The sequence below is a fragment of the Burkholderia sp. IMCC1007 genome (assembly GCF_027257875.1).
Lineage (GTDB): Bacteria > Pseudomonadota > Gammaproteobacteria > Burkholderiales > Burkholderiaceae > Burkholderia.
Genome location: NZ_JAPVQY010000063.1, coordinates 1 through 45924 on the forward strand (window position 1 = coordinate 1; position 45924 = coordinate 45924).

Annotated in this window: 35 protein-coding genes; 10 read left to right on the forward strand and 25 right to left on the reverse strand. The window is 68.1% G+C overall.

Going from position 1 to position 45924, the window contains the following annotated elements; genetic code table 11:
- The 11 genes from malQ to O1Q03_RS33740 form a co-directional block, all read right to left on the reverse strand.
- Positions 1 to 2079 (reverse strand): 4-alpha-glucanotransferase (gene malQ, locus O1Q03_RS33690; protein WP_269509151.1); only part of this gene is annotated, 2079 nt, incomplete at its 3' end.
- Positions 2076 to 3941 (reverse strand): malto-oligosyltrehalose trehalohydrolase, encoded by a 1866-nt coding sequence (treZ, locus tag O1Q03_RS33695; RefSeq protein ID WP_269509153.1) that lies wholly within the window; start codon positions 3939 to 3941, stop codon positions 2076 to 2078. The genes malQ and treZ, both read right to left, overlap by 4 nt.
- 9 nt (positions 3942 to 3950) lie before the next feature.
- Entirely contained in the window at positions 3951 to 6065 is a 2115-nt protein-coding gene (glgX, locus tag O1Q03_RS33700; protein WP_269509155.1) for a glycogen debranching protein GlgX, read from the reverse strand.
- A gap of 33 nt (positions 6066 to 6098) precedes the next feature.
- Complete coding sequence (glgB, locus tag O1Q03_RS33705) at positions 6099 to 8300, reverse strand: 1,4-alpha-glucan branching protein GlgB (protein ID WP_269509157.1); 2202 nt, start codon at positions 8298 to 8300, stop codon at positions 6099 to 6101.
- On the reverse strand, positions 8297 to 11707 hold the full coding sequence (gene treS / locus O1Q03_RS33710) for a maltose alpha-D-glucosyltransferase (protein WP_269509215.1): 3411 nt from the start codon (positions 11705 to 11707) through the stop codon (positions 8297 to 8299). The genes glgB and treS overlap by 4 nt, the downstream gene beginning before the upstream one ends.
- Positions 11707 to 15099, reverse strand: a complete 3393-nt coding sequence (locus tag O1Q03_RS33715) for a maltotransferase domain-containing protein (protein ID WP_269509159.1) — start codon at positions 15097 to 15099, stop codon at positions 11707 to 11709. Before O1Q03_RS33715 ends, treS begins: the two co-directional genes overlap by 1 nt.
- A gap of 173 nt (positions 15100 to 15272) precedes the next feature.
- Entirely contained in the window at positions 15273 to 15761 is a 489-nt protein-coding gene (locus O1Q03_RS33720) for a phage protein NinX family protein (protein ID WP_269509161.1), read from the reverse strand.
- Between the two features lie 26 nt (positions 15762 to 15787).
- Positions 15788 to 16582, reverse strand: coding sequence for an endonuclease/exonuclease/phosphatase family protein (locus O1Q03_RS33725; protein ID WP_269509163.1), 795 nt, complete (start codon positions 16580 to 16582; stop codon positions 15788 to 15790).
- Positions 16573 to 18792, reverse strand: coding sequence for a VTT domain-containing protein (locus O1Q03_RS33730; protein WP_269509165.1), 2220 nt, complete (start codon positions 18790 to 18792; stop codon positions 16573 to 16575). Before O1Q03_RS33730 ends, O1Q03_RS33725 begins: the two co-directional genes overlap by 10 nt.
- Positions 18789 to 19127: a hypothetical protein gene (locus O1Q03_RS33735; protein WP_269509167.1), complete on the reverse strand. Its 339-nt coding sequence runs from the start codon at positions 19125 to 19127 to the stop codon at positions 18789 to 18791. The genes O1Q03_RS33730 and O1Q03_RS33735 overlap by 4 nt, the downstream gene beginning before the upstream one ends.
- Positions 19124 to 19819: an MgtC/SapB family protein gene (locus tag O1Q03_RS33740; protein WP_332112563.1), complete on the reverse strand. Its 696-nt coding sequence runs from the start codon at positions 19817 to 19819 to the stop codon at positions 19124 to 19126. Before O1Q03_RS33740 ends, O1Q03_RS33735 begins: the two co-directional genes overlap by 4 nt.
- A gap of 178 nt (positions 19820 to 19997) precedes the next feature.
- Here O1Q03_RS33740 and O1Q03_RS33745 point away from each other — a divergent pair, with 178 nt between their 5' ends.
- The gene (locus O1Q03_RS33745) at positions 19998 to 20240 is read left to right on the forward strand and encodes a DUF6566 family protein (protein ID WP_269509171.1); all 243 of its coding nucleotides are present in this window, start codon (positions 19998 to 20000) and stop codon (positions 20238 to 20240) included.
- A gap of 60 nt (positions 20241 to 20300) precedes the next feature.
- Here the strand turns inward: O1Q03_RS33745 and O1Q03_RS33750 are convergent, their stop codons facing one another.
- On the reverse strand, positions 20301 to 20975 hold the full coding sequence (locus tag O1Q03_RS33750) for an HAD family hydrolase (RefSeq protein ID WP_098553699.1): 675 nt from the start codon (positions 20973 to 20975) through the stop codon (positions 20301 to 20303).
- 218 nt (positions 20976 to 21193) lie between these two features.
- Here O1Q03_RS33750 and O1Q03_RS33755 point away from each other — a divergent pair, with 218 nt between their 5' ends.
- Positions 21194 to 22378, forward strand: a complete 1185-nt coding sequence (locus O1Q03_RS33755; protein ID WP_269509173.1) for a sugar transporter — start codon at positions 21194 to 21196, stop codon at positions 22376 to 22378.
- Between the two features lie 34 nt (positions 22379 to 22412).
- Here O1Q03_RS33755 and O1Q03_RS33760 read toward each other — a convergent pair whose 3' ends face one another.
- From O1Q03_RS33760 to O1Q03_RS33800, 9 genes are all read right to left on the reverse strand, one after another.
- Entirely contained in the window at positions 22413 to 23582 is a 1170-nt protein-coding gene (locus O1Q03_RS33760; protein ID WP_269509175.1) for a helix-turn-helix domain-containing protein, read from the reverse strand.
- A gap of 169 nt (positions 23583 to 23751) precedes the next feature.
- A complete protein-coding gene (locus tag O1Q03_RS33765; RefSeq protein WP_269509177.1) occupies positions 23752 to 24879 on the reverse strand; it encodes an NAD(P)-dependent alcohol dehydrogenase in 1128 nt (375 codons plus the stop codon).
- A gap of 14 nt (positions 24880 to 24893) precedes the next feature.
- Positions 24894 to 26366, reverse strand: coding sequence for a benzaldehyde dehydrogenase (locus O1Q03_RS33770; protein WP_269509179.1), 1473 nt, complete (start codon positions 26364 to 26366; stop codon positions 24894 to 24896).
- A gap of 331 nt (positions 26367 to 26697) precedes the next feature.
- A complete protein-coding gene (locus tag O1Q03_RS33775) occupies positions 26698 to 27072 on the reverse strand; it encodes a TrfB-related DNA-binding protein (RefSeq protein ID WP_269509181.1) in 375 nt (124 codons plus the stop codon).
- Between the two features lie 40 nt (positions 27073 to 27112).
- Entirely contained in the window at positions 27113 to 27376 is a 264-nt protein-coding gene (locus O1Q03_RS33780; RefSeq protein ID WP_269509183.1) for a PAAR domain-containing protein, read from the reverse strand.
- Positions 27377 to 27392: 16 nt separating this feature from the next.
- Entirely contained in the window at positions 27393 to 28232 is an 840-nt protein-coding gene (locus O1Q03_RS33785) for a T6SS immunity protein Tli4 family protein (RefSeq protein ID WP_332112564.1), read from the reverse strand.
- Between the two features lie 26 nt (positions 28233 to 28258).
- Positions 28259 to 28615, reverse strand: a complete 357-nt coding sequence (locus O1Q03_RS33790) for a hypothetical protein (protein WP_269509185.1) — start codon at positions 28613 to 28615, stop codon at positions 28259 to 28261.
- Between the two features lie 96 nt (positions 28616 to 28711).
- Complete coding sequence (locus O1Q03_RS33795; protein WP_269509187.1) at positions 28712 to 30493, reverse strand: esterase/lipase family protein; 1782 nt, start codon at positions 30491 to 30493, stop codon at positions 28712 to 28714.
- A 23-nt stretch (positions 30494 to 30516) separates the two neighbouring features.
- On the reverse strand, positions 30517 to 33177 hold the full coding sequence (locus tag O1Q03_RS33800) for a type VI secretion system Vgr family protein (protein ID WP_269509189.1): 2661 nt from the start codon (positions 33175 to 33177) through the stop codon (positions 30517 to 30519).
- A gap of 733 nt (positions 33178 to 33910) precedes the next feature.
- Between O1Q03_RS33800 and O1Q03_RS33805 the strand changes: the two genes are divergently transcribed.
- The 8 genes from O1Q03_RS33805 (at position 33911) to O1Q03_RS33840 (ending at position 40698) form a co-directional block, all read left to right on the forward strand.
- Positions 33911 to 35047 carry a muconate/chloromuconate family cycloisomerase gene (locus tag O1Q03_RS33805; protein WP_269509191.1) on the forward strand — a complete coding sequence of 379 codons (1137 nt, stop codon included), beginning with the start codon at positions 33911 to 33913 and terminating at the stop codon, positions 35045 to 35047.
- Positions 35048 to 35071: 24 nt separating this feature from the next.
- Positions 35072 to 35362: a muconolactone Delta-isomerase gene (gene catC / locus O1Q03_RS33810; protein WP_269509193.1), complete on the forward strand. Its 291-nt coding sequence runs from the start codon at positions 35072 to 35074 to the stop codon at positions 35360 to 35362.
- Positions 35363 to 35435: 73 nt separating this feature from the next.
- Positions 35436 to 36380, forward strand: a complete 945-nt coding sequence (gene catA / locus O1Q03_RS33815; protein WP_269509195.1) for a catechol 1,2-dioxygenase — start codon at positions 35436 to 35438, stop codon at positions 36378 to 36380.
- A gap of 117 nt (positions 36381 to 36497) precedes the next feature.
- Positions 36498 to 37856 (forward strand): Rieske 2Fe-2S domain-containing protein, encoded by a 1359-nt coding sequence (locus O1Q03_RS33820; RefSeq protein ID WP_269509198.1) that lies wholly within the window; start codon positions 36498 to 36500, stop codon positions 37854 to 37856.
- A complete protein-coding gene (gene benB / locus O1Q03_RS33825; protein ID WP_269509200.1) occupies positions 37853 to 38341 on the forward strand; it encodes a benzoate 1,2-dioxygenase small subunit in 489 nt (162 codons plus the stop codon). The genes O1Q03_RS33820 and benB overlap by 4 nt, the downstream gene beginning before the upstream one ends.
- 38 nt (positions 38342 to 38379) lie before the next feature.
- Positions 38380 to 39411 carry a benzoate 1,2-dioxygenase electron transfer component BenC gene (gene benC / locus O1Q03_RS33830; protein ID WP_269509202.1) on the forward strand — a complete coding sequence of 344 codons (1032 nt, stop codon included), beginning with the start codon at positions 38380 to 38382 and terminating at the stop codon, positions 39409 to 39411.
- Positions 39408 to 40184, forward strand: a complete 777-nt coding sequence (gene benD / locus O1Q03_RS33835; protein ID WP_269509204.1) for a benzoate diol dehydrogenase BenD — start codon at positions 39408 to 39410, stop codon at positions 40182 to 40184. The genes benC and benD overlap by 4 nt, the downstream gene beginning before the upstream one ends.
- Before the next feature lie 115 nt (positions 40185 to 40299).
- Positions 40300 to 40698 (forward strand): RidA family protein, encoded by a 399-nt coding sequence (locus O1Q03_RS33840; RefSeq protein ID WP_269509206.1) that lies wholly within the window; start codon positions 40300 to 40302, stop codon positions 40696 to 40698.
- A 307-nt stretch (positions 40699 to 41005) separates the two neighbouring features.
- Here the strand turns inward: O1Q03_RS33840 and O1Q03_RS33845 are convergent, their stop codons facing one another.
- From O1Q03_RS33845 to O1Q03_RS33860, 4 genes are all read right to left on the reverse strand, one after another.
- Positions 41006 to 42613: a c-type cytochrome gene (locus O1Q03_RS33845; protein ID WP_269509208.1), complete on the reverse strand. Its 1608-nt coding sequence runs from the start codon at positions 42611 to 42613 to the stop codon at positions 41006 to 41008.
- Positions 42604 to 43005: a cytochrome C oxidase subunit I gene (locus O1Q03_RS33850; RefSeq protein WP_269509210.1), complete on the reverse strand. Its 402-nt coding sequence runs from the start codon at positions 43003 to 43005 to the stop codon at positions 42604 to 42606. The genes O1Q03_RS33845 and O1Q03_RS33850 overlap by 10 nt, the downstream gene beginning before the upstream one ends.
- The gene (ctaD, locus tag O1Q03_RS33855; RefSeq protein ID WP_269509212.1) at positions 43005 to 45635 is read right to left on the reverse strand and encodes a cytochrome c oxidase subunit I; all 2631 of its coding nucleotides are present in this window, start codon (positions 45633 to 45635) and stop codon (positions 43005 to 43007) included. Before ctaD ends, O1Q03_RS33850 begins: the two co-directional genes overlap by 1 nt.
- Before the next feature lie 13 nt (positions 45636 to 45648).
- On the reverse strand, positions 45649 to 45924 hold a 276-nt coding region (locus tag O1Q03_RS33860; protein WP_269509213.1), incomplete at its 5' end, for a c-type cytochrome.

A 45924-nucleotide genomic window follows, 5' to 3' on the forward strand; every position in this document is an offset into this window, starting at 1 on the left:
GCTCGCGCGTTCCGCGTGCGCGGCGGCGAGGTCGCGGGCGGCCGGCGGCATGTCGTGCGACGACGGCGCGCCGTGATCGACGTCCGGGCTGCGGCGGGCGGCGTCGCGCTGGTTGGCGGCATCGTTCGGTTGATCGCCGGCGGGCGCGCCGGCGGCCGCGGCCAAACCGATGTCGTCGCCGGTATTGCCCGCATCCGCCGCGCGCGGTGCGTCGCCGTGGCCGCTGCCTTCATCATCCCGCCGCGCCGCGGCGGCCTGAACCGCGATCCGCTGCCACTCCAGATCGACGCCGCGCCACCAGCCTGCGACCGTCGGCAGGTCATGCGTGGACGTCAGCGCGATCGCGTCGCGATCCCATGCGGACGGCGGCCGGAATGCGCGATCGGCTTCGCGCTCGAACCACAGCACACGCATCCCCGCGATGCCTTGCGCCGCGAGCCGTTCGCGAAATCCAGCCGGCACCGTGCCGAGATCCTCGCCGATCGCGACCGCGCGATGCCGCGCGGCCTCGAGCGACGCGAGCCGCACGAGATCGTCGAGCGGATAGCGCAAATATGCGCCGTCGCGCGCCGACGCGCCGTCCGGCACGATCCACAGCCGCGCGAACCCGAGCACGTGATCGATGCGAATCCCGCCCGCATGCGCGAAGGACGCGCGCAACAACTCGACGAACGGCGCGAAGCCGGTCGCGCTCAGCGCGGCGGGCGTCCACGTGGTCACGCCCCATGCTTGCCCGTTCACGTTGAACAGGTCGGGCGGCGCGCCGACCGATACGCCGCGCAGCAGCGTCGTGCCGTGCGCCCACGCGTCGCTGCCCGCGCGGTCGGAGCCGATCGCAAGGTCGGCGATCAGCCCGATCGCCATCCCCGCGTCGCGCGCCGCATGGTGTGCGCGGCCGAGCGCATCCGCCGCGCACCATTGCAGAAACGTGTGGAACGCGATCGTGTCGGCATGTGCGTGCGCGAACGCGTCGACTTCGGGCGATGCGGGCATGCGCCATTGCGCGGGCCATTGCCGCCAGTCCGCGCCGATTCCGTGTTCGATGCAGAACGCCTGCAGCGCGTCGAAGCGCGCATGCGCGTCGAGCGCCGCACCGCCTGCCGCCCGGAATTGCTCGAACGCGTCGCGTGACGGCTCGCCGTTCGCGCGCCATGCATCGAAGCACGCACGCAGGCGGCGCAGCTTCAGCGGCAACACGTGCGGCCAGTCGATCAACGGCGTCTCCGGTACCGGTTCGATGCCTGCCGCCGCACCGCTCGTCTGCCGCACGATCTCGGCACCGGGCACCGCGTCGCAGTCGAGATACGCGACGTTGTGCCAGCGCCGCGACGACGGCGAATACGGGCTGTCGTGCTCGGGCAGCGCCGGATAGCCGGCATGCGTCGGGCTGATCGCGACCGCGTGCGCGCCATGCCGGGCCGCGTGCGTGGCGAGGCCGGCGAGCGCCGTGTAGTCGCCCGCGCCGTCGTCGCCCGCGCGGCGCAGGCTGTACAACTGCGCCGCGATGCCCCAGCGGCGCTGCGCATCCTTCGCGCCGCCACCCGCATCGAACGCATCGGACGCATCGGACGTATCGGACGTATCGAACGCATCGGACGTATCGAACGCATCGGACGTATCGAGCGTATCGAGCGTATCGAACACATCGAACGGCCGCGCGCGAGGCGGCGCGATCGCGAGCCCGATGCGCTGCTCGCCGATGTCGAGCGTGTGATAGCCGGGCTGCGCGAGCGGCGGCAGCGCGCCGTGCTCGCCGGCACCGTTCACCCGTCCGTCGACGTGCTCGCCCGATTCGAGCGCGATCCGAAAGCGTGCGCCGGGCGGCGCGATGCTGCGCGGCAGTGTCAGCGGCACGCCGGCGTCGACGGTGACGAGGTGCGGTGTCGCGGCCTGCGCGTCGGCGAGCGCGGCCGCGCTGTCGACGCGTTCGATCGGCGTGCCGCACGGCCAGCCGAGCGCATCGACGAGCGCGACGAGCGCGTCGTCGTCCACGCGCCGCGCGACGCCGCGCGCGTCGATCCAGTCGGTCTCCAGCCCGGCCGCGCGGGCGAGTTCGGCGATCGGTACGTCGGTCGTCATGGTCGGGTGTGCCCGTTCGAGCGGTGACTGAGCGCATCGTGATTGACCGCGCCGTCGCGCCACGCGATGCAGGTGCGCGCGGGCAGCCGCTGGTCCGCGAGCCGGTCGCGCGCGCGCGGCGGCGTCTCGAACACGATCTTGCCGACCGGCAGCTCGCGCAGCACCGCGTCGCGCGAGCCGGGATTGAACGCGATCGACAGCGTGCTGCCGTCGCCGAGGCGCCAGCGCGCGACGAGCGCATCCGGTTCGCCGTTGCCGGACAGCAGCTCGACGCCGAGCGCGCGGGCGCCCTGCAGGTGTGGCGTGACGAGGGCCGCGCGCACGGTCAGCGCGCTGCGGTAGAAGCGCCGCCAGGTGTCGGCGTCCGGCCACGAGACGTTGTCCGCGTGGCCCGGCGACGAGCGCACGAACGTGCCGAGGTCGTTCGGATCGGGAATCGCATCGCGATGGGCGGGATCGGCAAACGCAGGGAATGCCGCGAACTCGCGGCGCCGGCCTTCGCGCACGGCATCGGCGAGCTCGCCGCGATAGTCGGTGAAGAACTGGAACGGCTGCGTGCTGCCGTCTTCCTCGCCCATGAACAGCAGCGGAATCTGCGGCGACAGCAGCATCACCGCGGTGGCGGCGCGCACGGCGTCGTCGTTCGCGAGCGCGCGCAGCCGTTCGCCGAACGCGCGGTTGCCGATCTGGTCGTGGTTCTGCAGGAACGTGACGAAGGCCGTGGGCGGCAGGTGCGCGCTCGATTCGCCGCGCGGTGCGCCGTCGTGCAGCGGCGACGGCTCGCCCTGGTACGCGAACCCCTCGCCGAGCGTGCGCGCGAAATGGCGCAGCGGCGCATCGGCGTACGCGCGGTAATAGCCTTCGCGCTCGCCGGTCAGCAGCACGTGCGCGCTGTTGTGGAAATCGTCGTTCCACTGCGCGTCGAAGCCGCCGGGCCCGAGCAGGCTCGCCGCGTTGCGTTCGTTCTCGAGCACCAGGTGCACGTGGCGCGTGTCGCCCGCATACGCGCGCACGCGGCGCGCGAGCTCGCGCAGCCAGGCATCGTCGTCGATCGCGTGCGCGGCGTCGATGCGCAGGCCGTCGAAGCGGAATTCGTCGAGCCAGTACAGCGCGTTGTCGATGAAGAAGGCGCTCGTCTGCGCACACGAGAAGTCGATCGCGGGCCCCCACGCGGTTTGCCGGTCCGTGCGGAAGAACGTGGGCGCATAGCGCGGCAGCAGGTTGCCTTCGGGGCCGAAGTGGTTGTACACGACGTCGAGAAACACCTGCAGCCCGAGCCCGTGCGCGGTGTCGACGAGCGACTTCAGTTCCTCGGGCCGCCCGTACGATGCATCGGGCGCGAACGGCAGCACGCCGTCGTAGCCCCAGTTGCGCGCGCCGGGGAACGCGTTGACCGGCATCAGCTCGACCGCGGTCACGCCGAGCGCGGCGATCGCCGCAAGACGTCGCTCGACGCTCGCATAGCCGCCGCACGCGCCCACGTGCAACTCGTACAGCACCGTCTCGTGCCAGGGCCGGCCGCGCCACGCATCGTTGCGCCAGCGATACGCGGCCGGATCGACGACCTGGCTCGGGCCGTGCACGTCATACGGCTGGAAGCGCGACGCCGGGTCCGGCACGCCGAGGCCGTCGTCGAGCAGGTAGCGGTACAGCGTGCCGGGGCCGCAGGGCGCGACGATCTCGAACCAGCCGTCGCCGGCAGGCTGCATCGCGATGCTCTGTTTGCCATGCAACTCGACGGCGGCCGTGCGGCTCGCCGGCGCCCACAGCCTGAAGCGGGTGTGCTCGGCATCGATGCACATGGCGCCGAACGACGCCGCGTATGCGTGCGTGTCGGGTGGAGAGGCGGAACGTGACGTCATGGCGGCTCCTCACGAATGGAGGTCGGGTGGCACGGCCGCGACCGCGATCACGGCCGCATGCGCGGCGACGTCGACGCCGGCCTGCGGCCACGAACGCGGGCCGGTGTCGGGTGTCGCGGTGTCGAGCAATACGCGGTAGTCGAGCGCGGGTGCCGGTCGCATGAACGTGATCGTTTCGGCCGATGCGTTCAGCATCACGAGCAGCGCCTCGGTGCGACCGGTGCGGCCGGTGCCGACACGCCGCATCGTCAGCGCGCGGCGTTCGCCGTCTTCCCACGCGGGCACGGTGAGCGCGTCGCCGCGTTCGTCGAACCAGTCGATCTCGCGCATGCCCGGCGCGCCGTCGCGGTCGCCCGACGGGTAGCGCGGCACCGACATCACCGGATACATGCGCCGCAGCGCGGCGAGCCGCGACACGAAGCGCATCATCAGCGCGCCATCGTCGCTGCGCGCGAGATTCCAGTCGAGCCACGACAGTTCGTTATCCTGGCAATACGCGTTGTTGTTGCCCTGCTGCGTGCGGCCGAACTCGTCGCCGGCGACGATCATCGGCGTGCCGAGCGCGGTAAACAGCGTCGCGAGCATCGAGCGCGCGACGCGCGCGCGCATGTCGCGGATCGCCGGATCGTCGGTCGGCCCTTCGTGGCCCCAGTTCGCGCTGCAGTTGTCGTCGCGGCCGTCGCGGTTGCCCTCGCCGTTCGCGTCGTTGTGCTTGCCGGCATACGACACGAGATCGGCGAGCGTGAAGCCGTCGTGCGCGGTGACGAAGTTGACCGACGCCCACGTGCGGCGCCGCTGATGGTTGAACAGGTCGGCGGAGCCGGCGAGGCGCGCGGCGAGTTCGGGGCGCTGGCCTGCGTCGCCGCGCCAGAAGCGCCGCACGGTGTCGCGAAAGCGGTCGTTCCACTCGGCGAAGCCGGGCGGATGCTTGCCGAGCTGATAGCCGCCCGGGCCGAGATCCCACGGCTCGGTGATCAGCTTGCGCTGCGTGAGCACCGGGTCTTGCCGCAATGCATCGAAGAATCCCGCGCCCGGTTCGAAGCCGTGATCCTCGCGGCCGAGCGTCACGCCGAGATCGAAGCGGAAGCCGTCGATGTTGAACGCGGTGGCCCAGTAGCGCAGCGAATCCATCACCATCTGCACGACGCGCGGATGCGACATGTTCAACGTGTTGCCGCAACCCGTTTCGTCGACGTGGTAACGCCGGTCGTCGGGCCGCAGCCGGTAATAGCTCGCGTTGTCGAGGCCGCGCCACGACAGCGTCGGCCCGAGCTCGTTGCCTTCGCACGTGTGGTTGTAGACGACGTCGAGCACGACCTCGATCCCGGCCGCATGCAGCTGCCGGATCGCGATGCGCATCTCGTCGAGCCGGCGCGTGGTGAGATACGACGGCTCCGGCGCGAAGAACGCGGCGGTGTCGTAGCCCCAGTAGTTGCGCAGCCCGCGGTTCACGAGCGCGCGCTGCTGCAGGAACGCATGCACGGGCAGCAGCTCGACGGTCGTCACGCCGATCGACAGCAGGTGATCGATGAACGCCGGATGCGCGAGCGACGCGAAGGTGCCGCGCTCCGGCGCGCGCAGCCCCGCGCGGCGCATCGACGCGCCGCGCACGTGGGTCTCGTAGATCACGGTGCTGCGCCACGGCACGTTCGGGCGGCGGTCCATGCTCCAGTCGAACGCCTCGTCGACGACCACGGCCTTCGGCATGGCGGGCGCGGAATCGCGGCGGTCCATCGACAGGTCGGCGCGGTTGGAATGCACGCGATAGCCGAACAGCGCGTCGGACCAGCGGAAGTGGCCGACCAGCTTGCGCGCGTACGGATCGAGCAGCAGCTTGGTCGGGTTGAAGCGGTGGCCGTGCTGCGGCTGGTACGGGCCGTCCGCGCGAAAGCCGTACACGGTGCCCGGATGCGCGTTCGGCAGGTAGCCGTGCCATACCTCATCGGTGCATTCGGGCAGGTCGAGCCGTGCGAGCTCCTTGCGGCCGGTCGGGTCGAATACGCACAGCTGGATGCGCTGCGCGTGTGCGGAAAATACCGCGAAGTTGGTGCCGAGCCCGTCCCACGCCGCGCCGAGCGGATAGCAGCGGCCGGGTTCGAGACGGGCAGGCAGGGCGGTCGGCATGGGGAGTCTTCTCCGTGTCGAGGGTGCCGGGGGTTACGCCGGGCTCAGCCATAGGGTCGAGAGCGGCGGCAGGCGCAAGGTGGCCGACCACGATTCGCCATGTGCGGGCAGGTTCTCCGCCCACACGGCGCCGTCGTTGCCGGCATTGGTGCCGCCGTATACGGCGGCGTCGGTGTTCATCACTTCGCGCCATTGCCCGGGCGCGGGCAGCCCGACGCGATAGCCGGAGCGCGGCACCGGCGTGAAATTGCTGATCGCGACGACGAGGCGCCCCGTATCGTCGCGGCGCGCGAACGCGAACACGCTGTTGTCGCGATCGTCGCCGATCAGCCACGCGAAGCCGGCCGCATGGCAGTCGAGCACGTGCAGCGCCGGCTCGGCCGCATACGCGCGGTTCAGGTCGCGCACGAGCCGCTGCACGCCGCGATGCGCGGGCGCGTCGAGCAGATCCCAGTGCGGCGTCGCGTCGTGCGCGAACTCGGCCCATTGCGCGAATTCGCTGCCCATGAACAGCAGCTTCTTGCCCGGGTGCGCCCACATGAAGCCGAAGTACGCGCGCAGCGTCGCGAGCCGCTGCCACGCGTCGCCCGGCATCTTCGACGCGAGCGAGCCCTTGCCGTGCACCACCTCGTCATGCGACAGCGGCAGCACGAAGCGCTCGGAGAACGCGTAGACGAGCCCGAACGTCATCCGGTCGTGGTGATAGCGGCGATGGATCGGGTCCTCGTGCAGATACGCGAGCGTGTCGTGCATCCAGCCCATGTTCCACTTGAAGTCGAAGCCGAGCCCGCCGTCGCCGGTCGGCGCGGTGACGCCCGGCCACGCGGTCGATTCCTCCGCGAAGCTGACGACGCCGGGCGGCGCGAGCGCACCGTGCAGCGTGTCGTTCAGTGCGCGCAGGAACGCGACCGATTCGAGGTTCTCGCGGCCGCCGTAGATGTTCGGCACCCATTCGCCTTCCTTGCGCGAATAGTCGCGGTACAGCATCGATGCGACCGCGTCGACGCGGATCCCGTCCACGTGATAGCGGCGCGTCCACGCGAGCGCCGACGCGACGAGGAACGCGCCGACCTCGTTGCGCCCGAGGTTGAACACGCACGTGTGCCAGTCCGGATGCATGCCTTCGCGCGGATCGGCGTGCTCGTACAGCGCGGTGCCGTCGAATTGCGCGAGACCGTGCGCATCGTCGGGGAAGTGCGCGGGCACCCAGTCGACGATCACGCCGATGCCGGCCGCGTGCGCGCGGTCGACGAAGCGCGCGAAGCCTTCGACGGGCCCGAAGCGCGCGGACGGCGCGAACTGCGCGAGCGGCTGGTAGCCCCACGAGCCGCCGAACGGGTATTCGGACACCGGCATGAATTCGACGTGCGTGAAGCCCATTCCCTTCACGTACGGGATCAGCCGCTCGGCGAGCTCGTCCCAGGTCGAGCAGCGGTCCATCTCTTCGGGCACGCGCTGCCACGATTCCGGATGCACCTCGTAGATCGACCACGGCATGCGGTAGCGGCGATCCGCGTGCGGCCGCGCATGAAGCCAGCCGTCGTCGTGCCACGCGAATGCATCGAGCGCGGCCGTATCGGCGACGACGGATGCGGTGCGCGGCGGCGCCTCGGTCGCGCGTGCGCACGGGTCGGCCTTGTGCGGCAGCACGTGCCCGTCGGCCGCGCACAGCTCGTACTTGTAGTGCTCGCCCGCGCCGATGCCCGGCACGAACAGCTCCCACACGCCCCACGGCCGTCGCAACCGCATCGGGTGACGGCGGCCGTCCCAGACGTTGAAGTCGCCGACCACCGACACGCGCTGCGCGTTCGGCGCCCATACCGCGAAGCGCACGCCGTCGACACCGTCGACACGCATCGGCGTCGCGCCCAGGCATTCGAGCACGGCAGCCGGGTCGCCGGACGCGAAGCGCGCGAGCGCCGCGTCGTCGAGCAGCGTGCCGAATGCATAGGCATCGTCGGTCACCTGCCGCGTATCCGGCCAGTCGATCGCGAGCTGGTAGTGACCGTCGTGCGCGATCGTCCCGGCGAAACAGCCGGCATCGTCGACGCATGCGAGCGTGCCGAGCTCGTCGCCGTCGGGCGACACCGCGCGCACGCGCCGCGCGCCGGGCAGCAGCGCGCGCACGACGGTCCCGCCCGCATGGCCGTGCGGGCCGAGGCACGCGAACGGATCGGGGTGGCGGCCGGCGAGCAGCGCATCGATATCGCTACGGTCGAACAGCGTATCGGTCATCGGGTTCCTCCGTGGTCGGGCGCGTCCCTGGCGGCGAGCAGGCGTTCGACGAGCGCGGCGAGCCCGCCCACCGGCACGCCGAGCCAGTCGGGGCGGTTCGACGCTTCGTAGCACAGCTCGTACGACGCCTTGTCGATCAGGAACAGCGCGAGCAGGCGATCGGCATAGTGCGGGTCGACGAAGCGCACGGGCGCGTGTGCGGCGGCCGCGCGATAGCACTCGACGAAGCGGTCGGCGGCGGCCTGCCCGAAGCGGTCGAACAGCGCGCGCTTGCGGCCGGCCGCCTGCGGCGGCGCCTTCTCGATCGCGAACTGCGCGGTCGCGCTCACGTACGACACCGAGCGCAGGAAGCCGGCCACGTCGCGCAGCGGATGCGATTTCGCGCGACGCCGGTCGAGTGCACGCGCGGGTTCGCCTTCGAAGTCGATCAGCAACGCATCGCCCTGCACGTCGAGCACCTGGCCGAGATGGAAATCGCCGTGAATCCGGATGCATTGCGCGTCGAGCGTGCGCGGCACCAGCTCGCCGAGCGCCTCGACGGCCGCGTCGCGCGACGCGAGCAGCGTCTCGGCGGCGGCGCGCGAGCTCGGGTCGAGCGCATCGAGCCGCGTGGACAGCACGTCGAGCGAATGCTTCAACGACGCGATCGCGTCGACGCACCAGCCGTCGACGTGTTGCGGCGTCGCCGCTTCAGGCGCGAACGCCGGATCGTCGGACGGCTGCGCGAGCGCGACGTGCAACTGGCCGAGCCGCGTGCCGACGATCCCCGCGAACGCCGCGTAGCCGAGCAGTGCGTCCGGTTCTTCGTGGGTCTCGGCCGCGTCGGTGTCGTCGGCGGCCGGCAGCGCGAGTTCGTCGACCGCGCGCTTCACGAAGTCGAGCGAACGGGTCCACGCATCGCCCTGGTTGTCGACGTAGCGCTGCAGGATCGCGACCGTATGCGGCCTGCCGTCCGGGTCGACGTGCACGACTTCGCCGGCGAGCGTCGCGGTGTTCGCGTAGCCGATGCGCGTCAGATGGCGGCTCATTTCCGCTTCCGGATGAATCCCGTGCGCGACCTTGCGGACCAGCTTCAGCACGATCGACTCGCCGATCACGAGCGAGCTGTTGCTCTGCTCGGCCGCGAGCCAGCGCACTTCGGCGTCGTCGCCGGGGTCGAGCGCGGCGAGCGCTTGCTCGGGCAGGAAGTCGAGCCGGCCGCCGTCGGACGTCGGCACCGTTGCGCCGTCGCGCAGCTTGCGCAGCATCCCGCGCGCGAACGACGGCAGTGCGAACGCGTCGGTCAGGTAGCCGACCGTGTGGCCGCGCCGCACGCGCGCGAGCGCGAGCTGCGTGAAGAGCGGATGCGACGTCTCGCCGCCCCACGCGGTTGCAAGCGGCACGACGTAGCGTTCGACGCCGCCGTCGCTCGCGGACACCCACGCTTCCGCGTACTGGAACGGCTCGTCGGGCATCGGCGTGACGACGTTCAGCCACGCGTCGCCGATCTTGCGGTCCTTCGACGCGAACCAGCGCCGCCGCGACAGCCACGACGCGAGCGCGTCGTGCGCGAGCGTGTGCAGTTGCCCGACGTCCGGCCGCGCGTCGCCGCGCCGCATCACGATCGTCACGTACTCGGGCAGCGGCTCCGCGTGCGGCTGCCGCCACGTCGGCTCGCGGCCGTGTTCGGACAGCACGAACCACAGGAACCCGTACGGCGGGAAGGTGAGCAGATAGGTGAGCTGGCCGATCGGCGGAAACGCCGAGTCCGACGTCATCTCGATCGGCACGCGGCCCGCGAATTCGGACAGGTCGAGCTCGACCGCCTGCGACGCGCGCGACAGGTTCGCGACGCACAGCACCGTCTCGTGGCCTTCGAGCTCGCGCAGGTACGCGAGCACCTTGCGGTTCTCCGGGCGCAGGAAGCGGATCGTGCCGCGCCCGAACGACTGCGTCGCGCGCCGCGTCGCGAGGATGCGGCGCGTCCAGTTCAGCAGCGAATGCGGGTCGCGCGTCTGCGCCTCGACGTTGACCGCGTCATAGCCGTACAGCGACCCCATCACCGGCGGCAGCACCAGCAGTTCGGGGTCGGCGCGCGAGAAGCCGCCGTTGCGGTCGGACGACCATTGCATCGGCGTGCGCACGCCGTCGCGATCGCCGAGGTGGATGTTGTCGCCCATCCCGAGCTCGTCGCCGTAGTAGATCACCGGCGTGCCGGGCATCGACAGCAGCAGCGAGTTGATCAGTTCGATGCGGCGCCGATCGCGTTCCATCAGCGGCGCGAGCCGGCGGCGGATCCCGAGATTGAGCCGCGCGCGCCGGTCGGACGCGTAGGTCTGCCACAGCAGGTCGCGTTCGGAGTCGGTCACCATCTCGAGCGTCAGCTCGTCGTGATTGCGCAGGAATACCGCCCACTGGTTGCTCGGCGCGAGCGCCGGCGTCTGCCGCATGATGTCGACGATCGGGAAGCGGTCCTCGCTTGCGATCGACATGTAGATGCGCGGCATCAGCGGGAAGTGGAACGCCATGTGGCATTCGTCCTCGTTGCCGAAGTATTCCTGCACGTCCTCCGGCCACTGGTTCGCTTCGGCGAGCAGCATCCGGTTCGGATACTCGGCGTCGATCGTCGCGCGGATCTGCTTCAGGATTGCGTGCGTTTCCGGCAGGTTCTCGTTGTTGGTGCCTTCGCGCTCGACGAGATACGGCACCGCGTCGAGCCGCAGCCCGTCGATGCCGAGATCGAGCCAGAAGCGCATCACCTGCAGCACCTCGCGCACGACGGCCGGGTTGTCGAAGTTCAGGTCCGGCTGGTGCGAGTAGAAGCGATGCCAGTAGTACTGGCCGGCGACGGGGTCGTGCGTCCAGTTCGACGTTTCGGTATCCAGAAAGATGATCCGCGTGCCCGCGTATTTCGTGTCGGTGTCGGACCACACGTAGTAGTCGCGATGCGCGGAACCGGGCTTCGCGCGCCGCGCGCGCTGGAACCACGGATGCTGGTCGGACGTGTGGTTGATCACGAGTTCGGTGATCACGCGAATGCCGCGCGAGTGCGCTTCGCGGATGAAGCGTCGCACGTCGGCGAGCGTGCCGTAGTCCGGATGCACGTCCCGATAGTCGGCGATGTCGTAGCCGTCGTCGCGCCGCGGCGACGGGTAGAACGGCAGCAGCCAGATCGTGTCGACGCCGAGCTCGGCGATGTAGTCGAGCTTCATGATCAGGCCGGGGAAATCGCCGATCCCGTCGTTGTTCGAGTCGTAGAACGACTTCACGTGCACCTGGTAGATGATCGCGTCCTTGTACCACAGCGGATCGTCCGCGCAGAGCGCGGGGGCACGGCGGCGCGAGCGGCGCCGGCGCGGCGTGCCGCCCGGTTCGAGCGTCGGGAACTGCGCGCGACGCACATCGTCGAGCGAGTCTTCGCGTTTCATCATGCGTGTGCTCCGGAAGGGCTCCGGGCATCGCCCGGAGCGGGCGCCGCGACTCGCGCGGCGCCGGGAGACGGCGCGAGCCGCCAGATCGCATACGGCCGTACGTGCGGGTCGAGCGACACGTATTGCCGATGCCCGCGCCAGGTTTCGGCATGCGCGGCATCCTGTTCGAGCGCGTCGAGCGGCTCGCCGTCGACGAGCCCGAAGCCGCGCCACAGCGACGCATCGAGCGTGAAATTCGCGGCCTGCGGATGCCACGGGTCGAGGCTGATCGCGACGACCACGACGCTGTCGTGCGCGGGCGTCGCCTTCACGAACACGAGCACCTGTTCGTTGTCGGCGTCGACGAACGTGAGGCCGAGATGCGTCTGCAGCGCCGGGTGATCGCGCCGCGCGCGGTTCAGCCGCGCGATTTCGGCGCCGATGTGCGCGGCCTTGCTCCAGTCGCGTGCGCGCAGCTCGTATTTCTCGGCGTCCGCGTATTCCTCGCTGTCGGGCAGCGGCGCCGATTCGCCGAGCTCGAAGCCCGAGTACATCCCCCACGAACCGGCGAGCGTTGCCGCGAGCGCCGCGCGGATCACGAACTGCGTGCGCGGCGCGTTCTGCAGGTGGCGCGGATTGATGTCGGGCGTGTTGACGAAGAAGTTCGGCCGGAAAAATTCGCGCGGCGGGCCGGCCGTCAGTTCGGTCAGGTAGTCGATGAACTCGCGCTTCGATTCGCGCCACGTGAAGTACGTGTACGACTGCGAGAAGCCGATCTTCGCGAGCCGGTACATCATGCCGGGGCGCGTGAACGCTTCCGACAGGAACACGACGTCCGGATGCTTGCCGCGCACGTCGGCGATCATCCACGCCCAGAACGGCAGCGGCTTCGTGTGCGGATTGTCGACGCGGAAGATCCGCACGCCCGCGTCGACCCAGAACAGCACCGCGTCGCGCAGCGCGAGCCACAGGTCGGGCAACGCATCCCGCGCGTAGAAGTCGGGATTCACGATGTCCTGGTAGCGCTTCGGCGGGTTCTCCGCGTAACGCAGCGAGCCGTCGGGGCGCCACGCGAACCAGCCCGGATGCGCGGCGAGCCACGGGTGATCGGGCGAGCACTGGATCGCGAAATCGAGCGCGATCTCGAGCCCCTGCGCGTGCGCCGCATCGACCAGCGTGCGGAACGACGCGAGCGTGCCGAGCTGCGGATGCACGGCCGTGTGGCCGCCGTCGGCCGAGCCGATCGCATACGGGCTGCCGACGTCGTCGGGGCCCGCCTTCAGGCTGTTGTTGCGGCCCTTGCGCGCGGTCGTGCCGATCGGGTGGATCGGCGGGAAATACAGCACGTCGAAGCCCATGTCGCGAATGCGCGGCAGTTGTGCGATCACGTCGTCGAACGTGCCGTGCCGGTGCGGATCGTTGCTCGCCGAGCGCGGGAACATTTCGTACCAGCTCGAGAAGCGCGCGGCACGGCGCTCGACCTCGACCGGGTAGACGGCGGCGTCGTGCGTGACGAACGGGCGGTAGCGCAGCGCCGCGTACGCGTCGGCGAACGCGGGCGAGCCGATCATCGCGAGGCGGTCGTCGGGCAAGGCGTCGTTGAGCTCCGCCGCAAGCTGCGCCATCCGCGGGATCGCGCGTGAATCGGCCGGGTCCGCGAGCTTCAGCGCGGCCGCGAGCAGGAACTGGGCTTCGCGCACCTCCAGCGTCACGTCCTGGTCGGCCGCGCGTTTCTTCGCGATGTCGGTGACGAGCGACGCCCACTCGTCGCGCCACGCGACCACGCGGAACACGTGGCGGCCGAGCCGGTCCAGCGCGATGCGCGCGTGCCAGCGATCGTTCGGCTCCGCGACGAACGGCACTTCGCGCCAGTCGTCGTCGTCGTCCGCGCGCCATTGCAGCGCGGCGGCGAGATGCGCGTGGCCGTCCGAGAAGATCGACGCGTGCACGACCAGCGTCTCGCCGATCACGCGCTTGAGCGCGAAGCGACCGCCGTCGACGGCCGGCTCGACGCGCTCGATCGCGATCCGGTCGGCCGTGAGCGCGGCGGACAGCGCGGTGCGCTCGTCGGTCGCGTCGGCGTGCGTGGTGGCCGGCGGCGCGCGGCGCGCGTCGAGCAGCGCATAGCCGCCCGGTTCGAGCGTGAACGCTTCGAGCGCGGCCGGCGCGTGGTTGCGCGTGCCGTCCGGTGGCGCGACCCGCGTGAAGCCGCCCGGCACGCCGGGCAGGATCGCCGCGGGATCGATGCGCGCCGGTGCGTCGAGATCGGGATTCAGCGCGATCAGCAGCGCTGCGTCGTCATGTTCGAGCGACGGGCCGATTCCGCGCAGCAGCACGGTCGCGTTCGCGCCCGCTGCGCTCAACTGCACGAGTTCGCCGCGCGCGGCGGCCACGGGCGCTGCGCGGCGCCACGCGTTCGCGTCGGCGAGGGCGCCGGACAGGTCGAAGCGCGCGCCGTCGAACGCGGCACGGTAGCGTGCCGCGTCCGCGTCGCGCGCCATCAGCGGCAGCGTGACGCCGCGCTCGAAGCCCATCGGCACGAGCCAGCCCGTGCCGACCGCCGCCGCGGTCCACAGCGCGCGGCGGTACGCGCGGGCGAGCGTGTCGTCCGATGCGTCGCCCCACGCGTCCGCGAGGCGCGGGCCGTCGAAGGCGTCGGGAAATGCGATCGGCGAGCCGATGCGGCGCAGCAGCCGGTGTTCGTCGACGAACCACGGCGCGCGCAGGTCCCACCAGCGCGCGGATGAGAACACCGCATCGAAGCCGGCCGTCTCGAGTTGCGCGAGCGCGGCGCGCGCATGGCCGGGCACGCCGGCGAGTACCGCGACGTCCGGACGCGCGCGCCGCAGCGCCGCGCGCCAGCCGGGCCACCAGGCTGCCGGCAGGTGATGCGGCGCGTCGATCAGGAAGCCGGCCGCGCCGGCGTCCGCGAACGCAGACAAATGCGCGCACCACCATGCGGCGCGCGCATCGTGCACCGCGTCTTCGCCGACCTGCGCGTGCGCGACGTCGGTTTCGTGCGCGGCGGAGCGCGGATCGATCAGCGCGTCGTCGTGCGCGCGCTCGACGTACCAGTCCGGGTGCTCGGCGCGCAGCGGGTTCTCGCGCGCGATGCGGTCCGGCACGACTTCGAGCAGCACGCGCAGCCCGTGGCCGCGCGCGAGCTGCGCGAGCCGGGAAAACGTCTCGAGCGCACCGGCGCGCGTCGCAAACGTCGCGGCCGGCCGGTGGAAGTCGGCGACGTGACGCGGAAACCCCGCGACGCTGGCGGCCCAGAAGCCGCCGATCAGCACGTGATCGAAGCCCATGCCCGCGACGTGCGCGAACAGGTCGGGCCAGGCATCGAGCGGGCCGACGAGGCGGGCGTCGCAGAAATAGATATGGGGGGCGAAGGGCGGTGTGGCGTTCATGAGAGGGCGGGTACGGGCGGCGTCGAACGATAACGGCGGTTCGCCGCAACCCACGTGCCTGCTGCGTCGCGTCCCGTACGGCAACGCGCGTGCGGGACACCGCGCGCCGTACGCTGTCGTTTTTACATCGGGGCGGCGCCGTCTCTGCATCGCGCGTTCCTGCGCGTCGCGCGTCACATCCGCGGAATCGAGCGGATATCCGAGCTGTCGCCGAGCGCCGGATCGCGGTCGCTTTCGGGAATCGGCACGCCGGGGTCGTAGCGCACGGCCACGCCATGCTCGAGCCGGTGCGCGAACGACGGCGGTGCGTCGACCTCGTCGCCGAAGCGCGCGCGCACGAACGCGCGCAACAGCGCGGTGCGCAGGTCGGGCGCGCGTGCGCCGCACGTCGACGGCCCGTCGATGAAGCACGCGTCGCATTCGACGCCGTCGCCGCGCCGCGCGATCCGCAGGTCGCCGACGCGTTCGAGCACGAAGCCCGCATCGGCCCACGACGTCGACGGCGAGAAATGCGCGTCGAGAAGCCGCAACGCATCGCACGCGGCGGTCACGATCACGTTCGGTTCGATGGCGGTGAAGCGCAACGTGTCCTCGTCGTCCGCGCACAACGCGCGCGCGCACCAGTAGTCGAGGGCCGTTCCGCCGAGTTCGTCGGTTCGCATGGGCAAGCTCCGTCAGGTCGGGGCGCTCAGCGCGCAAGCGGCGTGCCCGGCGTCGTGCGCATCTGCGCGACGAGCGGGTAGTGGTCGGACGCGTGCCGTGCGCGCATGCTGCGATGCACGGCCACGTCGACCAGCCATTCGCCGGGATGGATCCAGATCCGGTCCAGCGAGAACACCGGCCACAGCGTCGGAAATGTGCGCGGCGCCGGGGCGCGCCGGAACCGCGTGACGAGCGCCTGCAGCGCGCGGCCGCGCACGAACCATTCGTTGATGTCGCCCATCAGGATCACCGGCATTGCGCCGGTGTCGAACGCGGCGAGCAGCCGCTGGACCTGCGCGCTGCGTTCGCTCGCGGACAGCCCGAGATGGGTCGCGACGACGCGGATCATGCCCGCGCCGCAGTCGATGTCCGCATCGAGCGCGCCGCGCGGCTCGCGCTGGTGGAACGACAGGTCGAGCGTGCGTGCCGCGCGGATCGGGCAGCGCGACAGCACCGCGTTGCCGTAGCGGCGCTCCGGCGTGTCGATCGTCGGGCCGGCCACCGCGTGCATGCCGGTCGCGTCGCGCAGGTGCGCGAGCACGTCCGGCGCACGCGTGCCGCCGAGCGGCACTTCCTGCAGCGCGACCACGTCGGCGTCGAGTTCGTCGATCACCGCCGCGATCCGGTCGGCCGCCCGCGCGGGCCACGCGCCGTAGCCGCCGCGGATGTTGTACGTCGCGATCCGCAGGTCGTGCCCGTCGGACGCGGCGGGCGCCGCGGCGCGCGGATCGTCGGCGGTGACGATGTCCGGCGGCGGGGCCGGTTGCCGGCTCAGCGCCATCGTCGCAACGCCCTGACGAGCAGCACCGACACGCCGACCAGCGCGATGCCGATGGCCGCGAGCCACGCGAACGCGCCCGGCCCGGGATGACTGAACGCGGCGGTCAGCTGATGCGCGAACGTGACCGTCAGCACGATGCCGGGCAGCATCCCGATCGCGGTGCCGATCAGGAAGTCGCGCAGCCCGATATGCGACGCGCCGGCGACGAGGTTCACGATCGTGAACGGCGCGATCGGCAACAGCCGCAGCACCGTCATCGCGACCACGCCGCGCCGGCCGAGATGTTCGCTGAGCCGGTTCGCGCGCGCGCCGGCGAGCCGGCGCACCACGTCGCGCCCGAGCCAGCGGCCGATCCCGTAGGTCACCGCGGCGGCCGCCATCGTGCCGGCCGACGCATACGCGAAGCCCGGCCACGCGCCGAACACGAGCCCCGTCGCGGCGATCAGCAGCGTGATCGGCACCGACAGCGTCGCGGCGACGACGTAGCCGCCCAGCAGCAGCGCCGGAGCGCCCGGCAATTGCGCGGCGGTGGCCGCCGCGTGCGCGAGCGACGCGACGTTCAACGACTTGCCGAGCGGCGAGAAACGCCATGCGAGCGCGAGCGCGGCGACGACCAGCACGGCCGCGCCCAGCACGAAAAAGCGGGCGGTCAGCGATCGATGCTGCTCGCGCGGCACGAACTCGCGCACGAAGCGGTCCGGCTCGATCGGCTGCTCGGGATCGAGCCACGCGCTGACCGGCACCAGCGCGTCGAGCTGCGGCGTCACGGCCGGGTCGAGCGTGCGCAGCGTGCGGCCGGGTTTCGCGCGCAGCCGGTCGAGCGCGTCGTTGGGCCGTGCGGCGTGCGCGAGCGCAGCGGCGACCGCGGCCGGCGTCGTATCGAGATGTTCGGCGAGGAGCCGCTCGCGCATGCCGGCGATCGCCGCGCGGATACGCGTGTCGCCGGCGGCGACGAGCGCGACGCAGCACTCGGTGTCGAGCGCCATCGACCGGTTGTTCAGGTTCGCGCTGCCGATCACGATGCATTCGTCGTCGACGATCGCGAGCTTGCTGTGCACGTTCACGCAGGCGTCGCCGAGGCCGTCGACGTGCGGATACAGCAGCCGGTAGCGATCGAAACGGTCGGCCGCCACGAGCGTCGCGTGCAGCCGCGCGCGCAGCACGCCCATCGTCGCTTCCTGCAGCCAGCCGCTCTGCACGCGCGGCGCCACGACCGTCACGTCCGGCCCGTGCGTGTCGGCGAGCCGTGCCGACAACGCTTCGCGCACCACCGCCGCGGTGAAATACTGGTTCTCGATATACAGGTGCCGCTGCGCCGCGCGGATCGCATCCTCGACGAGCGCATGCACGTGACGCACGGGCTCGCGGCCGCGGTGACGCGGTGCGGTGTACGCGATGCCGAGCCGCACGTCGCGCACGTCGACGCGAACCTCGGGCGGCCACGGATCGGGGTCTTCGTCGCGGTCGAGATGACGCTGCGCGCGGATCGCGATCGGGCGCCCGCATGCGTTGAACCAGCGCGCCCGCGCCTGCTCGCCGATCGCGGCGGCCGCGTCGCCGTCGAACATCGCCTGCACGTCGTGAAACGGCCCGTGCGGGGTGCCCTGCGCATCGCGGCGGCGCGGATCGTCGGCGGCATGCGCGGACGTATCCCAGCGGGCGCGCGTCAGGTCCAGCCCGCCGACGAACGCGAGCCGGTCGTCGATCACGACGAGCTTCTGATGATGCGACGCGCCGCGCGGGTGCGTGCCGTCGAGCCGGAACCGGATGCCGCGATGCGCGCGCCACGCGGCGCGATAGACCGGCGGCCAGTCGCGCTCCAGCGCGTAGATCATCGCGAAGTCCCACGCGAGCACGTAGATGCGCAGGCTGTGCCGCGCGGTCGCGAGTGCGTGCAGAAACGCGGCGAGCGTGTCGGGCAGCCCGTCGTCCGCGCCCTCCGGCGTGAGCCGCATCCGGCTGTCGACGTCCCAGCCGACGATGAACACCGTGTGCCGCGCCTGGGCGAGCGCCGCGCGCAGCGCCGCGAAGTATGCGGCACCGTCGACCAGCATCGTGAAGCGCGCTGCGTGACGGATCACCTCGCAGTTGCGCCCGCATTCGAGCAGCCCGTGGCGCGCCGGATCGTGCGTGTGCATGGCGTCGGTCGCACCGTCGTCGGGGCCGGCCGTCGCGAACGCGGCGCGCGTGATGCCGTCCGCCACGATCATCGCGCGTCGACGTCCCGGCCGCCGTCGATGCGTTGCAGCAGCACGTCGCAACGTGCACGCAGGGCCTGCAGTTCCGGCGAATCGCGGTCGATGCGGATGGGTTCGCCGGCCTCCGGATCGCCGTGCGCGCACGCGATTTCGTAGATGCCTTCCGCGATCGACGCGGACGCGTGCGCGATCCTGATCCGGTCGAGCCACTCGCATTCGGCGTGATGGCACGCGAGCCAGGCGCGCAGCGCGCCCACGACCTGGCTGGTCGTGAGCCACGCTCCGCCGCGCATGCGCGCGGCCAGCTGGCTCGTCACGAGATACGAAAGCAGGTCGGTCTGGGTCACACGAAGCTCCTTGTCGAGGTGTCGGGGCAACAGGTCCGTACGCCGGCGATCCTTTTCAGCGTGTCGCAGATCGCCGCAAATTCCGCGCCGCTCGTGCGCGAGAACGACACCGAGATGTCGTCGGTGTCCGGGTCGTCGTCCGATTGCTGAACGATGAAGCGTTTCACGCGGATGCGCCCGGTGCCCAGCGCATCGTGCAGCGTGCCGAGCGTCAGCCCGCCGCGCTCGACCACCAGCCGCAGCGTGCGCTGCTGCCGCTGCGCGATGAAGCGCCGCTCGAGCGGCTTCACGCCGGCGAGGATCGCGATCACGATCACCGTCGCGCCGATCGACGCGACGTACATCCCGCCGCCCGCTGCAAGCCCGAGCCCGGCGACCGCCCACAGGCTCGCGGCCGTCGTCAGGCCGCGCACGACCTCGCCGCGCAGCAGGATCGAGCCGGCGCCGAGGAAGCCGATGCCCGACACCACTTGCGCGGCGACCCGCGACGGATCGAGCACGACGCCGCTTTGCCCGCGCACGTCTTCGAAACCGAACGTGGACACGAGCATCACGAGTGCCGAGCCCACGCACACCAGCATGTGCGTGCGCAGTCCGGCGGCCCAGTTCAGCCGTTCGCGTTCGAGCCCGACGATGCTGCCGAGCAGCGCGGCGAGCAGCAGGCGTCCGAGGAGTTCCATATGGCCGATCATCGGGGCCTCCCTTTTATCTGGCGTACCGGAGCGGTTCCATGCGTAAAAGGGACGCAAGGTGCGTGCCGGGCAGCACGTTGCCGGGCACGGCGCGTGCGCGCGGCAGCGCCGGCGCGCGCGGCGACCATGCGGCGCGCATTTTTTGCATCGCCATCGCAGATAAGTACAGGAGGCCAGGATGCAACATCAACCGGACGCACAGGTCCGCGATCCGTATCGCGGCCACGAGATTCGCGTATGGGCGCGGCGCAACGCGCGCGGCGCGTGGGCGGATGAAGTGCAGCTGTATGTGGACGGCGCGCGCATCGAGCTGTACGTGCCGGCGTCGACGAATCCGGAATGGGGGAGCGAGGACGAAGCGCTGCGCGCGGGGGTCGAGCGCGGGCGCTATCTGGTCGACAAACGCGTCGACGACGACTGACGCGGCCCGCGCCGATCCGGCGCGATCGGCACGGCGCTTGCGCGCGGATCGCGTTTCAGTTCAGGGGCGCGCCGCAATCTCGTCGAGGTGCCACAGCAGATCGGCCGGATCGTCGTACACGCGCAGCGCGCCCGAGCGTTCGAGTTCGTCGCTGCCGTACCCGCCCGACAGCAGCCCGACCCCCAGCGCGCGGCAGCGGCTCGCGGCGAGCATGTCCCAGATGCTGTCGCCGACCACCACCGAATGTTCGATCGGCACGTTCAGCTTCGCGGCGGCGGTCAGGAACAGGTCGGGGTCCGGCTTCGCATACTTGACCTGGTCGCGCGTGACCACCACGTTCTTGGCCGGATCGACGCCGAGCGCTTCCAGGTTGATGGCCGCCGTCTCCATCCGGCCGCTCGTCGCGATCGCCCAGCGTATGCCCGCGTTCGTCAGCGCGGCGAGCAATTCGCGCGCGCCGGGCAGCGGCCGCACCTGCGCGCGCAGCCGCTGGTACGCGGCCGCATGCAGCCGCGCGAGCCGTTCGACGCGCTCGGCGTCGATGTCGCCGGCCGTCTCGCGCAGCAGCTGGTTCAGGAACAGGCCGCCGCTCATGCCGATCTTGCGATGGATGCGCCACACCGACAGTTCGATGCCCTCGGCATCGAGCGCTTCCTTCCACGCGAGCACGTGTTGGTAGACGCTGTCGACGAGCGTGCCGTCGAGATCGAACAGAAATGACGTTTCAATGCGCATGGGGTTCTCCTGGCCCGATCGCGTTCGGGCGTTTCGTCCGCAAAAAACTGCCTGTGTGGATGACATTATCGGCGCGCGACCATGTCATCGCCATGTCCCGCTGAAACGGCGGCAGCCGCGCCAATCACCGCAGCAGCGGCGTGTCACGAGCCGCTGGTACAATCGCGGCGACGCACGGGCCGGCTGCCCGCGCCCCCCATTCTTCGTCGATTCCCCGTATGGCAACCCCCGACGCCGTCAGTTCCGACCAGTCGTGGTGGGGCGTGTTGGCCCTGGCACTCACTGCCTTCATCTTCAATACCACCGAATTCGTGCCCGTCGCGCTATTGAGCGCGATCGGCGACAGCCTGCAGATGCAGCCGACCTCCGTCGGCCTGATGCTGACGATCTACGCGTGGGCGGTCGCGGTCGTGTCGCTGCCGCTGACGTTCGTCACGCGGCACGTCGAGCGCCGCAAGCTGCTGATGTGCGCGCTGCTGGTGTTCATCGGCAGCCATGTCGTGACCGGCGTCGCGTGGAATTTCACGGTGCTGATGATCGGCCGGCTCGGCATCGCGTGCGCGCATGCGGTGTTCTGGTCGATCTCCGTGCCGCTGGCCGTGCGGCTCGCGCCGAGCGACCGGAAAAGCCGCGCGCTCGGCCTGCTTGCGATGGGCACGGCGACCGCGATGGTCGCCGGCATTCCGCTCGGACGCGTGATCGGCGAGGCGCTCGGCTGGCGCGTCACGTTCCTCGTGATCGGCGGCGCGGCGGCCGTCGCGCTGCTGTTGCTGCGCATGACGCTGCCGCTGCTGCCGAGCCAGGGCGCCGGTTCGCTCGCCAGCATCGGCTCGTTCCTGCGCAAGCCGGCGCTGGTGTCGCTGTATGCGATCACCGTGCTGGTCGTGTCCGCGCACTTCACGTCCTACACGTACATCGAGCCGTTCGTGCAGAGCGTCAATCACGCGAGCAACAGCCGGATCACCTACGTGCTGATCCTGTTCGGCGTCGCCGGCGTGCCGGCCGCGCTGTGCTTCAATCGCGTGTTTCCCGAGCGGCCGGCCGATTTCCTGCTCGCGTCGATCATTGCGTTGGCCGCGTGTCTGCTGATCCTGTTCCCGAGCGCGCTGAACATCGTCACGCTGTCGGTCCACACGCTGGTGTGGGGCGGCGCGATCGTCTGTTTCGGTCTCGCGATGCAGGCCTGGGTGCTGAAGCTCGCGCCCGACGCGACCGATCTCGCGGTGTCGATCTTCTCGGGGCTGTACAACGTCGGGATTGGCGCCGGCGCGCTGCTCGGCAACCATATCGCCGCGGATTTCGGGCTGCCGTGGATCGGCACGTTCGGCGGCGTGGTCGGGATCTGCTCGGCCGCAATCGCGTGGGTCGCGTTGCGGCTGCATGAGCGGCGGGCGCTGGCGTAAGCGTCGTCACGGCCGACGCCAGCCGCCGCATTCATCAATGCGGGTCGCCGCGCCTGAGCCCCGTCGCATCGAGCTGCCTGAGCTTCGCATACAGCGTCGTGCGTGAAATGCCCAGTTGCCGCGCGGCCGCCGATACATTGCCGTCGTGTTCGTCGAGCGCGCGGCGGATCGCATCGAGCGACTGTTCGTGCAGGCTCGCCTGCGGGCCGGCCGCCGGCACCGCGCTGCACACGTCGGCGGCGTCTTCGAGCACATCGGCGTGGCGCGCCGTCGTCGCCCGATCGAGCGGCGCGCGCACGGTGCGCACCCATACGTGGCTACCATCGTCGCGCGCGATCCGCTGCGGCGTGCGGGCCGGCGTCAACAGGCGGCGCTGCTGCACGGGCGTCGCGCGCGGAAACAGTTGCCGCGGATCGTACGGTGCGACCGGCCCGGCCGGTGCGAGATCGAGCATCTGCCGCGCCAGCCGGCTCACCGCGCGCACGCGGCCCGCTTCGTCGAGCGCAATGACGCCGGCCAGCGGCGTGCCGAGCCAGCGCGCATCGTGCTGGACCTGCAGCAGGTAGCAGTCGCGCAGCATCGCATACAGCCGCTGCTCCGCCGACAGCGCCGCGTGCCGAAATTGCTCGCGCAACTGCACGACGTTGCGCCGGCCGGTGCCGGTGATGTCGAGCGCGCCGATCACCTCGCCGTCGAACCCGACCAGCGGCACCGCGAGACAGAACACCCGCGACAACTCGTGGAGATAATGCTGCGCGCCCTCGACGACGGTTTCGGCGCCGTCGTGGATCACGCAGCTCGGCGCGGTCGTGCCGATGTTCGGCTCGACGATGCTGCGCCCGGCGACGATCGGCGTCAGCAGCGCGTCGTCGCATTGCGGGCTGCGCCGCGCATGGACGATCGTGCCGCGCAGGTTGACGCACATGATCGTCCACTCGCTGCCGCCGAACGTAGCCCACAGCGGCTCGATTTCCTGCGCGACGCAGCGGTACAGCCGCTGGTCGGAGCGCGATTCGTCGCGCTCGCCGAGCATGTCGTACCGGGCGGTCTGCCATGGCAGCAGCCCGGCGTCGCGCGACCGCAGCCACGAGCGCGCGACGCTGGCCGGCAACGCCGTTTCCGGCAGCGGCTCGCCCGCCGCGAAGCGGGCGCGGAGCCGGTCGAGGTCGACCGGCCGTGAAAGGGATTCAGGGGCCGTATTCACGCTGCGCTCCATTTTGGGTCGAATGTCCGGGCCGGGCGTGCCGGCCGGGCGTGTCGCGCGAATGCGTAATATAGCCCGGCGCCCGAAGACGGGCAGTGTCGAAGGGAGCGCCGCCGCCGGTGTCGGTGCCCGGGTTCGGGCGGGCGGGCGGCGGCGCGCCCGGCCGCGCTCAATGCGGCAGGCGCAGGATCGGCTTGAGCGTGAGCCCCTTGCTGCTGTCCTCGGCCGCCTGGTTGATCTGCTCGAGCGGATAGAACTTCACCAGCCGGTCGAACGGAAACCGCCCTTGCAGGTGCAGTTGCACGAGCTGCGGAATGAACGTCTGCGGCACGCTGTCGCCTTCGACGATGCCGCGGATCGAGCGGCCGCCGAGCAGCAGGTTGTTCACGTCGAATTCCGCCTTGGTGCCGAGCTTGGGCGCGCCCACGACGCCGATCGTGCCGCGCGAGCCGAGCGCTTCGATCCCTTGCGACAGCACGGCCGGCAGCCCGGTCGATTCGAGCGCGAAGTCGACGCCGCCGCCGGTGATCTCGCGAATCGCGTCGACGACGTCCACCTGCTTGCTGTTGATCGCGTGCGTCGCGCCGAGTTCGAGCGCCAGCTCGAGCCGCGACGGCACGATGTCGACGGCGATGATGGTCGTCGCGCCCGCCACGCGCGCGGCCATCACGGCACTCATGCCGACCGCGCCCGCGCCGAAGCTCGCGAAGCTGCTGCCCGGGCGCACCTCGAGCGAATGGATCACCGCGCCCGCGCCGGTCTGGATCCCGCAGCCGAGCGGGCCGAGCAGTTCGAGCGGCGCTTCCTTCGGCACCTTGATCGCGTTGTTCTCGCGTGCGAGCGCGTAGCTCGCGAACGACGACTGCGCGAAGAAATGATCGTGCAGCGGCTGCCCGGTTTCGTCGCGGATCGCGGTCTGGCCGTCGGCATCGGCGCCGCCGAAATTCAGCGCGAAGAAGTGCCGGCAATACGCGCCGTGGCCGCCGACGCACGACGCGCAGTGCCCGCACGCGCCGTAGGTCAGCACGACGTGATCGCCCGCGGCGAGCGTCTTCACGTTCGGCCCGACCGCTTCGACGACGCCCGCGCCTTCGTGGCCGAGCACGGCCGGCAGCGGCACCGGATAGTACTGGTCGCGCACGATCAGGTCGGTGTGGCACAGGCCGGTCGCGACGACGCGCACCCGCACCTCGTCGCCGCGCGGCGCGCGGATCCGCGCGGATTCGATCGAAAAGGGCGCGCCGGTGGCGCGTGCGACGGCCGCGGTGACGGCGCGCGTATCGTTGTCGGTGTACATGGTCGGTCTCCTCGTCAAATCGGATACAGCGGCGCTTCGCCCTTGATCGTCAGCCATTGCCACTGCGTGAATTCTTCCCAGTTCGCCGCACCGCCGATGCTCGAGCCGTTGCCCGATGCGCCGACGCCGCCGAACGGGTTGATCACTTCGTCGTTGACCGTCTGGTCGTTGATGTGCAGCAGCCCCGTGTTCAAGCGCTCGCCGAGCCTCAGCGCGCGGCCGACGTCGGCCGACAGGATCGCCATCGACAGCCCGTATTCGGTCCGGTTCGCGAGCGCGATCGCGTCTTCGTCGGTATCGAACGGCACGACGATCGCGACCGGCCCGAAGATTTCCTCGTCGAATGCCGGGTTGCCTGGCGCGACGCCGCTCAGCACGGTCGGCTCGAAGAACAGGTCGCGATGACCGCCGCCCGTCTCGACGCGTGCGCCCGCGCGGCGCGCCGCGTCGACCAGGTGTGCGGCATGGTCGCGTTGCGCGGCGTTGATCAGCGGGCCGAGGCCGACGTCCGCGGTCGCGGGGTCGCCCACGCGCAGGCTTTGTGCCTTCTCGACGAGTTTCGCGACGAAACGGTCGTGAATCGCGCGCTGCACGAGTACGCGGCCGGTCGCCATGCAGATCTGGCCTTGATGCAGATACGCGCCCCACGCGGCGTTCGCGACGGCGCGGTCGAGGTCGGCATCGTCGAGCACGATCAGCGAGTTCTTGCCGCCGAGTTCGAGCGACACCTTCTTCAGGTGGCGGCCGGCTGCTTCGCCGACTTTGCGCCCGGCCGCGGTGGAGCCGGTGAACTGGATCATCGCGACGTGCGGATCGGCGACCAGCGCCGCGCCGGCCGCGCCGTCGCCGGGCAGCACGTGCAGCACGCCTGCGGGCACGCCGGCCAATTCGAACACGCGCGCGATCGCGATGCCGCCGCACACGGCCGTGCGCGGATCGGGCTTCAGCACGACGGCATTGCCGAGCGCGAGCGCCGGGGCGACCGCGCGCATCGCGAGGTACAGCGGGAAATTGAACGGCGAGATCACGCCGACCACGCCGCGCGGGCGGCGGCGCGCGAGCGACAGCCGGCCGGCCGCCGACGGCAGCACTTCGCCGGCCGCGCGCGACGGCAGCCCGGCCGCTTCATGCAGCGCCTTGATCGTGACCGACGTTTCGAACGACGCCTTCGCGCGCGTCGAGCCGCTTTCGCGCACGAGCCAGTCGACGATCGCAGCGCAGTGCGTTTCGGCGACCGCCGCCGCGCGGCGCAGGACCGCCGCGCGCTCGTCGTATGGCAGGGCGAACCATGCGGGCTGTGCGCGATGCGCGGCGGCCGATGCGTCGGCGATTGCCGCGCCGTCCGCGAGACCGATGCGGCCCAGCACGTCGCCGGTGGCCGGTTCGATCACGTCGGCCGTGTGCGGGCTCGGTTGCCAGCGTCCGGTGAAGGTCTTGCCGCGCCACACGTCCGCGTCGAACAGAGGGGTGTTGCTGCTGCTATCCATGTAGGCTCCAGAAGAAATTCCGATCCGCCGCGCCGGGCGTTGCGCCGCCCCGACCGGCATGCGCGCGAGGGTAGGCGGGCGGTGCGGCACCGGGCTATCCGGGTTTCTTCCCACGCGCCGCGAGCGCGTCGATTGGGGGTGGCGGGCGGTCACGTGTTCGGAAACTGGACAGTTTCGCTGGACAGTTGTCGCTGGTCGCTTGTCCCTTGCCTGGTGGCAGGTGCTGCCGCGGCCGCCGCGGATTCGATGGGTCCAACTCGATCTTCTTGAAACATCTCTGGCCCATAACTGCCTGGCCACCGAGTCATAGCGTTCGGATGCGGGGCCGATTTCACCTGTTGTCGGCGCATTCTCGATCTGCGGAGACAGTCGCCGCACCTTCGCCGGCTTCTGCCACCTCGTCATTCGGCACCGCTGACATTGCCAATCGGTGAGCGTCCCGAACCCACGCATGCAATGCGCGCTCGTACTGCGCCGGAATCGTGATCGTCAGCGTGGTAAGGCGCGTGGCGTTGCCTGGGAGCTCCAGATATCGTTGCCATGCGTTGCGAACGAGCTGCGACATGGCGGAACGGTTGATGCCAAGTTCAGCGGCGAGCGCTCGCTGTGGTCTGCCCTTGACGAAAATCTCATGCAATGCCCACTGGTTCAACGGCTTGATCCGGGTATCGTGCAGCCGCAACAGTCGGAACTGTGCGGCGGTCATGCGGCGTTTCTGTTGCACCACGTTCAATCGCTTTAAGAGGTTAGTCGATGCCGAATCCAGACATGCTGGAACGCAGCGTAGCGCCACACGTCGTCTTATGGCCGTCAAACGCGGCTTCGCGGCCCTCGATGATGAAGTTCGGATCGCCTTCGGCGATCAGGCAAACCTGATGCCCTTCGATCGGACACGTACAAGGATCACCCTTGCGTGCGACGGGCACACCATCGACTTTGAAGTTGGACGCGCCGCCCGCAACCTGCCCGCCGTGGTCGGTAGCGTCGCCTACTCGAATTACGTTTCGCATTGCTCGTTATCCTCCGTTATGCTTTCGGGGTGTCGTCGGGCGCTTCTGTCGAATCGGGCGGCGCGACATCAGTGGCAGCCACGAGCGTCCACGTAGTAGGGACGCTATGCTTCGATTGCCGACGCAAAACACGATCCAGAATGCCCGCCTGATTCAACACTTCGACCGGCGGCATCACCGTGCCGAGTTCGAAGTATTGGCGGCTACCACCGACGACAGATAACCCGTTCGCCTCCGGGCATGTCCACCATCCGCTACGCGGGCAGACCGCCCCCGTTCGCACGATCGAATGCAGCGGAACCGGCGGCGTGGCCGCATCGCTGACATTCGCCTCGCCGGATGCCGATACCGGACGAAGGCGTACCGAGTTCGTGATCGAGTCAAACAGCTTGATGAGTTGCTCGTCGGTCAGGTTCGGGCGATCCTCACCTTGCCAATCAAGCGTAACGATCACCGTCGGCTTCATTGGCTCAAAGCCCGGCCCTTGTGATTCCCACCTGAACTGAGGCACCCGATAGCCTGTGCCGGACGGTATGGACCACAGCAGTTCTTCACCGGCGCGACCGTCGACTTCGCGCGGGCCGCGACGAAGCGTCCGGACACCGCTGAACGCAGCGACGAGTTGTACCGGGATCGAAGCGCCGTCCGCGCGCTGAAGCAGCGATTTTTCGTCGGGACGAGTGGTCATCGTTTGTATCATGACCATTAAACCCGGCGACTTCGGGAATTTGAAGGAAATAACCGTCGCTTCGTTCTGGCGCGTCGCTCCATCGTCGGAAATAAAGCCATTTTTAAAACAGAAGCCGGGCTGTTGGGGGATTTCATCGTTCGGTCGTGCGCGAAGGTTTGGAAGGATCCGTGCCTTTAAGCTATCAACTGTATTTAAATAAGTCTTCCTCCCATGGCGTCATCGTTAACATGAAACATTCTCCCGTCGGCCAACTTATAGGCATCAACCGCAAACACCTTTTGGCCATATATTTCACGTGACGTGGAAAGAATCACACCTTCTTTCCCGACGCTATCCTTTCGAACGAGGCGAAAACGATTTTTACCCTTTCCGCTCTCGTAGGTATTGACGACTTCGTCTATATATCGATCGAATTTGGTCTGATCGAGATTGTCAAGTATGGACTCGACCGCCCCTAGGTAGTACTCGCCTCGCAGTCCATTAAGTTGCGAATTTTCTGGCGCATCTACAACGTAACGTCCGAAGCAATATGTTTTCACGTCATTCATGCCATTGTCGTCAGTCGCGCAAGCGACAGAGGAAATTAAAAATCCAAAAATAAAACAAAATATCGTCCTCATGCCTAAATCATCCTCTAATAGCCATCAGTCGACAATCGGCGCGAGCTGAACGATTTTGCCGATGCAATACATAACACAATTGCGTACGTTTTCATTGTTATAGCTATATTGATGATCGAACCCGTCCATACGAAACACAATTGGCGACTCTCCGCTCTTGGCTATCAGTTGCCCAGAACCCACCGGAACCGTGCCATCACCCGCGCTTCCGATATCGCCGGGCTTGCCTTCTTCGAGTCGGAATACAGCTTTTTGTTGGTTATGAGAAAGCGTCACCTTTCCCTGTAGGTTGTAATTTTTAGTAGTCAGACTACTCAACGCCCACTCAAATTCAGCCCCAACATCGTCCTTGGTCGACCACGTGACGCTTCCATAAGAGACCTGATTTTTGTCCGCGCCGTAGTAAGCATAGGTTGCGTCGTGGCAATACAAACCCAGCATTTCGTGAAAATCGGACGCGGCTTCCAGATTTTGCTTATATCGTGCCAAATCGTCGACAAGCGCATCAGCGGCCGTTATCCCGCCTCGTCTATTGAGATCAGCCGGATTGATAAGCTTTGGATCGATCATTCCCCACCAAGCGTCGTTAGTGGTCTTTGAATAAATTTCCGAATACGGATCGCCAATCGGAAGTGACGGCATCGTGGGCACTTGCTTTCCATATGCCGCACGCTTGAATCTCAGCCATCCGGGTTCATAGTGTTTCGTCGGAAGCAGTTCCAGCGGTCCGGGGGAGTTCGCCATCACGCACGTGATACTGGCTGCACTCCAGCCAACCACCACGGCGAGCCCGGCCGCCATAGGATCGAACCCGTGCACTTCCGTTCCTGCGCGAAAGCGTCGATAAACAATCGGTGCACCGCCTACGGGCTGAACCCCATGTACAACGCCCAAGATGGTGCCTGCACCTGCTTTTTCCGTTGTGCCTTCGCCCATCCCGGCAAGCTTCTGCGCAGCACGACGGCCCACTAGGCCACCCATCGAATGGGTCACGATAATGACCTTGCCGGTCGGCTTCCAATATTGCCCTTTGTTGTAATAGGCCAATATCTCGTTGATCCGGTTGATCAATTGATCTGCCGAATCCCCATTCGATGCCAGCCAGTTGTATCCGCAGGCCCACACCGGATAGTAGTAGTCGTCAAGGCGCATGAATTCATCATGCGTAAGCGGCTCAATTTTTACGCCTACCGGATTCCATTGCTTTCGAACGTCAACCGTTTCTTCCTTTCTGACATATTCGAACGTCTGCGCAACCTGCCAAATCGGCATGGGCTTTGGATCATCGGAAATATTCTCCGCATCCAGATACTGGTCGTTTAGCGCTAGCTCGAGTTCGGCAAGGAACGCGCCGTAACTTCCAAGGTGCACTTCGCCCCAGCCGCGCCGTTTGGCCTCTTTTTCGGTAAGCGTATAAAGGCCCCGTGGTATTTTCACCGGCCCGCTATTGTCGACCTGTACAACATTCGGTCCCATCTGCTTCTGCCGTTCAGCCGCACTTTGCAGAAGACGACGAAGCACCTCGATCAAGCTTCCCCCGATTCCGTTCGGCGGATACCAGGCTTTGTTATCTTTGCCGCCCGATTCCTCGGTTCCGCAAAGAAGCGTTCCCATGATGCCGGGCACAAAGATGACCGGGATAACATGCGGCGGCGGAAGTTGACACAACGCCCGCACCGGGAACGACTCCGGACTCGTCACACTTTCGAAATACGGGTCGCCATTCTCGTCAAATTGGAGCGGCACACGGCGACGTGCTTGCTTCAGCACGCGAGGCTGATCGTCCTTGCATTCAGCAGTGGTCATGTATTTTTTATCCGTAGCGAAGTTCATTCGACAGGGCGGAACGTGACAGGGCGAATCTCCGCGTCGCGCACGGTTTGCGTATTCGTCCCGTTCACCGCCGTCTTGCCTTGGTCGAGGACGCTACCGGCATCATCCAGCACCTTATGATTGATACCGACTCGCGGGCGACCGCCGCGCCCGACCGCTGCAAACTGTTCATCTGTCTGCGTGGACGATGCCGGCATGGGCGGCAAATCGATAGAGCCATCGCCACCAGTGACAGCCTCAAAGCCGCTCGATTCGATCCGATGTTCGCCCGTGGACGACGCTACAATTTTTCCTTGTTCAAGCTTGATCACCGCACCGTTGGTTCGCAGTTCGAGTTCCGGCGCTTCAAGAATCAGCTTCTTCAGCGAATAGAGATGCAACTCTTCGGACGTACCGATTTCGCCTTTGCCTTGATGCGCCTGAATCGACAAGTCTCCCGAGCCGACGATCAGCTTCATCCCCGCCTTCGCGAAGGCGGAAAGCCCCTGCGCCGCACGCATCAGAATGCGACGACCGGCGCTTATGTTGGCATCCTGCGCCGCGACAGACTCGACATGACCGCCGGCAACGGTCAACACGTTTGCCGGGCTGGACACCGCCACACCTTCCGGCGCGGTGACGCCGATGGCTGCGGTGCCGCCGTCGTTCGCCCATTCACGAATGCCCGTCGTCAGCTTGTCTTGCGGACCGGTATCTGTTTCATACGCTTCATGCGTCGAGGACAGTTCGCTCAGGTTCTTCGCGATCGCCAACGCGAGTTCCAGTTGACCGACCAGTTCGGCCCGATCCAGTACGTGGCCCTTCGCCCCGTTTCGGGCGTCAGTTGAAAGCAGCATGCCGCGCGCGGCGCGGATCGCACCCGCCAGATCGGTGCGAAGTTCGAAGCCTTCGCCGCGCTTCTCCGACACGCCCTTGTCGCGAGGATGACCGATCCAGCCTTGATTCAGTTGAGTCTTCCCGTGTTCCGAAGATAGCTTCGTCTTTGTCTGCGCCGTCGTATCGTCGAATTGCAGTTCCCCATACCCACGTCCACCGATTTCCTTCGAACGGATGCCGTAGAGCGGCGCGTTATCAGGCAGATTGCCGGCGCTGGAAAACTGCACGGGCGCGTGGCGCGCATCGAACAGGTTTGCCACGACGACGGGCTTGTCGGGGTCGTTCTGCATGAAAAGCACGAGCACTTCGGAGCCGACGCGCGGCCAAAAGGCCGTTCCCGATTGTGCGTCGGCCCACGGCTGTGCCACGCGCACACGGGCCGAGTCGCGCAATGTGCCGCTGGCACCGCTCGCGTAATGTTCGTCCTGTCGCGCGAACAGGAATTGCACGCCGATGCGCCCGTATTGATCGACATCGACTTCACCGTTACCGACGACACGGGCGCTAATCGGCCCAACAGACGGAACACACGACGCGTCCCACGTCGGCACGATCCGCGTCGACGCACGCACGCATTCGAAGCGGTTGACAATAGGACTCTCTTCTCCGATCTCGAATTTGCCTTTGCCAGGGGAGTTCGGAAGAAGACTGTTCCGCACGCGGGTTTCGATCCGCGTCAGCACAAAGCGCCGGTCTTCGGCCGCGTGTTCGTCAATCTCCGGATGACCGGACAGGGAAAAGACAGTGCCTGCGCCGCCGATGAAAGCACGAACGACACTTCGCCCCTCGAAGTGCTTCGCGCGCTGCGCAAGCGCGAGCTGGCGACGCTGTAGAACCTGCTCGTAGTGGTGGCGCGTATCTGCAATGTGCGGCGAGTCGTACCGGTATTCCGTCAGCGTTGCAGCAAGTGCCTTACCGTGCTCGCCCTGGTCCTGTGCTGTCGCGCCTTCGACCTGTTGCACGTCTGCGATTTGATAGTCGTGCGATGCCGCCATGACAGCAGCCGGCGCAATCTCGCGATAGGCTTCCCATTCGAAGATCGTGTCGTCGGGCTCGGTTGCGTCCGCGCGATGGAAACGCACGCGGCCCGCCGGATTCGCCCTCCATGCGCCGGCACGATCGACAAGATGCAACGTATGAATCGGTGCACCGTTTTCGATTGCGTGCGTGAAGTACCAACTGATTCCTTCCCGACGCCACAAGCGCGTCATGAAGGCAAGATCGCTTTCCTGCGCCTGCATCGTGAATTCGCGTCGGGGGTACGTTCCGAGCGCGCTTGTGTCGAGACGGAACGCTGCACCGATCACCCGATTGCGGCTCGTGTGTTCGTGAATGATCGCGTGGGTGACGTCCACGATCGTGGCATCGCGGAAGACACGCCACGTCACGCGGCGATCGAGCAATGAAAGGGCGTCCGTGCAGACAAACTCATAAAGAACGAACCCGCCATCGGACGCGAGCTGTCGCGCTTCGCAAACGATTGCGCACACGGTTCGTTCGGCGCCCGCGATGTCGCCTACCTGGAACGCAACCGGCGCGCCGATGAACGCTTTCAGCGGCATCGAAATGTCGCGCGATAGCGCTTGCAGGGTGAACCGAAGCGGCGCGCATATCCCTTCGCTTCCCGTCAGTTGATGCGGCAAGACCGCATTGCGGGCCAGCTTCATCGATCGGGCGAACTGCACTTGCAGCAACCGCCGCGATTGCGTAAAGCCCGACAACAGCCGGTCAAAACTCGCGAACTGCGCCGCGACGGTGCGGACAAGTTCTGTTGGATTCATTGTTGTTCGTGCTCTCAGGTTACGACGGTCGCTTCTGCGTTGCAGCGGTGAAAATCACCCCGTTTGTCGAAACGCCGCGCCGGCCCTCGGTGATGCAGGCCATGCACCCGGAAGGGCACAGAAACCGGTCGCCAGACCACCGAGGAGACCGACCTTACGTTTTGCTTTCTGATCCGTCAATGCAATCATCCCAAACCGGTGGCGATTGACAGTCCGTCCGCGCGCGGAACCGTTCTCGCACTAGGGGCGCGGCTGAAAACATGATTGTTAACGATTGCAACGGATGGACATCGCTTGCGTGCAGCGGGCGGGTGTTGCCGGCTCAGGTGCGAGGCGCGGCCCGGTCGTTCCTCGGACCCAGTTGCTGCGTGATCCGCGGGCGCATTCTTCGGCGCCCCAACCAGTCTTTTTTCGAAAACGTCTCTAAGGAAAACCCTAGTCCACCCTTTGCCGGGCATTGTAGACAGCCGGATTTCGACCGGTTTCGCCGGCCCTGAAACCGGCCGCAGCGTTTCCGTCCACGCCTCAGCCCGCTCATCACACTCCCTTACCCAGCAAGCCTCCCGGCCCGCATACCTAGCCAAACCAGGTATGGCGCACCGCAATATTCCGTGCCTTCACCCGAATTTCAATACCTGTCAGGTATCAAAAAACACGCCCAAAAGTATTGGACGGTCCATTTCCCCGCCGCGTATAAATCCGTCCCATGAACTCCCCACTTGCAGCGTGCCCCATGTCCTCAGCCACCATCGAACGCATTGAAACCCGCCTCGTCGATCTGCCGACGATCCGTCCGCACAAGCTGTCGGTTGCCACGATGCATGGCCAGACGCTGATGCTCGTGAAGGTGACCTGCAGCGACGGCGTGACCGGCGTCGGCGAAGGCACGACGATCGCCGGAATGGCCTACGGCCCGGAAAGCCCCGAGGCGATGAAGCTCGCGATCGACGCGTATCTCGCACCGGCGATCATCGGCCACGATGCGACGCGCATCCAGGCGCTGATGGCCTTCCTCGGCAAGCTCGCGAAGGTCAATCACTTCGCGAAGAGCGCGCTCGAAACCGCGCTGCTCGACGCGCACGGCAAGCGCCTCGGCGTGCCGGTCAGCGAACTGCTCGGCGGCCGCCGGCGCGATCGGCTGCCGGTCGCATGGACGCTCGCCTCGGGCAACACGGCGACCGATATCGCCGAAGCCGAACGGATGCTCGAGCTGCGCCGCCACAACGTGTTCAAGCTGAAGATCGGCGCGAAGGCGCTCGACGCGGACATCCGGCACGTGGCCGAGATCAAGCGCGCGGTGGGCGATCGTGCATCGGTGCGCGTGGACGTGAACATGGCATGGAGCGAAACACAGGCCGCACGCGCGATTCCGGCGCTGGCCGATGCGGGCTGCGAACTGGTGGAACAGCCGGTGGCGTCGGCGGCAGCGCTCGCGCGGCTGATGCGCCGTTTCCCGGTCGCGCTGATGGCCGATGAAATCCTGCAGGGGCCGGACAGCGCGTTCGAGATCGCGAAGCAGAACGGCGCGGACGTGTTCGCGATCAAGATCGAGCAGAGCGGCGGCCTGTTCGCCGCGCAACGCGTGGCCGCGATCGCGGACGCGGCCGGCATCGAGCTGTACGGCGGCACGATGCTCGAAGGCGCGTTCAGCACGGTCGCGTCCGCACACCTGTTCGCGAGCTTCGCGAACCTGCAGTGGGGCACCGAACTGTTCGGACCACTACTGATCACCGAAGAGATCCTCACGGCGCCGCTGGACTACAGCGATTTCGAGCTGACCGTGCCGACGGGCCCTGGCCTCGGCATCGAACTCGACGAAGCGAAGGTCGCGCGCTTCACCCGCGACGGGCTGACGAAAGCCTCCCGCTAACCGATACCGTATCAGGACATCACGATGCTTTTCCACGTACGCATGGACGTCAACATCCCGGTCGACATGCCGGCCGCGGTGGCTGACGAAATCAAGGCCCGCGAGAAGGCGTATTCGCAGGATCTGCAGCGCAGCGGCAAGTGGCGCCATATCTGGCGCATCGCCGGCGAATACGCGAACTACAGCGTGTTCGACGTGTCGGGCAACGCCGAGCTGCACGAGATCCTGACCGGCCTGCCGCTGTTCCCGTACATGAAGATTTCGGTGACGCCGTTGTGTCGCCACCCGTCGTCGATACACGACGGCGACGTTTGAGCCACGGAGCCGTCGTTTTCCGACAGCGAACACTCCGGGTCACCTTTCCCCCAATACACGTGGAGACACCATCATGAGCGTCAAAGTTTTCGATACCAAGGAAGTGCAGGATCTGCTGAAGGCCGCGGCGAACGCCGGTGCGGACGGCACGAAGGTCGGCAACGGGCGCACGCAGCAGGTCGTGCTGCGCCTGCTCGGCGACCTGTTCAAGGCGATCGACGATCTCGACATCACGCCCGACGAAGTATGGGCCGGCGTGAACTACCTGAACAAGCTCGGCCAGGACGGCGAGGCGGCGCTGCTCGCCGCCGGCCTCGGTCTCGAGAAGTTTCTCGACATCCGGATGGACGCGGAGGACGAAGCGCTCGGCCTCGACGGCGGCACGCCGCGCACGATCGAAGGCCCGCTGTACGTGGCCGGTGCGCCGGTGCGCGACGGCGTCGCGAAGATCGACCTCGATGCGGACGACGGCGCAGGCCCGCTCGTGATCCACGGCACGGTCACCGGCGTCGACGGCAAGCCGGTGGCCGGCGCGCTGGTCGAGTGCTGGCACGCGAACTCGCACGGCTTCTACTCGCACTTCGACCCGACCGGCAAGCAGAGCGAGTTCAACCTGCGCGGCGCGGTGAAGACGGGCGCGGACGGCAAGTACGAATTCCGCACGCTGATGCCGGTCGGCTACGGCTGCCCGCCGCAGGGTGCGACGCAGCAGCTGCTGGACCGCCTCGGCCGCCACGGCAACCGCCCGGCGCACGTGCACTTCTTCGTGACGAGCGACGATCACCGCAAGCTGACGACGCAGTTCAACATCGACGGCGACCCGCTGATCTGGGATGACTTCGCGTATGCGACGCGCGAGGAGCTGATCCCGCCCGTCACCGAGAAGACCGGTGGCGCCGCGCTCGGCCTGAAGGCCGACGCGTACCAGGACATCGAGTTCAACTTCGTCCTGACGCCGCGCGTGCAGGGCAAGGACAACCAGATCGTCGAACGCCTGCGCGCTTCCGCCACGGCATAACCGCCCGCCGGCAGCGGCGGCGCGCATGTACCGCCGCTGCCTGCCGGTCCCCCAGATTCAAGCGATACCGATGCGAGCGTGCTTGCAGGACCCGTCACGCGCGCAGGAGGAACCAACATGTCCGCCACGATCGACCACACCACCGAACTGGACCACCTGCTCGCGACCGCCGTGCAGGACGACAAGGAGGCCGGCATCTTCCGCTGCCGCCGCGACATCTTCACGAACGAGGAACTGTACGAGCTCGAGATGAAGCACATCTTCGAGAGCAACTGGGTCTACCTCGCGCACGAAAGCCAGATTCCGAACAACAACGACTATTACACGACGTGGATCGGCCGCCAGCCGGTCGTCATCACGCGTGACAAGACGGGCGAGCTGCACGCGGTGATCAATGCGTGCGCGCACAAGGGCGCGATGCTGTGCCGCCGCAAGCACGGCAACAAGGGCAGCTTCACGTGCCCGTTCCACGGCTGGACCTTCTCGAATACCGGCAAGCTGTTGAAGGTGAAGGACGAGAAGACGACCGAGTATCCGGTGCAGTTCAACACGCACGGCTCGCACGACCTGAAGAAGGTCGCCCGCTTCGAGAACTATCGCGGCTTCCTGTTCGGCAGCCTCAGCGCCGACGTGCAGCCGCTGGAAGAGTATCTCGGCGAAGCGCGCGTGATCATCGACCAGATCGTCGACCAGGCGCCGCATGGCCTCGAAGTGCTGCGCGGCAATTCGTCCTACATCTACGAAGGCAACTGGAAGATGCAGATGGAGAACGGTTGCGACGGCTATCACGTGAGCACCGTGCACTGGAACTACGCGGCGACGATGGGCCGCCGCAAGGAGGACGGCACCAAGGCGGTCGACGCGAACAGCTGGAGCAAGTCGGTCGCGGGCGTGTACGGCTTCGACAACGGTCACATCCTGCTGTGGACCAAGACGATGAACCCGGAAGTGCGGCCCGTGTACCAGCATCGTGACGAGATCAAGGCGCGCGTGGGCGAAGTGCAGGCCGACTTCATCGTGAACCAGACGCGCAACCTGTGCGTGTACCCGAACGTTTTCCTGATGGACCAGTTCAGCACGCAGATTCGCGTGGTGCGCCCGCTCGGCGTCGACAAGACCGAAGTCAGCATCTTCTGCTTCGCGCCGAAGGGCGAGAGCGAAGCCGACCGCACGACGCGGATCCGCCAGTACGAGGACTTCTTCAACGTGACCGGCATGGGCACGGCCGACGACCTCGAGGAATTCCGCGCGTGCCAGGCCGGTTATGCGGGCATCACGGCGATGTGGAACGACCTGTCGCGCGGTGCGCCGCTGTGGATCGACGGGCCGGACGAGAACGCGAAGAAGATGGGGCTGAACCCGCGCATCTCCGGCGAGCGCAGCGAAGACGAAGGGCTGTTCGTGTGCCAGCACGAACACTGGGTGCACGTGATGCGCGATGCACTGAAGAAGGAACGCGGGGAGGCAGCAGCATGAACATCGATTACCACACCATCTGCGCGACGCTGTATCGCGAAGCGCGCCTGCTTGACGACCGCGAGTGGGACGCGTGGCTGACCTGCTACACGGAAGACGTCACGTACTGGATGCCCGCGTGGGACGACGACGACCGGCCGACCGACGATCCGCAAAGCCAGATCTCGCTGATGTACTACGCGGATCGCGGCGGCCTCGAGGACCGCGTGTTCCGGATCAAGACCGAACGCAGCGGCGCATCGACGCCCGAGCCGCGCACGAGCCACAACGTGACGAACGTCGAGGTGCTGGCCGAGCGCGACGGCGAGGTGGACGTACGCTACAACTTCCACACGCTGAACCACCGCTATCGCGTGACCGACCACTTCTTCGGCACGATGTTCGTCACGCTGCGCCAGGTGGGCGACGCGCTGCTGATCTCGAACAAGAAGATCGTGCTGAAGAACGACTACATCCGGCAGGTGCTCGACGTGTATCACGTCTGAGCCCGATTGTTTCGACCGTATCAAAGGGAGACGAGGTCATGTCCACCTACAAGATTGCATTGAACTTCGAGGACGGGGTCACCCGCTTCATCGACTGCAAGGCCGGCGAGAAGGTGCTCGACGCCGCGTTCCGCGCGAAGATCAACCTGCCGATGGACTGCTCCGACGGCGTGTGCGGCACCTGCAAGTGCCGCGCGGAAAGCGGCAGCTACGACCTCGGCGACGACTACATCGACGACGCGCTCACCGAGGACGAGAAGGACGGCGGCCTCGTGCTGACGTGCCAGATGGTGCCGCAAAGCGATTGCGTGATCGCGGTCCCGACATCGTCGGTCGCATGCAAGACCGGCCACAGCGCGTTCGCGGCGACCGTCACGAAGGTCGAGCAGCACAACGATGCGGCGATCGTGCTCGAACTCGACGTCGCAGCTGCCGCCACGGCCGCGCCCGTGTTCCTGCCGGGCCAGTACGTGAACATCGGCGTGCCGGGCAGCGGCCAGCATCGGTCGTACTCGTTCTCGTCCGCGCCGGGCGACACGAAGGTCGGCTTCCTGATCAAGAAGATCCCCGGCGGCGTGATGAGCACGTGGCTCGCATCCGCGAAGCCCGGCGACACGCTCGAGCTGACCGGTCCGCTCGGCAGCTTCTACCTGCGCGACGTACAGCGGCCGCTGCTGTTCCTCGCCGGCGGCACGGGCCTCGCGCCGTTCCTGTCGATGCTCGAGGTGCTCGCACGCAGCGGTTCGCAGCAGCAGGTGCACCTGATCTACGGCGTCACGCGCGATCTCGACCTGGTGCTGGTCGATGCGATCGAAGCGTATGCGGCGAAGCTGCCGAACTTCAGCTTCTCGACGGTCGTCGCCGATGCGGCGTCGAGCCATCCGCGCAAGGGCTGGGTCACGCAGCACATTCCGGCCGATGCGCTGAACGACGGCGACGTGGACGTCTATCTGTGCGGGCCGCCGCCGATGGTCGACGCGGTGCGCCAGTACTTCGACGACGAAGGCGTGAAGCCGAACAGCTTCCACTACGAGAAGTTCACCCCGAACGTGACGGCAAAGGCGGCATGACCATGCAACGATTCTCCGGGAAGGTCGTCGTCGTGACCGGCGCGGCGCAGGGTATCGGCCGTGGCGTCGCGCTGCGCGCGGCGGCCGAGGGCGGCAAGGTGCTGTTCGTCGATCGCGCGGATTTCGTGGCCGAGGTCGCGGCCGAAGCGGGCGGCGGCAACACGGCCGGCTTCGTCGCGGATCTCGAGACGTATGACGGCGCGCGTGCGGCGATGGCGTGCGCGGTCGACACGTTCGGCGGCATCGACGTGCTGATCAACGGCGTCGGCGGCGCGATCCGGATGCGGCCGTTCGCCGAGTTCGAGCCGGCGCAGATCGACGCGGAAATCCGCCGCTCCCTGATGCCGACGCTCTACAGCTGCCACGCGGTGCTGCCGCATCTGCTCGCGCGCGGCGGCGGCACGATCGTGAACGTGTCGTCGAACGCGACGCGCGGCATTCGCCGCGTGCCGTACTCGGCCGCGAAGGGCGGCGTCAATGCGCTGACATCCGCGCTTGCGATGGAATACGCGGAGCACGGCATCCGTGTCGTCGCCACCGCGCCCGGCGGCACACAAGCGCCGCCGCGCCGCGTGCCGCGCAATGCGGCCGGCGACACCGCGCAGGAGCAGGCGTGGATGGCCGAAGCGGTGCGGCAGGTGACCGATTCGACGTTCTTCAAGCGCTACGGCACGCTCGACGAACAGATCGCGCCGATCCTGTTCCTCGCGTCGGACGAAGCGAGCTATATCACCGGCACGGTGCTGCCGGTCGCCGGCGGCGATACGGGCTGAACGGCGGCGGTTCGCCGAACCCGTGCTGCAACGTGCGCGTGCGGCAGCCGCGCGTGCACACGATTCGACCATGACAGGAACGGCCGGCGCCGACACGCCGGCCACGGAGACACGTATGCCCAAACGCGAAGCCATCATTCCGGCAGGGATGGAAGCCGTGTACGAAAAAATCGGCTATGCGCCGGCGATCAAGATCGGCGACACCATGTACGTATCCGGCCAGATCGGCCGCGATGCCGCGATGCAACTGGTGGAAGACCGCGAAGCGCAGATCGTGCAGGCGTTCGAGAACCTCAAGCGCGTGCTGGAGGCAGGCGGCGCGACGCTCGACGACGTGGTCGACCTGACGACCTTCCATACCGACATGCGCGACCTGCCGCTGTTCATGCAGGTGCGCGACCGCTATTTGCACGCGCACCCGAAGCCGGCCTGGACGGCGGTCGGCGCACACATGCTCGGCGGCTCGCCCGGCTATATCGTGGAAATCAAGGCGGTCGCGGTGCTGACGCGCTGATACGCCGATACGCGACGCAAGACATTCGTACTTCAAAACGATGAACGGATCGCGCCGCGACAGCGGGCCGATCCTGGACACGCTTCATGACCGCTTCATCCATTCGCTCGATTCCCGCGCTGATCGGCCTCGTCGCCGACCGGATCGGCCGCCGGCCCGCGATCATGATCGGCGACACGAGCCGTGGATCGTCGAGGGCGTGATACGAGATGTCGTCGCGTTCGAGCCGGTGCACGCTTTTCGGCACGATCGATACAACTAAGCGGCGAGCGTACCGCTGGCCGGCCGAAGCCGGCGGCTCCGCGCGCTAGCGATGTATCGCCGCGCGCAAGCGCCTCACGTCCTGCTCCGACACCGGCGCGGCCCGATTCCCCCACGCGCCGCGCACGTAGCTGACGACCGCCGCGATCTCGCTGCTGGTGAGCGCGCCGCGCATCGCCGGCATCCGCTGCACGGGCCCGTGCGTGCCGGGCGCCGGCTGCGCGCCTTCGACCACGATCCGGATCGTGCTCGTCGGATCGGCCGCGAGCACGATCGAACTGGCCGCGAGCGGTGGCCCGTGATCGGGCACGCCGGTGCCTTGCGCGCCGTGGCAGCGCGCGCAGAAGCCTGCATACACGCCGGCCCCCGGCGCCTGCTGGCCGCCTTCCGGGCGCGGCCCGGCGGGCGTCAGCCGCGCGACGCCGACCCCCAACGGGTTGGTCGCAGCAGTCGGTTGCGCGGGCAACGATTTCAGATAGATCGCGATCGCATGGCGATCGGCGTCGGTGAGCAGCGCGGTGCTCTCGCCGACGACCGGCGCCATCGCGCCGAACACGGCACCGTGCGCCGCATGGCCGCTGCGCAGGAAGGCGGCGATGTCGTCGGCGCTCCAGCGGCCGAGGCCGTCCGCGTTCGCGCCGGTCAGGTTCGGCGCGAACCAGTGATCGTTGATGCCGCCGGTCAGGAACTCGGCGCTGCGTTCGTCGTAGCCGCGCTCGTTGTACGCCGGCCCGCGCGGCGTATGGCATGCGCCGCAGTGGCCAAGCCCCTGCACCAGATACGCGCCGCGATTCCATTCCAACGATTGTGACGGCGACGGTACGAATTCCTGGCGATTCGCGAATACGAGACTCCACAGCCCGAGCGCCCAGCGCTGGTTGAACGGAAACGGCAGTTGCGTCAGCTTGGCCGCGTTCGCGGATGGTGCGACGCCGCGCATGAAATACGTATACAGTGCGCGCACGTCGTCGTTGGTCAGGTGTGCAAAGGAAGGGTACGGCATCGCCGGATACAGCCGGCTGCCGTCGGCGCGCACGCCGCGCCGCAACGCGTCGTCGAACTGCTGCAGCGTGTAGGTGCCGATCCCGTGGGTCGGATCCGGCGTGATGTTCGACGCATAGATCGGCCCGAACGGCGAATTCACCGGCTGGCCGCCCGCGTACGGCGTGTGATCGGCCGCGTCGTGGCAGGCCGAGCAGTCGCCGGCGAGCGCGAGGTAGCGGCCGCGCGCAACGGTCCGCGCGTCGGCGCTCGCGGCGGCAGCGGCCACCACCGGGCGGCGCCCTGCGGTCGCGGAAGCCGAATCGGGTGGCGGAACAGGGACCGGGGCCGAAGTCGGGGAAGATGCCGCGGCACGACGTTGAGACAGCCGCGGATCGCTGTTCGCGCGCGCCGACATCGACGCACCGGCGTCGGCCGTCGCCGCGCGAATCCGCACGAAGCGCCAGCCGGACGCGGGCTCGGGCGCGTCGGCTGCCGACGCGGCACCGGACGTGTCGCCGGAGGACATCGCGCGGTCGTCCTGCTGCGCGTCGCACGCGGTGAGTGCGAAGCACGCGACGCCCGCACCGAGCGCAACGCCGAGCGCAGCGCAGAGCGCGACCCGTGCGCGGCGCGCTGCAACCCGCAACGAAGCGAACGAGATCAGTGCCATGGGCTGCACGGGCCGACGAAAGCGGTCACGATGCCCGTGAACACGAGACCGATCACGAACCCGAGCGCGGCCAGCATTCCGCAGCGCGCGAGAAACCACGTGCTGGTGTCGCGCGTCGCGGCCTGCGCCTGCGGATCGTGCCTGCGCTGCCACGTACGCACGAGCCACGCGGCGCAGGCCAGCGCCACCGCGAACGCGCCGGCGGCGATCAGCGCGAGCCACACGCCCACGTGCGCCCAGCGCGGCACGGCCTGCGCGACGCCGAGCGGATAGCACGCGGTCGACGCGAGCGTCTCCGACACCAGCATCTGCGAGAACCACAGCGCGGGCGCGCCGACGAGGCCGGCCGCGATCGCGAGCCACGGCGTCGACGAGCGTCGCGCGTCGATCATCACGACCTCCTGAGCCAGTAAGGCGACACGTACAGCGCGGTGAAGATGAACAGCCACACGATGTCGACGAAGTGCCAGTAGAGGCCGCCGACCGTCAGCGCGACGCGGCGCTCGCGGCCGAAGAAGCCGGCGGCCGTCCAGCCGGCGAGCAGCGCGAGGATCACGAGGCCGGCCACGACGTGCGCGAGGTGAAAGCCGGTGATCGTGAAATAGAGGCTGCCGTACAGATGCGCGGTCGGGCCGTACGGATGGTCGCGCCACTCGTGCAACTGGACGAGCGCGAACGCGATGCCGAGCACCAGCGCGACCGCGAGCGCCGCGACCGCATGCGGCCCCCGGCCGGCCCGCACCGCGCGTTCGGCGAGCCACACGAAAACGCTGCTCGACAGCAGCACGACGGTGTTGCCGGCCGCGAGCCCGATCTTCGGCATCCCTTCGGGCGGCCACGGCGCGGCCGATTGCGATTGCAGATAGAAGTAGCAGAACAGCAGATAGCCGAACAACCCGGCCTCGGTCACGATCAGCGTGAGCACGCCCCACCAGCCGCCCGCACGCTGGCCGCAACTGCCCACCGGCAGCGGCTCGACGCACGCGGCCGGCGCGCCATCCGGTACCTTCGCGGACGGCGGCTCGTCGGGATGGCGGCCGGCTGCCGGCGCCTGCGTGCTCGCACGCGCCGGCGGTCGCGCGCGCTGGCCGAGCGTGCGGCGCGGCCACAGCCACACGCCGGTCGCGATCGCGCAACCGGCCACCGCCGCGCACACGAGCGTCGGCGAGCGCACCAGCATCGCCGCAAACACGGCCGTGGCCAGCAGCGCGAGCACGAACGGCACGCAGCTGTCCTCAGGCATCTTCAGGATCGCGCTCGGCGTCGCGGCGAGCGGCGTGACCGCGAGCGCCTCGCGCCCGTCGGCGAGCCGGTAGCCGACCCGCACGCTGGTGCGCTTCTCGTCGTCGCGCGTTTCCCACAGCGGATGGCGCGACGCGACGAGCGGCAGCACCGCGAAGTTGTACACGGGCGTCGGCGACGCGACCGACCATTCGAGTCCGGCCGCGCCCCATGGATTGTTGCCGACGTGCGCGCCGCGACGTGCGCTCACGAGCGCGTTGACGACGAACATCACGATCCCGATGCCGAACACGAACGAGCCGATCGTCGTCACGAGGTTCGAGGTATCCCAGCCCATTCCGGGTGGATACGTGTAGATGCGGCGCGGCATCCCGAGCAGCCCGGAGACGTGCATCGGAAAGAAGCCGAGATTGAAGCCGATCACCACGACCCAGAACGTCCAGCGGCCGAAGCGCTCGTTCATCATCCGGCCGGTGAACTTCGGAAACCAGTACGTGACGCCGCCGAGCACGGGGAACACGTTGATGCCGAGCAGCACGTAATGCAGGTGCGCGACGACGAAGTACGTATCGGTCAGTTGCCAGTCGAGCGGCACCGCGGCCGTCATCACGCCGGACACGCCGCCGATCACGAACATCAGCACGAAGCCCGCGAAATACAGGAACGGCGTGCGGAACACGGGCCGGCCGGTCCAGATCGTCGCGATCCATGCGAACACCGCGACCGCGCTCGGAATCGAGATCAGCATGCTCGCCGCGCCGAAGAACGCGAGCGCGAGCGGCGCGATGCCGGTCGCGAACATGTGGTGGACCCACACCTCGAAGCCGATCAGCATCGTCGCCACCGTCGACACCGCGACCGCCTCGTATGCAACGAGCGGCCGCCGGCAGAAGGTCGGCAGCGCGTCCGACACGATCCCCATCGCGGGCAGCACGACCACGTACACCCACGGGTGCGCGAACATCCAGAACAGGTGCTGCCACAGCAGCGGCCGCCCGTCGTTCGCGACGTCGAAGAAATGCGTGCCCGCATTGCGGTCGAGCCACAGCAGCAGGAACGCGAGGCTCACGGACGGCACCGCGACGAGGTTCGCGACCGACGCGGTCAGCGTGCCCCACACGATGATCGGCAGCCGGTCGATCGACATGCCGTGCGCGCGCATCCGCAGCAGCGTGACGACGAAGTTCGCGGCGCCGCCTGTCGTCGAGATACCGAGCAGGATCATGCCGAGCGCATAGATGTCGATGTTCGCGCCCGCGCTGTAGTCGAGCGACGTGAGCGGCACGTAGTTGAACCAGCCGCCGTCCGGCACCGCGCCGAGCGGGAAGCTCGCATACAGGAACAGCCCCGCGAACAGGAATGCCCAGTACGAGAACGCGTTGAGCCGCGGGAACGCCATGTCGCGCGAGCCGAGCATCAGCGGCCACAGATAGTTCGCGAAGCCGGACAGCACCGGCAGCGCATACAGGAAGATCATCGTCACGCCGTGCATCGTGAACAGCGAGTCGTACTGCGCGGGCGTGAGCACCGTCGCGTTCGGCCGCGCGAGCTGGATGCGCATCACGAGCGCCTCGACGCCGCCGAGCAGCAGGAACGCGAACGCGGTGACGATGTAGCGCAGCCCGATGCGCTTGTGATCGACGGTGCCGAGCCAGCCGCGCCAGCCGGGCGCCGATTCCCACAGCTCGGCGAGCGCGCGCGCGTGCGCCGACCCCGCCGGCGCGTCGCCGAGGTCGGGTACGCGGTTCAGCGGAGGCGGCGTGTCGCGGGCAACGTCCATCGTCCTCCTCCGTTCAATGCAGCGTGGCGAGATACGCGGCGAGATCGTCCGCGTCGTTCGGCGCGAGCGCGAACGACGGCATCAGCGTGAGCGGCTTGATCTGCTGCGCGTGCGCGATCCAGCGGCGCAGGTCGTCCGGCGTGTTGTCGAGCGTGCCGGCCGCGAGCAGCCGGCGCGAGCCGAGATGCGACAGGTCGGGGCCCGCGTCGCCCGCCGCGTCGGTCCCGCGCACCGCGTGGCAGCCCGCGCAGCGCGCGGCGAACAGATGCTGGCCGCGCTGCGGCGCGCC

What these genes read in the sequence shown, in the direction of transcription:
- treZ (WP_269509153.1), bottom strand. Translation starts at nt 3,941, where the DNA reads ATGACGTCACGTTCCGCCTCTCCACCCGACACGCACGCATACGCGGCG.
- glgX (WP_269509155.1), bottom strand. Translation starts at nt 6,065, where the DNA reads ATGCCGACCGCCCTGCCTGCCCGTCTCGAACCCGGCCGCTGCTATCCG.
- glgB (WP_269509157.1), bottom strand. Translation starts at nt 8,300, where the DNA reads ATGACCGATACGCTGTTCGACCGTAGCGATATCGATGCGCTGCTCGCC.
- treS (WP_269509215.1), bottom strand. Translation starts at nt 11,707, where the DNA reads ATGAAACGCGAAGACTCGCTCGACGATGTGCGTCGCGCGCAGTTCCCG.
- O1Q03_RS33715 (WP_269509159.1), bottom strand. Translation starts at nt 15,099, where the DNA reads ATGAACGCCACACCGCCCTTCGCCCCCCATATCTATTTCTGCGACGCC.
- O1Q03_RS33720 (WP_269509161.1), bottom strand. Translation starts at nt 15,761, where the DNA reads ATGCGAACCGACGAACTCGGCGGAACGGCCCTCGACTACTGGTGCGCG.
- O1Q03_RS33725 (WP_269509163.1), bottom strand. Translation starts at nt 16,582, where the DNA reads ATGGCGCTGAGCCGGCAACCGGCCCCGCCGCCGGACATCGTCACCGCC.
- O1Q03_RS33730 (WP_269509165.1), bottom strand. Translation starts at nt 18,792, where the DNA reads ATGATCGTGGCGGACGGCATCACGCGCGCCGCGTTCGCGACGGCCGGC.
- O1Q03_RS33740 (WP_332112563.1), bottom strand. Translation starts at nt 19,819, where the DNA reads ATGATCGGCCATATGGAACTCCTCGGACGCCTGCTGCTCGCCGCGCTG.
- O1Q03_RS33745 (WP_269509171.1), top strand. Translation starts at nt 19,998, where the DNA reads ATGCAACATCAACCGGACGCACAGGTCCGCGATCCGTATCGCGGCCAC.
- O1Q03_RS33750 (WP_098553699.1), bottom strand. Translation starts at nt 20,975, where the DNA reads ATGCGCATTGAAACGTCATTTCTGTTCGATCTCGACGGCACGCTCGTC.
- O1Q03_RS33755 (WP_269509173.1), top strand. Translation starts at nt 21,194, where the DNA reads ATGGCAACCCCCGACGCCGTCAGTTCCGACCAGTCGTGGTGGGGCGTG.
- O1Q03_RS33765 (WP_269509177.1), bottom strand. Translation starts at nt 24,879, where the DNA reads ATGTACACCGACAACGATACGCGCGCCGTCACCGCGGCCGTCGCACGC.
- O1Q03_RS33770 (WP_269509179.1), bottom strand. Translation starts at nt 26,366, where the DNA reads ATGGATAGCAGCAGCAACACCCCTCTGTTCGACGCGGACGTGTGGCGC.
- O1Q03_RS33775 (WP_269509181.1), bottom strand. Translation starts at nt 27,072, where the DNA reads ATGACCGCCGCACAGTTCCGACTGTTGCGGCTGCACGATACCCGGATC.
- O1Q03_RS33780 (WP_269509183.1), bottom strand. Translation starts at nt 27,376, where the DNA reads ATGCGAAACGTAATTCGAGTAGGCGACGCTACCGACCACGGCGGGCAG.
- O1Q03_RS33790 (WP_269509185.1), bottom strand. Translation starts at nt 28,615, where the DNA reads ATGAATGACGTGAAAACATATTGCTTCGGACGTTACGTTGTAGATGCG.
- O1Q03_RS33795 (WP_269509187.1), bottom strand. Translation starts at nt 30,493, where the DNA reads ATGACCACTGCTGAATGCAAGGACGATCAGCCTCGCGTGCTGAAGCAA.
- O1Q03_RS33800 (WP_269509189.1), bottom strand. Translation starts at nt 33,177, where the DNA reads ATGAATCCAACAGAACTTGTCCGCACCGTCGCGGCGCAGTTCGCGAGT.
- O1Q03_RS33805 (WP_269509191.1), top strand. Translation starts at nt 33,911, where the DNA reads ATGTCCTCAGCCACCATCGAACGCATTGAAACCCGCCTCGTCGATCTG.
- catC (WP_269509193.1), top strand. Translation starts at nt 35,072, where the DNA reads ATGCTTTTCCACGTACGCATGGACGTCAACATCCCGGTCGACATGCCG.
- catA (WP_269509195.1), top strand. Translation starts at nt 35,436, where the DNA reads ATGAGCGTCAAAGTTTTCGATACCAAGGAAGTGCAGGATCTGCTGAAG.
- O1Q03_RS33820 (WP_269509198.1), top strand. Translation starts at nt 36,498, where the DNA reads ATGTCCGCCACGATCGACCACACCACCGAACTGGACCACCTGCTCGCG.
- benB (WP_269509200.1), top strand. Translation starts at nt 37,853, where the DNA reads ATGAACATCGATTACCACACCATCTGCGCGACGCTGTATCGCGAAGCG.
- benC (WP_269509202.1), top strand. Translation starts at nt 38,380, where the DNA reads ATGTCCACCTACAAGATTGCATTGAACTTCGAGGACGGGGTCACCCGC.
- benD (WP_269509204.1), top strand. Translation starts at nt 39,408, where the DNA reads ATGACCATGCAACGATTCTCCGGGAAGGTCGTCGTCGTGACCGGCGCG.
- O1Q03_RS33840 (WP_269509206.1), top strand. Translation starts at nt 40,300, where the DNA reads ATGCCCAAACGCGAAGCCATCATTCCGGCAGGGATGGAAGCCGTGTAC.
- O1Q03_RS33845 (WP_269509208.1), bottom strand. Translation starts at nt 42,613, where the DNA reads ATGGCACTGATCTCGTTCGCTTCGTTGCGGGTTGCAGCGCGCCGCGCA.
- O1Q03_RS33850 (WP_269509210.1), bottom strand. Translation starts at nt 43,005, where the DNA reads ATGATCGACGCGCGACGCTCGTCGACGCCGTGGCTCGCGATCGCGGCC.
- ctaD (WP_269509212.1), bottom strand. Translation starts at nt 45,635, where the DNA reads ATGGACGTTGCCCGCGACACGCCGCCTCCGCTGAACCGCGTACCCGAC.